Here is a 57,671-nt window from a genome sequence, read left to right as displayed (position 1 = left end):
TTAGATCAAATTCAAAATGCTAATATTATTTTTTTAAGTCGTGTGGATAATATAGATGACAAAAAGCTGAAGATAAAGTGCTCAGTACTTTATCTATAGACAATCCCCAAATTTTAAGCAGATATATTCAATCTATGATTTTTGCATAAAGTGCTAAATTTGGTATGGCCATTTATTAACTTAATAAGGAGGCATTAACATGAGTAAAATTATTGACTTTAATTGTACGTATGATAATTCTGTAGGGATTAATAAAGATGTTACAGAAAAAACGGGATTACAGTTTCCAGAGGCATATAAGCACTGGGACAGCATGGCTACATTGGCAGAAGAATTAAAGAAATATGATAATGCAAATTTTTGTGGATTGCCATTCTGTCATACCGTTGAGGGAGAAGCTATGGGTGGAATAATTAATCTTGGAAATGAAAAAGCAGGTCCAAGGGCAAAAGATTATATTTGTACAACAGCGCAGGAAATATTAAATCTTCATGAAATCGATTACTCAAAAGGACGTATATCAGAGGTCCTAAAGGCTTGTAAATATTTACGGGATAAGGGAGAAAATGTAGTACTATATATTTCAGGCCCATTTACAATTATGAATGTTTTAATTGATCCGCGTCATGTTTTTAAGTTATTTAGAAAAAAACCAGATACTATGAAGGCTATTTTTGATAAATTTCAAAAGGAAATACTGCGCTTTGTTGAAGAGGCTAAAAAAGCAGGGGTTAACATGATTAGCTATGCTGATTCTTCTGGAGGATTAAATATTTTAGGACCCAAATATGCCGAGCAGACTGTAGAAATGTTTACTTATCCATTATTAAAAAACATTGAAAAAGTTATTGACGATGAAACAATTGTACTGCTTTGTCCTAAGACTACATTTGCATTATTAGGAACAGATAAAGCTGTGTGGAAAGATATCAATCTAGGGGAATCTCTAAAATATTCTGAAGCTTGTGAAAAAGTTATAGGACAAGCAAAATTTGTTGGACAAATGTGCATTAAAAATAATGAATTTGAATTAAAAGATGGAATAATCAAGACAATTGATTTGCTTTAAATATCAATGATCAATTTTCGTAGTTTAAAAATATTGCGAAGCAACTTCTTTTCAGAGGACAGAGGACAATTGACAGAGGACAGTGAAGGAGGATTTTTCTCCGCTGCGCTGCGAAAAATCTTTAATTTAAAAAAACTCACGTTTTTTTATTTTTAAGAAATGCTTTCTAAGCAAGCAAAATTATCTGAAAATCATAGATTTTAGATACCTACTTAAGCGATGTTTTGCTTTAGCAAAACAAGCTTAAAAATAAATTAGTTTTCTGACGTAAGGAGGAAAACTCACCTTCATTGTCCTCTGTCCTCTGTCAAATGTCCTCTGAAAAGTTGTGTCGCATTATGCTTACATTAATTTAAAGTTTTGTATATGAGAAAGTTGAGTTAATATAAAAAATTAAAAAAGTGTGGAGGGTAAAACACATGCACAAGAATGATAAAATGACGCCAAATGAAAGATTAGCTGCATTCATGACAGGAAAACCTATGGACAGAATGCTAGCTATGCCAATTGTTTGCTCTATGTCTGGATTAGCACTTGGAATGACTCATAAGGAAAAAAGAAGTAGTGCTTTAAATGAAGCTAAAGCACAGATAGCTTGTTATGAAAGGTTTGGTAATGACTTAACTATTGTTGAATATGGATTGCACGGTATAGGTTCAGCTTTAGGCAGTGAAATGAGTGACCCGGAAGATTCAGTACCAGCAATTATGAAATATGTTTTAGATGATTTGAATGATGTTGACAAGCTAGATATGTCAAAATTAGAACTGAAAAATGATAAAGCATTTCAATTACACATGGAGGCAGCACGTATTATAATGGATGAGATAGGAAATGAAGTTTCTACTGGGGTATTAATCTCAGGTCCTTTTACTGCTGCTGCAAGTATTTACAAGATAGAAAACCTACTTAGAGCAACTAGAAAAAATCCTGAAAAACTTCATCAACTAATTAAATTCTGTAATGATGCATTGAAAATGATTTGCAGGGAGTTTATAAAAGCAGGTGTTCTTATTTTATTATGCGATCCTATTGCATCAGGAACCATTCTTAATAAAAAGCAATATGTAGAGTTTGTTTTACCATACACTCAAGAATTAATGAAAGAGATTCATGATGCAAAGGGAATGGTTTGCTATCATATTTGTGGAGATACAACATCAATTGTAGGAGAAATGGTAAAGTCAGGCTGCGATATGATGAGTATAGATAATAGAGTGGATTTGGCATATACAAAACAAGTAGTAGGAGACAAGGTTCCTATACTTGGTAACGTAGATCCAGTAGAGGTATTGATTTTAGGAAATACCAATGATGTAGATTTAGCAGTGAAAAATTGTATGCAAAAGGCTTATGACAGTCCTTGTGGATATATTTTGGCATCAGGATGCGATCTTTCAGGTGCAGTTCCACTAGAAAATATTGATCAGTTTATGGCTTCTGCTAGGAAATATGGAAAATGGCCACTAGATCCAAAAAATTTCTCTTAGAAGATAAATTTTGTAATTTAGGAAAAAATGGAGGGAAAACAATGGCAGTATCAAAAGAAGAATTATTAAAAAGATTATCTGATGGTGTATTTGAAATGGAAGAGGAAGATACAATTGAAGCATCTAATGAGTATGTAGAAGCAGGATATGATATACTTGATGGTATTATGGAAGGTCTTGTAGATGGTATGAATCGTGCAAGTAAATTGTATGAGGAAGAAGAATATTTTGTTACAGATTTATTATTATGTTCAGATGCAATGTATGAAGGTTTAGCAATTTTAAGACCTCATCTTCCAGCTGATGAAGCAGATAGAGAAAAGCCAAAGGGAGTAATTGGAGTTGTAGAAGGAGATACTCACGATATAGGAAAAAATTTAGTAAAAATCATGTTAGAAACAGCTGGATTTGATATGATTGACTTGGGTAGAGATGTTCCACTTCAGAGCTTTGTAGATAAAGCTAAAGAAGTCAATGCTTCATTTGTTTGTATGTCAACCTTGATGACAACAACAATGGGTGGAATGAAAACTGTTATAGAGTTACTAAAAGAAGCTGAAATAAGAGAAAACCTTAAAGTTATTATAGGAGGAGGCCCTATTTCAAAGAAGTTTTCTGATTTGATTGGTGCAGATGGGTATTCTGCTAATGCAATTGAAGCAGTTAAACTAGTAAAAGGATTGCTTAATATAGCATAGAAAGAAGTGAGGGATATGTTGTCACCAAAAGAACGTTTAAATAAGGCTTTTAATGGAGAAAAGGTTGATAGACCACCATGTATTTGTCCTGGAGGCATGATGAATATGGTCACAACAGAGTTAATAGAAGAAGCTCAAATAAAGTTTCCTGAAGCACACACCAATGCACAAATGATGGCTGGTTTAGCAGAAGCAGTGTATGAAAGAGGCTGTTTTGAGAATTATGGAGTTCCATTTTGTATGACCATTGAGGCAGAAAATTTCGGAGCAAAAGTTGACATGGGAACAAAGATTTGTGAGCCTCATGTTGTAGAATATGCAATTAATTCTGTTAAGGAATGGAAGAAGATTTCTCAAATTAATTTTACAGAAGGAAGGGCAAAGGTAGTTATTGATGCAATTAAATTATTGAAATCAAAGGGTACTGATGTTCCTATCATAGGTAATTTAACTGGACCTATCAGTACAGCAAGTTCTGTAATGGAACCTTCTATTTTTTATAAAGAATTAAAAAAAAGCAATAAAGAAGCACATGAATTTCTTAATTTTGTTACAGATGAATTAATTACATTTGCAAAAAAACAAATAGAAGCAGGTGCTGATATAATAGCTATTTCTGATCCTAGTGGTACAGGCGAAATTTTAGGACCAAAATTATTTGAAGAATTTGCTGTTAAATATATTAATAAAATTATTGAAAGTGTAAAAAAAGAGAATAAAGGTACGATTGTACATATATGTGGACAAATGAAGAAGGTGTATTCGGAAGTAAATAAAGTAAAAAGTAATGCCCTAAGTTTTGATTCTATAGTCAACATGAGTGATGCTAGAAAAAATTTAAAAGATAGGGTGTTAATGGGAAATGTAAGTACTTATGCAATTGAGTTTGGGGAAGAAAAGAAAATTGCAGAACTAACTGAGAAGTGTGTAAAAGATGGGTCTAATATTATATCTCCAGCTTGTGGACTTGGAATGAAATCTCCTTTAAAAAATGTAAAGGCAATGTTAGAATATTTATCAAAGGGAGATGGAGATACTAATGCCTAAGATTTCTATTAAGTCGCAGAATAAAAGCTTTGAATATACACTTGATAAAAATTTGCTGCAAATTTTACTTGAAAATAATGTTTTTGTAAACAACCCATGTAATGGAAAAGGGTCCTGTGGAAAATGTAAAATCAAACTTTTAGAAGGAAATTTACCTGATATCTCAGAAACAGAAGAGAAACTTTTAAAAAAGGAAGAAATTGATTCAGGTATAAGACTTTCTTGTCTTGTAGTACCACAAGAGGATATTGTAATTGAAATTTTACAAAAAGAAGGAAAACATGACATACTTACAACAGGTTATACACCTGATTTTGAGTTTAATCCTTTAATTCATAAAGAGATTTTTGAAATAGAAAAACCTACGTTAGAAAATCAAGGTTCCTTTGAAGAGCTTATATGTAAAACATTTGATGTTGAAAAATTTGATTGGAGACTACTTCAGCAGCATGAATTTATAACTGGAAAAGTTACAGGAGTTTTTAATGGAAGAGAATTAATTGCAATTGAGTGTGGGGATACGACAGGCATTCTTTATGGAGTAGCAGTTGATATTGGAACTACAACTGTTGTAACAGCATTAATTGACATGAAAACGGGTAAAGAATTAGCTACAGCTTCAATGATCAATGCTCAAAAGAACTTTGGATTGGATGTTTTAACTAGAATAACTTATGAAGTGGAGCATCCTGAAGATGGAAAGGAAAAATTGCAATATGCAATTGTAAATTCTATTAATGAGATGATTTGCGATATATGCAATAAATCAAAAGTAGATAGAAAAAATATTTATGAGATTTCTATTGCAGCAAACTGTACAATGATGCATCTTTTGCTAGGGATTGATGCTACATCTATAGGAATGTCTCCATATTCACCAATATTTACAAAATCAAAAAATATATTGGCAAAAGATATTGGATTAAAGGCAGCACCAGGTGCTAGATTATATTGTCTTCCATCAGTTTCAGCTTATATAGGTGCAGATATTGTAGCAGGAGCATATGTTTGTCAGCTGCATAAAGCTAAGGAAAATGTTCTGTTTATAGATATTGGAACTAATGGGGAAATTGTTTTATCCAATCATGGAAAGTTGTTATCATGTTCTTGTGCAGCAGGCCCAGCTTTAGAAGGAATGAATATTAGTTCTGGCATGAGAGCGGCAGAAGGCGCAATTGAGGATGTAAGAATTACTGAAAGTGGAGTTGAAGTTCAGGTTATCGGAGATAAAAAGCCAATAGGAATATGCGGAAGTGGCATATTAGCTGTTGTAAAAGAGCTGCTTCGTACAGAACTTGTAAAAAAGGATGGAGCATTTATAAAGAAAGAAAAGTTAGAGGAATCAGATTATCGATATGATATGATTCAATTGGATGGCAGAAAACGACAATTTATTTTAGAAAGCAGTCCAGACCAAATACTAATTACACAAGGAGATATTCGTCAAGTGCAATTAGCAAAAGGAGCTATTCTTTCAGGTTTTTATGCTTTATTAAAAAAGGCTAATATTGATATGGATAATCTTGATAAAGTTGTTGTAGCAGGACAATTTGGAGCTCACTTATCAGCTGATAGTTTAGTAGGAATAGGAATTTTACCAGAAAAGGTTGAAGATAAGCTAGTATATGTAGGAAACTCATCTAAGACAGGTGCATATATGGCTCTTATGTCTGGTAAGGTAAAAGAAGAAATTGAACAATTAGCTCATCAAATAGATTATATGGAATTAGGTGCATCTGAAGGTTATGAAAAACTTTTTGCCGCATGCCTTATATTCCCTGGTTAAATGTAAATATAAGTTCTCTCAAACTAAAAATTTGGGAGAACTATTTTATTTTATGTTAATATGATAACCCCTTTAATTATTGGTTGGGTTAATTTTGAAAATAGAAATTCTATAATTTTATTGTATTATGTGAGAAAAATATCTTTTGGGAATATATCCCTTTCTAATTCCTTCTGTTACAAGCAAGTAGGTTGCTGTAGTATCAAACCTGGCATCATGAAAGTTTCCAGTACCGTTAAAGTATTTTTTACTTACAGCAGTTATGTATGGATTTTCTATATGAAGAAATCGTACAACCTCTTCAAGTCTAGGAGCCTTACATTTATTATATCTGTTTTTAAGATTACATATATTTTTATAGTAATTCATAGTGCAAAAAGTATGCTTTATGTTTAATATTTCATTGCAATTTTTAAATTCAGAAGATAGAAATTTAATATCAAAGTTTACATTATGGCCTATTAAGATATCTGCATTTTGAAAGTCATTTAAAAATTCATCTAAATGATCTTTAAAGTTCATACCGCTGCTTAGCTTGTACAAGTCTTCCACAGAAAAACCGTGTACTTTTTCTGCACTAGGCTCTATATAATCCACAGCAAAGAAAATATTTTTACCTATGGTTTTGGTTGGCTTTTCACTGGTGTCAACAAGAATGTAGCTTAGTTGGCATATGTTTCCAGGCTTTAAACCAGTTGTTTCTGTGTCAAAAAATATCATGTTCATTCAAAGACGTCCTCCTAAATTTAAGCTATATCCATTATAACATTGTAGAAAGCTATATTTGCGCAATTAATAAAATTAATGGTAAAATTATTATAGGGCAAAAGAAAATAATGCATATGGAGGGGTACTATGAGAAAAAAACATAATAGAAGAGCTTCTATTGCAATAAGAATATTGTTAATGTTAGTGGGAGCGTGCTTGGATGCAGTAGGATTGAAATTCTTTTTGATACCAAATGATGTTATTGATGGAGGAATAAGTGGTATATCCATTATGGTAAGTCACTTTACATCAATACCTCTTGGAGTATTTATACTATTATTTAATATTCCTTTTATCATTATAGGATACAAAAATATTGGCAAAGATTTTACAATTGCCACATTTTTTTCAGTAATTTCACTTTCAGTTATGACATCAGTATTTAATCCTAAAATAGGGGTAACAAATGACCCACTTCTTGCAGCTATATTTGGGGGTATAATACTTGGAATAGGTGTAGGACTTATGATAAGAAGCGGAGGGTCATCGGATGGAACGGAAATTGTAGCTATATTTTTAGATAAAAAAAGTGGTTTTTCTGTTGGTGAAATAGTAATGTGTTTTAATGTATTTATACTTGGGAGTGCAGGTTTTGCATTTGGATGGGACAGAGCAATGTACTCATTAGTAGCTTATTTTATAGCATCTAAAGCTATAGATGTAACTTCTCAAGGAATTGATGAGTCAAGGTCAGTTATGATAATTTCAGACGAACATGAAGAAATAAAAGATAGGATTTTAAAAGAGTCAGGACGAGGAATAACTCTTATAAAAGGAGAAGGGGGCTATTCTAATCTCCCTACTAATGTGATTTTTGTAATAGTGTCACGACTTGAGATATCACGCTTGAAGTCCATAGTAAATGACATAGATGATGATGCCCTTATAGTAATGCAAAGTGTGGAGGTTTCAGGCAAGAATTTTCAAAAATAAGTACCAATTTGTTTTAAGTATGTAGTTTCACATAGTTAAAACAAATTTATAAAGATTAGAGGGATTGGCTAATACATTTGACCGATCCCTTTTTGTGATTAAAATTATTTAATACAATCTAGTGCTTGTGAAATATCAGAAATTAAATCTTCCTTGTCTTCAATGCCGTAGCTTATATGGATTAACTCTGCAGGAACACCATGTGTATGAGCAGTATTTGCAAATTTCTCGATATCTAGTACGGTAAGAGCAGGATTAGCAATGGTTTCACCAATGCCTGGTCTGTAGCCTGCCTGTACACATTTTGTATTCATTCTATAATTAGTCATTTTATTACATCTTTTCTTGAAGATAATAATATAAATATTATAATTTTAATATTCAATCACTTCAAATGAAAATTGGTATAAGAGCTTTCAAAAGTAAATATAGAGTTTTTAAATGAAAAATAAACTTATACTTCGAATATTTTTACAATCACAAGTACGGCTAAATATTTTGATAAGTCTAAACAGAATAAATAGAAAATTTAAGAAAACCTAAGGCTTTTTCAAAACTCGTACCTCAGATAATTCAAAAGGCCTAAATTTTTCTACAAATTTTCTGTCAAGACTTATATACAAAATATTTAAATGTACTTGTTTATTGTGAAATATTTCTATGCATAAGTTTATTTTCAAGTTAAAAACTCCATAGGAAAAACAACTTAATGCTTATTTGTACTCTGTATGGGTAGAAGGTTCATTTTTTCCATAAGGGCTGTTTTTTATGGCTTTATTTTTTACATTTTTAGTATAATTTTTAGATGTAGGAGATTGTGTATTACTGTAATTTTTACTAGAAGAATTTTTCTTACTCATAATATTACCTCCATCATATAATAAGTTTGTGGTCAGCTAAATGATTCTCATAAACTTGTTTATCTTTACATTTTAGTATAGATAATAAAGTATTTGTGCTATTTGTTATGAGATAATTTTGATCTTTTTGTATATTTTTTGCCATTTGAATGAGAACCTATCTTTTTACCGCGTTCAATACCTATTTCAGATCCTGCTTCAGAGTGCATTTTTCTCATCTCAGCATTAGACTTAGGCCTATCTTTCATCCTATTTTTATTGTTATCCATACAAGTCCCTCCTATAAATGATAAGCTTAAATATATAAAAAATAAAAAAGTAAATACTATAAACAGAGTTCTTGGCATCAGATGGAGTTTTGACTCCACCTGATGCTTAGAAATCGTTATCCAGGGACGTAACTGCTCTTTACTCACGCTTGAAGAAGTGGGAGTATTAGAGCAGGTAGTCATCGGATAAAGCTTATTGCTTTCTCTATAGTATTTACTTAAATTAAGTATTTTATCAATATTAAAATTTTAAACTCATACAGATTATTTACTCAACTTTCGCAGTTTAAAAATATTGTGAAGCAAAGCTTTTGAGAGGACAGAGGACAATTGACAGATGACAGTGAAGGATGATTTTTCTCCGCTGCGCTGCGAAAAATCTTCAACTTAAAAGAAATTTATGTCCTTTTGTTTTTCATGAATACTCTTTTAGTAAGTAATTATCTGAAAATCATAGATTTTAGTTACCTACTTAAGCTTTTTTGCATTAGCAAAACAAGCTTAAAAAAATAAATTAGTTTTCTGACATAAGGAAGAAAACTTACCTTAACTGTCCTATGTCCTCTGTCAATTGTCCTCTAAAAAATGTTTCGCAATTTTTTTATATTAAGCCCAAACTTTATATGTGCGAAAATTGAGTTATTTATTATTTTTCCTACCATAAGGGCATATATACACACACATGCCGCAGACAGGTACTTGTTTATTATGCTCCATTTCACTAAAATAACTGTCACATTTTTTTACATCGAATCTTTTTTCACGATCTTCACCTTCTATATAATTTTTACCATAGAATGCTTTCTGCGGACATATTTTCACGCAGGCCATACATTCACCGCACTTTTGTTCTATTTCTTTACCTGTAGGGTTTAATGGTAAATCAGTTAATATACTTACCCATCTTACTCTTGGGCCATGTTTTGGGGTAATCAGTAAACAACTTTTACCTATCCATCCAAGTCCTGCTAGTCTTGCTGCAAGTTTATGTGAAAAGGCTGCATTTATATAATCACTATTTACTCTTTCTGCTGCAGATATAGGCAAAGCTTTATAACCTTTTCTTATTATATAGGAACTTATTATAGATGCTATATTATCTAATCTGGCATTTATAGTCTTATAACAATTTTCATATTCCAATTTAGTAATATTGTTGGAGTCATCGTTTAAATGATCTACAATAGTAGATGGAAATACAATACCTAATGAAATAGCTCTTGGATAACCTTTTACAAGAGATCCCCCATATTTTACAAGTTCATTTTCATATTTACTTATATCTGCAACTCCATAATAATCTATCATAAAATTATTCAATATTTTTTGTATATTATATTCCAACATAAGTATGTCCTCCTTTATAATATGGTATTTTTAGCCTATTATTTATTCCTTAATAATATCATAATTTTTATAGCATAAGGTAAAATTCTTAAAATTAAATTTATAGTTGCAGAACTGTTTTATTAAATTATCAAAAAACATATATAATTTTTTAAAAAACATGATATAATATGAAGAAAAAATTATTAATTTAGGAGGTAATTGATGGATAACAAGGAAACAAATGAAAAAATACATAAGGAATATGCTGCCCTTGAAACTGTACCACAGAGTGAAAGAACAATAAGTTTTTTGGATATGCTAACAACCTGGATTGGTGCTAATGCAAACAACGGAACCTGGTATGTTGGAGGAGTTGTAGCAGGGGCTACTTTTGGTGGAGCTGTGCTGGTAACTTTGGTTTCAAATCCAATTGCCTATATAATAATGGCTTTAATAGGCTTTATAGGATATAAAGTTGGAACATCTACTATGGCGCTTACAAGACCCTCTTTTGGTGTTAGAGGAAGTTTTCTACCATCTGTTCTCAACATAACTCAATTTATAGGGTGGACGGCTGTAAATACTTTTATAGCTGCAATTTCTATAAGCTTTATATTAAAAGATATATTTGGACTTCCTGCTTATGGCTCAAACGGAAGTGAAAAAACGATGCTTATAGGAATTGCTGTAATGAGCATACTTCATCTTATATCCATTGCTACAGGACATAAGTCTGTAAAAATGGTAGAAAAAATAGGAGTTGTATTTATATTAATTTTAGGAGTATGGGAAACAGCAGTTGTTTTAAAACAGGTTCCTTTAAGTAAAATTATAGCTTGGAGGCCCCCCTCTGGGAAAGTTATGGACATTGGTTCTGCTTTTGATGCTATGGCTGCTTTTAGTTTGGGATGGGTTCCTGCTATTGCAGATTTTACAAGATATAGTAAGAGTAAAAAAGCATCTACAGTAGCTCCTATAATTGGGGCAAATGTTGGATTATTTTGGTTTGCTTTTGTAGGCATAATTGGAGCAATTGGTACAGCAGTTACAACAGGAGTATATGATCCTAACAATTCTGATCCAAGCACTATTGTAAGCAAGCTTGGCCTTGGAGTTATAGCACTTTTAGTCATTATATTGACGAGTACTACAGCAAATGCAATAAATCTTATGGGAGCAGGAATTTCTGTTACAAATTTAAATAAGAAAATAAAATCTCAAACAGCTCTTTTTGCAGTTACAATACTTGCAGCTCTGTTGACAGTTGTTCCAATTTATGCTTCTAGTTTTTTAGACTCCTTTGAAATGTTTCTTGATTATATAGGCATGGTATTTGGACCCATTTTTGGAATTATGATAACAGATTACTATTTGGTTAGAAAAAAACAGTATGCTGCAGAACAATTTGATGATGAAAAAGGTAAGTATTGGTATAAATCTGGATTTAACCTTGTTACCATTAGTGTATGGATAATTTCTGTTATTATATTTTTATTTATGAAGAGTTTACCTATGTTTACCAAAACCATAGGAGCCATTTATCCTATAATTATAATTTCGGCAATTTTGTATTTTATAAGTAGTAAAATATTTTTAAAGAACAAATAATATAGGAAGGAAGCGCAGCATGTTAATTAAAAATGTAAGACTTAGAAATAAAGATGGAATATATGATATTTTAATTGAAGATGGAGTTATAAAGGAAATTTCTAAAAATATAGTAAAAGAAGACAAAAACATAATTGAGGGGAATGGAAATTTAGCACTTCCACCTTTTGTTGAACCTCATGTTCACCTTGATACTACTCTTACTGCAGGAGAGCCAAAATGGAATATAAGTGGAACTCTTTTTGAAGGAATAGAAACCTGGGCACTTAGAAAAAAAATGCTTACAGAAGAAGATGTTATAAAAAGGGCTACAACTGCACTTAAATGGCAGATAGCAAATGGAATACAGTATGTAAGAACTCATGTAGATGTTACAGATCCAGATCTTACAGCATTAAAAGCTTTAATTAAAGTAAGAGAAGCAATGAAAGAATTTGTAGATATACAAATAGTTGCTTTTCCACAGGAGGGTATAAATTCTTTTCCCTGTGGATTAAAACTTTTGGAGGAAGCATTAAAGCTTGGGGCAGATGTAGTAGGGGCTATTCCACATTTTGAATTTACAAGGGAATATGGAGTGGATTCTGTAAAAAAGGCAATAGAACTTGCAGTAAAGTACAATAAACTGGTTGATGTCCACTGTGATGAAATTGATGATGAGCAGTCTAGATTTGTGGAAGTAGTTGCAGCAGAGGCATATAAGTACGGAATAGGAGAAAAGGTTACGGCAAGTCATACTACTGCTATGCACTCTTATAATAATGCATATGCTTATAAACTCTTTAGGCTTTTAAAGATGTCAAATATAAATTTCATATCTAATCCTATAGTAAACACCCATCTTCAAGGAAGATTTGATAATTACCCTAAGAGAAGGGGAATTACAAGGGTTAAAGAGATGATAGATGCAGACATTAATGTATGTTTTGGACACGATGATATATGTGATCCATGGTATCCAATGGGAACAGGTAATATGCTTCAGGTACTTCAAATGGGTATACACGTATGCCAGCTCATGGGTTATGATCAGATTGTAAATTCTATTGATCTCATAACAAAAAATAGCGCAAAGACAATGCATATTGAAGATGATTATGGAATAAAGGAAGGAAATACTGCTAATCTCATTATATTAAATGAAAAAGATGAATATGATGTTATAAGAAAACAGTCTGAGGTACTATATTCAATAAGAAAAGGTAAAATACTTTCAAAAACTGAACCTAAAAAGACAGATATTTATGTGAATGGAAAAGAGAGAATTACCTTTGACATAAATAAGTAGTATTATTTTTAAGTTAGAAACTCTTATGGATTTATAAAGTTATTTTCCCTTATTCCTATGATAAAATAAAAGTACATTTAGAAATGTAAAGGAGAAGTTTTAATGGAGTATGAAGGAATAGTATTTATATTTTAGGTCACACTACATTATATAACTTATATATTGAAAGGGGAATTTAATTATGGATGCACCAAAAATGGAAGTTAAATGTAGTGTTGATTGTTGCAATTACTGGAAAAACAACTGTTGTAATGCTAAGTCTTTAGAAGTTAATCCAATGCAAGGTAAAGACCCTAATACTAGTGATGATACTTGCTGTACAACATTCAAGCCATCTAAGTGAGAATTTTAGAAATAACTCCGGTTTAGATTTAAACTGGGGTTATTTCTTTACTTTTAAGTAGCTTACTTATTAAAATGTAGTTTAACAAACATTGAATAAACTACGAATATTAGGAAAAAATATAATTAGTTTTTAATCAATATGAATTAAGTTTATGAGATAAACAGAGTTCTTGGCATCAGATGGAGTTTTGACTCCACTTGATGCTTAGAAATTGTTATTCAGGGATGTAGCTGCTCGCAACGTATACTTGGAGAAAAGCAGATATCCCAAATCTTTGATTTGGTGATAGTCGCTTTCGCTGTGTGCGTGGGAGTGTTAGAGCAGGTAGTCATCGGATAAATTTTCTTAGAAGGAGGTAGGAGTACTTGGAAAGTATGACTGGAATTGGGGTAAATATACCAAGAAAAGAGGCATTTGATAAAGTTACAGGAGCAGCAAAATATACTGACGATACACTTCTTCCAGGTACTTTACATGCCAAAATACTTACAAGTCGTTATGCACATGCAAAGATTAAATCGATTGATATATCAGAAGCAAGGAAATCTCTAGGTGTTCAGGCAGTAATAACAGGAAATTATTTTCCTGTGCTCTGTGGAACAGTGATAGAAGATAGGCCTCCTATAGCAAGAGAGAAAGTTCGCTACTATGGAGAACCTGTTGCGGTAGTTATTGCAAATAGTGAGCAGCAAGCAATGAAAGCTTTAAAGTTAATAAAAGTAGAATATGATAAGCTGCCTGTTGTTAACTCAATAAGTGATGCTTTAAAGCAAAATGCAGCTCTTGTACATGAGAATTTATATCAATATAAACATGCAGTCAAGGATGTATATCCTGAACAAAACACTAATATTTCAGATCGAATCCAAATAAGGAAAGGTGATGTGGTAAAGGGGTGGGCAGAAAGTGAAGTTATAGTAGAAGGAAATTTTTCACTCCCACAATCAGACCATATTGCAATGGAAACTCGAAATGCTAGAGCGCAAATTATGCCTGATGGAAGAGTAATAATCTATACTTCTTCACAAGGACCGTATTCTGTTAAAAAGCTTTTAAGTAAATATTACAATATACCAGAAGGAAATATAATTGTTAAAGTACCTTTTGTAGGAGGGGGGTTTGGTGGTAAAGCACCTATGCAGCTAGAAATTATCGCATATCTTGCTTCAAAAGCTGTGGGTGGTAGATTAGTTAGAATAGCTAACTCAAGAGAAGATGATATTAAAACTTCACCTTGTAAAATTGGAGTTGAGGCAGACTTAAAAATAGGTGCAACAAAAGATGGGATTATTAAAGTTCTTGAAGCTAGATATAGGGTTGATGGAGGAGCTTACGCTGATATTGGCCCGCGTATGGCTAAGTCTATAACTATAGATTGTTCTGGACCATATAATATTGAAAATATATGGTGCAATTCGATATGTGTTTATACTAACCATACTTATGCTACTTCATATCGTGGATTTGGTCATACAGAATATACTTTCTGCATGGAGAGAATAATAGATAAATTGGCAGTAAAGCTTGGAATTGATGCCTTAGAATTGAGAATTAAAAATGCTATAAAGCCTGGTCAGTATACGCCAACACAAGTAAAAACAACTATTAGCAATATAGGTAAACTATCAGATTGTTTGATAAAATTAAAGGAATTAGCAAAATGGGGTGAAGGTCAAGTAATAAAAACAGAAGAAGGCATGATAAAGGCAAAGGGCATAGGATGCTTTTGGAAAACATCTGATTCACCTACTAATGCTGTTTCTGGAGCTTTTCTTAGTTTCAATACAGATGGAAGTATAAACCTTAATTGTGGAGCAGTTGAAATTGGACCCAGTTCAAAGACAACTTTAGCTCAAATACTTGCGGAAAAGTTAAAAATGGATGTAGGCAGGATTCATGTAATGATGGGGGTAAACACTCAAGTTTCGCCGGAACATTGGAAAACCGTTGCAAGTATGACAACTTTTATGGCAGGAAAGGCAGTACTTAGAGCAGCTGAGGATCTTATAAAGCAGCTTAAAAGCCTGGCTGCTGTTGTTATGAAATGTCCTCCAGAGGATTTAGAGATTGCAGAAGAAAAAGTTTATTTAAGGCAAGATCCAGAAATATATGTGTTATTTAAGGATTTGGTCTATGGTTACAAATATCCAAATGGTCTTTCAATTGAGGGGCAAATACTTGGACGTGGAAGTTACATAATGAACCATATTACGGATATAGATAAGGAGACAGGAAAAGGTAAACCTGGACCGGCCTGGACCGTAGGTGCTCAAGCAGTTGAAATTGAGTATGATCCTACAAAGTTTACATATAGACTTTTGAAAGCCTTTACTGTTATAGATGCAGGTAAAGTAATTAATCCCAAAACTTCAAGAGGACTTATAATGGGAGGAATAAATATGGGCTTTGGATTAGCAACAAGGGAAGCTTTTATCTATGATATTGATGGTAAGCTTCAAACTACTACACTGCGCACTTATAAACCAATGCGATTTGGTGAAAACCCAGAATATATAATTGAGTTTGTTGAAACACCCCAGGTTGATGCCCCTTTTGGGGCACGTGGATTTGCAGAACATGGTATAATAGCAATTCCAGCTGCATTTGCAAATGCCATATCCCATGCAGCTAATTATGAGTTTGATAAACTACCTATAACACCTGAAGTAATCTGGAAGGCTAAGACTGGAGGAAAATATGATACCCTTTGATTTTGAATATTATAAACCTGAAACAGTTGAGGAAGCTGTTCAATTATATATTGAATTAAATGAAAAAGGGAGGAAGCCTTTGTATTACGGTGGTGGAACTGAGATTATAAGTATGTCAAGAGCTTATAATGTACACACCGAAGCAGTAATTGATATAAAAGGAATTTCTGAATGTAATGTTCAGAAGTTGATGGATGATAAACTAATTATCGGATCTGCTATTACACTTACGCAAATTGCTGAGGCAAATTTATTTCCACTACTTACTTTAACGGTACAGAGAATTGCAGACCATACCATACAGGATAAAATCACACTAGGAGGAAATATATGTGGAACAATTATATACAGGGAAGCTGTGCTGCCACTTTTAGTATCAAATAGCGAAGTGGTTATAGTAGGTCCCAATGGTAGAAAGCAAGTTTTATTAAAGAATATATTTGATAGGAAAATGAAGCTTGCTTGTGGAGAGTTTATAGTAAATGTAATAGTAGAAAAGTATTTTCTTTCACTACCATATTTACATATAAAAAGAACTAAAAGTGATAAGATAGACTATCCTTTAGTTACTATAACAGCACTTAAAGATCATAATAGAATAAACATAGCCTTTAGTGGGATTTCCAGCTATCCCTTTAGATCTCCTATGGTAGAAGATTGCTTAAATAACACTAACTTATCAAGTAATATAAGAATTAACAATGCAATAGACAATATGCCAGATTCCATATTAAATGATATAGTTGGATCTGCTGACTTTAGGAAATTTATGCTGCAAAAAATATTTATGGAAGTTTTAGAAAAACTGCGAGGTGAGTAAATGCTAAAAATCTCAGGTAAGACCATAATAACTCTAAATGTTAATGGAGAAGACAAAGAAGTTGCTGTAAAGCCCTCAGATGTTTTATTAAATATACTTCGAAATGAACTAGGGCTCACAGGTGCTAAGCCTGGTTGTGAAAATGGAGATTGCGGATCATGTACTGTTCTTATAGATGGGTGGCCAATAAAATCTTGTCTAATGCTGGCAGTTGAGGCAATAGGTAAAAAAATAACTACTGTTGAAGGTTTGAGAAATGTACCAATACAAAGAGCTTTTGTAGATAATTGGGGGTTCCAATGTGGGTATTGCACTTCAGGATTTTTGATGGTTTGCCATGCTTTAGCGAATATACATCCTGACGCAAATGATCATGTAATAGAAGAGTGGCTTCAGTCTAATATTTGTCGATGTACTGGATATGAAGAGATAAAAAATGCTGTAAAATCAGTTATATCAGTTAAATAATAATTAAATGGAAAATTAAATATTAAATTATGTATAGGTATTTAGCTATGATAAATATAACATTATACAATTATACTTATGACAGATTGTGTGATATTATGGAAACATAGTAAATATTAATACTTTATGTCGCTTATTGTGGCAAGATAGGGGGAAAAAATGATTATTAGTGCAAGAAATCAAATAACAGGCAAAATTGAATCTGTTAAGGAAGGTGCAGTAAATGCAGTTGTTACTTTAAAAACCAATGGAGGTGCTGCTATTACTTCTACTATCTCAATGTCAGCTGTAAAGGATCTTGGACTTGCTCCAGGAAAAGAAGCAACTGCTGTAATTAAGGCTACAGAGGTAATGATTGGTATAGGAGATATGAAACTCAGTGCAAGAAATCAAATAGCAGGTAAAATTGAATCTGTTAAGGAAGGTGCAGTAAACGCAGTTGTTACTTTAAAGACTGATGATGGAAACACAATTACTTCTACTATTTCAATGGCTGCAGTGAAAGATCTTGGACTTGCACCTGGAGTTAAAGCAAAAGCTGTTATTAAAGCTACATCCGTTATGATGGCTGTGTAAATTACATAAAATCATTTCAAAAGTAAGTAAAAGTCCTTGGGAATTTTAAAGATACAAATGTGTATTAAAATTCTCAAGGATATGATATTTTATGGTTCATGACATATCTTTATAAAATCTTTCATAGCACTTGTCAATAACTTATTCTTGTGATATACAATAGTTAGTTTTCTGTTAAAATCCATATCTTTTACTTTTAGTTCTTTTAGAGAACCTGAGGCAATGTGATCTTTGATTAGTTGAGAAGGCAGTACTGCAATTCCAATATTATTTTCGGCTGCATTAATTAAAGCTGTGGTGCTTGTACTTTCCCAATAAGGCTTAAAAAATAATCCAATTTCATTCATTCTTAATTCAAATAGATTCCTGACACCTGAGCCTTTTTCTCTTAATAAGAGTCGTTCATTAACTATATCATGTGCAGTTACTTCTTTTTTTGAAAATAGGTGATGCTTCGGATGGGCAACTACCACAATGTGATCATTATAAAAAACGTCTTCTACCAAATCAGATTTATTTTTTACTTCTTCAATAAGGGCAAGATCTAGTTCATTTTTCCTAAGCATTTCTGTGAGAATAGAGGACTTGTTTACATTTACCATGATTTCTGAATTTGGATATAACTTATTAAACTTTTTTATATATTTATGTATTAAAACAACACCAACCGTATAGTTGGCTCCTATTATAAGTTTTTTTTGAAGAGAATTTTGCCTAAGGTCATTGTCTGCTTCATCAAAAAGCTTGATGATATGCTTGGCATATTGATATAATTTTTTCCCCGATGAAGTAATATATAATTTACGAGATAAACGTTCAAAAAGGACAACTTCATAATAATTTTCAAGTTCTTTAATAACCTGGCTTATGGAAGGCTGTGTCATAAACAATTTATTTGCAGCAGAAGTCATATTTCCTTCCTCACATACAGTTATAAATATTTTTAAATGGCGTATCGTCATACTAATTACTCCTATTTCGTAAAAATGGTACAAAGATTTTTTCATTATTTTTGTATACTTATATTAACATAAAAATATAAAAATAGCATTATTGATACTGGTGATGTATCAATAATAGGAAGGGTATAAAAATTTTGCGAAGCAACTTTTTCAAGAGGACAATTGACAGAGGACAGAGGACAATGAAGGTGAGTTTTCCTCCTTACGTCAGAAAACTAATTTATTTTTAAGCTTGTTTTGCTAAAGCAAAACATCGCTTAAGTAGGTATCTAAAATCTATGATTTTCAGATAATTACTTACTAAAAGAGTACCCATGAAAAACAAAAGAACATAGGTTTCTTTTAAATTGAAGATTTTTCGTAGCATAGCAGAGAAAAATCATCCTTCACTGTCCTCTGTCAATTGTCCTCTGTCCTCTCAAAAATATTGTGACGCAATATTTTTAATTGTGAAAGTTTAGTTATTAAGCTTATAAACTATAAACTACCCATATAGTGCATTTGTTTTTCTATTGAAATTTTAGCTGGTTCTATTGGTACGCTATTTCTTATACTGTCTCCCATAGGGCATGTTTTTTCAACAAATTCAACAAGTTCTCTTACTTTATTTTCTGGTGAATCAGTTCTTATGTTAACCTTAAATCTTATATCCTGATATCCAGATCTTGAGGTAGAAGAACTTGGAGAGGTATTTGAATCCATATCACCTTCAAGTTCTATTGATAAGTATTTTATATCTACTCCATATTTATTTGCATAGGATGCTATAGACATTGCCTGACATCCTCCCAAAGTACATAATAAAAGTTGGGCAGGGTTCATACCTTTATTGGTGCCGCCTGATTGTTTAGTTTTATCCAGCAATACTTTAAATCCACCAGAATGTGCTTCTACTGCTATTCCATCTTTTTTTCAACTACAGCTTTTACAGTTGTAAGTGGCATTAAAATCACTCCTTTCAAATATAGTATTTCAAAATAAAATTAAATTATTATGATGATTCTAATTTGAAGAAGTATTATACTAAAAAGTATAATTTACATAGAGGAAGTGGTATATTTGAAAATTGTAATATTAGATGGATATGTATTAAATCCAGGTGATTTAAACTGGTCATCTTTAGAGAAGCTTGGGGATTTAACTGTCTATGACAAAACCATATTTGATAATAGCAATGATGATCTTATAATTGAGAGGATTAAGGATGCAGAAATAGTATTTACAAATAAAACTCCAATATCCGAAAATGTACTTAAAAATTGCCCTAAATTAAAATATATTGGAGTACTTGCAACAGGATATAACGTTGTAGATATAAAGGCCTCAAAAAAATTTGGCGTTGTAGTGACAAATATTCCAAGTTACAGCACAGATGCTGCAGCACAAATGGCAGTATCACTTTTGCTTGAACTAACAAATCATGTATCAATTCACAATAAGGCTGTAAAGGAGGGACAGTGGAATGAAATTGGAGAATGGTGTTTCTGGAAAAAACCACTTATGGAATTAGGTAGTAAAACAGCAGGGATAATAGGATATGGAAAAATAGGGCAAGCAACTAGTAAAATAGTTCAAGCTATGGGAATGAAAGTACTTGCATATAGTAGACATAAAAATAAGGTACTGGAGAGTGAAAATGTAAAACATGCAGAGCTAAATGATGTATTTGAAAAATCAGATGTAATTTTCCTCCACTGTCCATTAACTGAAGAAACTAAGGGTATAATTAATAGTAAATCTATAGAACGTATGAAAGATGGAGTGATAATAGTAAATAATGCTAGAGGCCCTTTAATTGTAGAAAAAGATTTAGCTCATACATTAAATACTGGAAAAGTATATGGTGCTGCACTGGATGTAACTTCTAGGGAGCCTATAGAAAAAGAAAGTCCTCTTTTAAAAGCAGAAAATTGTATAATTACTCCACATATTTCCTGGGCAGCAAAGGAAACAAGAGAGAGACTTCTAAATATTGCTGTGGAAAACTTAAAAAGATTTTTAGAAGGAAATCCTATAAATGTAATCATACTTTAGGTGGATTGCATTTATAATAATATTATTTTAAGGAGAAATTGATAGTGTCTAAAGTTGTAGAAAGATTTGTAAAGTATGTGAAGTATGATACTAGATCGGATGAAAATTCCATAACAGTTCCCACTACACTAGGTCAATTAGAGTTAGCTAAGGAATTATCAAAGGAATTGAAAAATATTGGCATGGAAGATATCTGCTTGGATGAGCATGGATACATAATGGCAACGCTTCCCGCAAACATTACTAAAGATGTACCAGTAGTAGGGTTTATTGCTCACATAGATACTCATCCTCAAGTTTCAGGTGCTAATGTAAACCCTAGATTTATAGAAGCCTATAATGGTGAAGATATAATTTTAAATGAGGAAAAAAATATAGTACTTTCTCCTAAAAACTTTCCAGAACTAAAAAATTATATAGGTCAAACCTTAATTACATCGGATGGAACTACTCTTCTTGGAGCAGATGATAAAGCGGGTATAGCAGAAATTATTACTGCTGTAGAGTTTTTAATACAAAATACTAAGATTAAGCATGGGCCTATAAGAATAGCATTTACTACAGATGAAGAGGTAGGAAAAATAGGAGAATATTTTAATGTAGAAAAATTCAAGGCTGATTTAGCCTATACAATAGATGGAGAATCCATTGGAAGTTTAAAATATGAAAATTTTAATGCAGCAAGTGCTAAAATAACTATAAATGGGAAAAATACCTATACTGGTGAAGCTAAAGGGAGAATGATAAATTCATTGAGAATTGCAACAGAGCTTATGAGTATGTTTCCGGAAAAAGAGACTCCTGAAAATACAGAAGGAGTTGAAGGTTTTTATCATCCTTCATTTATTAACGGCAAGGTAGAAAAGACAGAAATCCATTATTTAATAAGAGATTTTGATAATAAAAATTTTGAAAAAAGAAAAAGTTTTATTTCTAGTGTAGTACAAACTATAAATAAAAAATATGGTGAAGACATAGTGATGCTTGAAATAACTGAGCAGTATAGAAATATGAAAGAAAAAATTGAACCGGAAAAATATATTGTGGATATAGCTATCCAAGCTATGAAAGAAGTAAATGTATTTCCAGATGTAACACCACTAAGGGGAGGAACAGATGGAGCTAAGTTATCTTATATGGGACTTCCCACACCAGATATCTTTAATGGTGTTCATAATATTCATAGCAAATATGAATATATTTCAACTTATTCTATGGAAAAATCTGTAGAAGTGATATTGAAGATAATTCAATTATTTACAGAAACATAAAAAACGTTTGGGAGCATAGAAAAATGTTATTAAATTGTAAATACAATAATACTAAATTTTTAATTCCAAAAAAGAAATGTAAGATTATAGACAGAGAAAAAATTTTAAGTAAGCTAGATGAAGTTTTGAAAACTAAGCTTACAATTATAGCAGCAGCAGCAGGCAGTGGAAAAACTACTTCTGTTATTTCATGGATATACTCAAGAAAACTAGATCATAATACAGTATGGATTTCTTTAGATGAAAGGGACAACAATTTAAATATTTTTTGGAGATCAATTATTACAGCTATTGAAAAGTTTAAAAACAATGATATGAATTGCAAACAAGCAGACCTCATTCAAGACCAAGACATATCAAGTGAATCAGTAGTAAATATGGCATTAGCTAGTATTTCATCTGTAAATAAGGATTTAATACTTGTAATAGATGATTTACATTTTGTGAAGAATGAGGATGTACTTGTGGAAATAAAACACTTTATTGACGGTATTTCTGATAATATTCATATTATAATAACAAGTAGGACAAAGCTGAGCATAAATATTTCTAAGCTAAGGTTGGATGGAGAAGTAACGGAGATAGATAAAGAAGATCTTAGTTTTTCATTAGAAGAGACAGATGAGTTTATAAAAACCAATATAGAAATTACAATGCCAAAGGAAAGTGTACAAATATTAAATAAGTATACAGAGGGCTGGATAGCAGGAATTCAAATGACGGTATTATCTATAAAAGAAAGAAAAAATGTAACGGAAATGAATGAAAAATTTATTGAAAGTAATAAGTATATTCAGGATTATTTCTGTGAAGAAATTTTTAATAGGCAATCAGAAGAAATTAAAGATTTTTTATTAAAAACGTGTATTTTAGATGAATTAAATATTGAGTTATGCAATGCTGTTAGTTGTATGAAAAATAGTCAGCAAATTTTAGAAAAAATATATGATAAAAATTTGTTTATTAACAAATTGGATTATGATGGAAAACTATTTAAATATGATATACTTTTTAAGAAATTTTTAATGAGTAAAGCAAATGTTATAAATAAGGAAGAAATGCGTGAAGCTAGCAATAAAGCCGCTAAATGGTATGAAAATAATGGACGTATAAATAATGCTGTTAATCAGTATATAAGCATAGAAAACTATGAGCAAGCAATAGAAGTAATTGAAGATAAATGTATTAAAGAGACTTTTATCAATGAATATTTTTATGTAGAAAATTGGTTAAAAAACATACCACAAGATGTTATTGTAAAAAATGCTAGGTTTTGTATCATATATATGTATACGTATATATATGATGACATCAATTATAAGAAATATTTAGAGTTTGCGGAAAAAGCACTGAAGAGTTGTACTGATGAAGATTACAAGAAAGAATGCTTAGGTATATTGTATATTATTAGAGGAGATAAAAGTTATATCGAATTAGATTATAAAAAAAGTATTTCATATTATGAAAATGCTTTGAATTATTTAGGAAAAGACATGTTTTGGCATACAATAATAAATCTAAAATCAGGTATAGTATATTTTTATCTACAGGATTTTGTTTTAGAAGAAAAGTTTTTTCATGAATCAATAATTTTAAGTCAATCCTATAAGGATAATACTTTGAATTTAATGACTAATAGAATAATTATTTTTGCAAAGTTACTTAAAGGAGAATTAAATGAATGCGAAAATATATGTAATACATGCTTAAATAGTACTATAAGTAATGATTTAGAAAAATCTTCACTGATGTCAATTTTTTATGTAGCACTAGCACTAGTGTATTATGAAAAAAATTATATTATAAAAGCAGAGGAGTACGTATTTAAGGGATTAGAGCTTGTTGAAGAATGGGATTTTTATACGGCATTTATAGGGTATTATGTATATTCTGGAGTAGTCCTTAAAAATAATAAGAAGAATCAAAAGAGTGAATTAAATAAGATTTATGAAAAAGTACAAGAATTATCTAAAAAATATAAGAACAATAAGTTAGCAGATAAATACTATTTTTATAAATTAAAAGATCATTTCAAAGTGCTGGAAATGGAGAGGTTTATAGAGTATGGCAGAATTAAATGTGTAGAAAAGTATATTGCAAAAAGGGATTTTAAAATTGCAGAAGAACTTGTTGTGTTTTCTAAAATACTCATGTGTAAAGGGAAAAATGAAGATGCATTAATGTTATTAAATAAGATTTTAGCTTCTGATAAAGAGAAAAATAGTAACAGTTTAATTATAAGAGCCTATATTTTTAGGTCAGAAATTCTTTCACAAAAGGATCAATACGAAAATGCCACAAAGGATTTAAGACAAGCTTTAATAATTGGATATAAGAGTGGTTTTGTCAGGTTATTTTTAATAAAGCAGACAAAGGCAAGAAAAATCTTGATAAAAACTATTAAGTCTATGAAATTTAACAAGGATTATTATGAAATGGGGGATTATTTAAATAAAATACTAAGTTTGTATTCAACTAAGGAAGATAGCCAAATAATAAGTAAAAGAGAAAGAGAAGTGTTAATGCTAATAGAAAAAGGAGCCAAAAATTCAGAAATAGCAAAGAGATTATTTATTACAGAAAGTACTGCTAAAAGTCATATATTAAACATATTTAGTAAGCTGAGTGTGCGAAATAGAATTGAAGCTGTAGCGAAGGCAAAAGAGATAGGGATTATTTAAGAGAAGGTTATGTGAAAAGTTTTATATAAGAAACTTTTCACATAACTTTTTTAAATATACAATCATCCTAAAGTATGATTAGCTAAATGATAAATTTCATCCTACCTAGTAATACTTTAGGATGATTATCATACTTTGAAAAAGTGATACAGTATATATGTATATATAGTTTTAACAAATTGGAGATATTATAAGGAGGCTGAACATGTCTAAGGTCGTAGAAAAATTTACTAAATATATAAAATTTGATACTAGATCAAATGAAGAAATGAATACAGTTCCTACTACGCAAGGACAGATGGTGCTGGCAAAAGAATTGTCAAAAGAGCTAAAGAAAATAGGAATGAGAGAGGTTTCAGTAGATGAAAATGGATATGTAATGGCATCGTTACCATCTAATGTTGATAAAGAAGTTCCTACCATAGGATTTATTGCACATATGGACACAAGTCCAGAAGTTTCAGGAATGAACGTAAATCCTAAATTTATTGAAAACTATGATGGTAAGGATATAGTTTTAAATGGAGAAAAAAATATTGTTCTTTCTCCAAAGGATTTTCCAGAATTAAAAGACTATGTTGGTAAAACACTTATTACTACAGATGGGACTACTCTTTTAGGTGCTGATGACAAAGCAGGAATTGCTGAGATTATTACTGCTTTAGAAACTTTAATAGAAAATCCAGAAATTAAGCATGGAAACGTTAAAGTTGCATTTACGCCAGATGAAGAAATTGGAAGAGGGCCAGATCATTTTGATGTTGAAAAATTCAATGCAAATGCAGCTTATACGGTAGATGGAGGAGCTCTTGGAGAATTGGAATACGAAAATTTTAATGCTGCAAGTGCAGAAGTAATTATTAGTGGAAGAAATGTTCATCCAGGAAGCGCAAAAGGAATAATGATAAATTCGATGCTTATTGCTGGGGAATTTATGAGTATGCTTCCACAAAATGAAACCCCATCAACTACAGAAGGTTATGAAGGCTTTTATCATATAGTTGCACTTAATGGTGGAGTAGAGCAAACAAAGCTTGAATATATAATAAGAGACTTTGATGAGAAAAATTTTGAAAAAAGAAAACAATTTATAACTGGTGCTGCAGAAAGTTTAAACAAGAAATATGGCAAAAGTATAGTTAAAATTGAAATAAAAGACCAGTATAAAAATATGAAGGAAAAAATTGAGCCTGTAAAACATATAGTTGATATCGCTTTTGAAGCGATGAAATCGGTGGATGTAGTTCCAAAAGTTCAACCTATAAGAGGTGGTACAGATGGAGCTAGCTTATCTTTTAAGGGACTTCCTACACCAAATATATTTACTGGAGGACATAATTTCCATGGCAAATTTGAGTACATACCCGTGTATTCTATGGAAAAAGCTGTAGAAGTAATACTTAAAATAGTCCAGTTATACGGGAAAATGTAATAAATAAATTAATAAAGATGAATGGATCATATGAAAAGAAAAGTAAAAAAGAATTACAATAATATCTTAATTTTCAAAATTTAATAGGGGTAAATAGTTAACCAGGGTGCATGGCCCTGGTTTTTACGATATAAGCGCATTTATTGGACTTGTTGGACTCAAAAGATTTTTTATTTTACTATAAGGCAATTCAATTTCAAAAATTCCATAGTAATAAGGTGTGTATTCGTAAACTTGGTAATAAAGTACTAGTGAATTAGGAGTAAGGTAATACTGCTGATCTGGAGTTATACCTTTGTACTCATTTATCAGTGTAATGTTATTGTTCTTAATATATTGCTTAGCAAGCTCATTTAAAAAACCTACATAATAGATTTTAGGGTTAAATAAATCGTTGAAGTTGTATATTTGTCCTGTATTAACATTTAATGTTATGGAGGAATAAGCTGTAAATCCGTGAGCAGCCTTATTTACATAAGTATACATATTGAACAGTATACTTAAAAGACCGTTTTTATTTAACATTACGTCATAAGTACCTAAAATTTCATTAAAATCTATTCTTTCTGGGAATAGGACTTGAGATGTAAAAAGTTTGCTTACTTCATTTATAATAGAAGTATTTATCTTATTTATTATTTGATCCTTATTTGGATTTGCTATGAATGGATAGCTTATGCTAAATTTTTCAGGTGATATCTTTGCTGTATTTAACATAATTCCGCTGCTCGACTCAGTTCTAAAAAAGTGTTTAGCAAATGGACAGATATTTTTTGAAATATTATGATTATGTGGCATTTATACCCTCTCAATAATAGTTTTTTATAGTATAATTTATTTATCAAGTGGTAAAAGTGTTCTTCTAGTTTTTTAATTAGAAAATAAGCAATAAAGAAGTACCCAAATTTATACGATAAGTTTATAATAGGATAATTTCTAAAATAACTCCAATAAACGCTAATATATACATATTAAGTATATTCTGAGGAAGTGATAATTTGGATGCATTTATAGCCAGACAGCCGATATTTAACAAAAAAGAAAGAGTTGTAGCTTATGAATTACTTTATAGGGATAGTTTTGAAAATTATTATAATGGCAATGATGAAGATAAAGCTACTTGTAATGTCATAGCAAACGTTTTTTCTCTCGTTGGAGTAGATAAAATTACGTGGGGTAAAAAGGCGTTTATCAATTTTCCCAAAAATCTTATAATGAATGATATTATTCCAATGTTACCTAAGGATGTGGTAATTGAAATACTTGAAACTGTTGAGCCAACTCCAAGAGTAGTGCATGCATGCAGATATTTGAAAGAGTGTGGCTATACACTTGCACTTGATGATTTTATATTTGATAAAAAGTACATAGAATTATTGGATTTAGCAGATATAGTTAAAGTGGATTTTAAGATGGCAAGATATGAGAAGAAGTTCATATTAAATAATACTAAAAACAATAATATTAAATTTTTAGCGGAAAAAGTTGAAACGCAAGAAGACTATAATAAAGCAAAAAATTTAGGATATGATCTTTTTCAGGGATATTTTTTTAGTAAGCCAACTATAGTATCAGCTAAAGATATTCCAAAGGAAAAGTTAATATATGTAGAAATTCTTTCTGAATTAAGCAAAAAAAATGTAGATATTGTAAAATTGAAATCACTTATAATAAAAGATTTATCTATAATATATAAATTTTTAAAGCTCATAAATTCATGTATGTATGGGCTTAAAAGTAAAATTATTTCACCGCATCAAGCAATAACCTATCTTGGAGAAATAGAATCTCGCAAATGGCTTTATGTTATAGTTTTAGGAAGTATGGGATCTTATAGGTCAAGTGAAATTGTAAGGGAATCTCTTATAAGAGCTAAATTTTGTGAAAGAATTGGATCAAGGTTATACCCTGATGATTTGGAAAAGCAGTATAACTTTTTTATAGTAGGTATGCTTTCTATGCTTGATGTAATACTTGAAAGGAATATGGAAAGTCTATTAGGTGAACTGTTTTTAGAGAAGGATGTAAGGGAAGCCCTAATTGGAAAAAGTAATAAATATAGGGAAGTACTTGATTTGATAATTTCCTATGAAAGGGCTAGATGGGGTAAATGTACAGAATTTTCAAAGAAGTTAAATATAGATATAAGTACAGTTGTGAAAGAATACATTTTTGCATTGAATTGGGCTAATATAATATGACAATTACTAAAAAATTTATGAAGGATTCTTCTATGACAGGGGCTTTTGTACAAGCATCTTTCCGTGGAAGTGCAGCTATACTGGGAATTGCCTTTGTTCAAAATATTTATGGAAATGCTGGGATGGCTCCTATGATGATTATAGGAGCTGTTCCACTTTACAATATATATTCTGTTATTGTACTTACTTTTGAAAGTGAAGACAGCAGAGGAGGAAATGATAGTGTAAAAAAAGCGTGTATCAATATTATAAAAAACCCCATTATTATTGGAATTTTGCTGGGAATGATAGTGTCACTATTAAATATTCATTTCCCTAAAATAATAGACAAAACACTTAAAAATTTTGCAGTTATGGCGTCTCCTTTGGCACTTGTAACTATTGGGGCTGGCTTTGAAGGAACAAAAGCTCTTGCAAAGATAAAACCAACTTTAGCAGCTTCCTTTATAAAACTGGTAGCTCAAGCTGCTGTATTTTTGCCATTAGCAGTATATTTTGGATTTAGAGATCAAGAACTTGTTGCTCTAATTATCATGCTTGGTTCTCCAACTACAGTAAGCTGTTATATAATGGCAAAGAATATGAACAATGATGGTGTTTTAACTTCGAGTATCGTTGTAGCCACTACTTTATTATCAGCCTTTACTCTAACGTTCTGGATTTTTGTATTAAAGAGCTTTAAATTTATCATATAATTTGATTTTAAATATTAAAAAGCCAATGCTTAATTAAGCATTGGCTTTGAATTTTATGTTTATATCCAAAATATCGGTACTTTAATTTTGACACCTATCTCTCGATAGGTGGGTGTTCTCATAGATATATCTATCGCTTTTAATGCCTTAAAAGGACTCACAAGAAAGTACATATCCTCATCTAAATTTGAACTCCCAATGTTTAAACGTAGGTTCAAAATAAAAGCTTAACGTATATTTCAGAAGTTGTACACTATAAAATTCATAATAAAAAGGAAAATCCTCAACTAGGAATGTAGTCGTTTTCCTTTTGTGAGATTATAATAACATATTTAAGATGTCATTGCAAGTAGATAATATATGGTAGATTAATGAATCAATAAGAAATATATTTTTAACACAACAAATTTATGCAGTTCTCTTTTCATTTGTAAGTAAAGTTTGAAAATTTGATAGTTCAATTTACAAGAAGTTAGTATAGTAATATAATATTATTCAAAAGGGGTCTAAGTATATGAAATATTATGTTGTTGATGCTTTTACAGATGAAGTATTTAAGGGGAATCCGGCAGGGGTATGTGTATTAGATAAATGGCTGCAGGAGGATGTAATGCAAAAAATTGCAGCAGAGAACAATTTGTCAGAAACAGCTTTTGTAGTTAAAGGTAAAAATGAGTATGAACTAAGGTGGTTTACGCCAAAGGCAGAAATAGATTTATGCGGACACGCTACACTGGGGACTTCCTGTGTTGTTTCCAATTATGTAGATGTTGGAACAGATAAAATGATATTTCATACTGTAAGTGGAATACTTGAAGTCAATCGTAAAAGTGATTTTGTATCCCGCTGTTTTTATCCAAAGTCTGGTGTAAATGAAGATCCTGTAACGGGTTCTGCACACAGTAATTTAATACCCTTTTGGTCAAAAAGATTGAATAAAGATAAGATGATAGCAAAACAGCTGTCAAAACGTGGCGGAACATTATATTGTGAACTTTGTGGTGACAGGGTTAAAATAAGTGGAAGAGCTTCAATATATATGATAGGAAATATTAACATATAGTTATGAGGAGATAAATGATGAAAAATGCAAAGATAAAACTTATAGTTGCAATGCTCATATTCGGCAGCGTTGGGCTGTTTGTTAAAAATATAGACTTGTCTTCCAGCATGATTGCATTGGTAAGGGGAATAATAGGAAGTATCTTTTTATTTACAGCAAGTTACATAACAAGACAAAATATATCCTGGAAAGCCATTAAATCTAATTTGATTCCATTAATAATATCTGGAGCTGCTATAGGTGTTAATTGGATTTTTTTATTTCAAGCATATAAGTATACCACCGTATCAAAAGCTACTTTGTGTTATTATTTTGCTCCTGTAATTGTTATGTTTTTGTCTCCATTTATATTGAAGGAAAAATTAAATGCAGTTAAGATTATGTGTATCATAGGTGCCATGGCAGGTATGTTTTTAATAGTGGGAGCTGGAAATAGTGCGGCAGAAAACAACCAATTGCTAGGTATTATATATGGTCTTGCAGCAGCAGCTCTCTATGCTAGTGTGATTATAATAAATAAATTTATAAAAAATTTATCAGGTATGGAAAGCGGTATGGTACAACTTACTGCAGCTGCAGTAGTTCTACTGCCTTATGTACTTGTTACGGAAAAAGTACCACTTTCACAGTTAGGTTTTAAGTCCATTGTACTTCTTTTGATTGTGGGAATCATACATACGGGAATAGCTTATCTTTTGTATTTTTCTGCCATATTAAAGCTTAAAGGGCAGACAATAGCAATATTCAGCTATATTGATCCCATATCGGCAATAGTTATGTCAAGTGTATTTTTAGGAGAAAGAATGACATTGATACAGGTACTAGGTGGCATTCTCATATTGGGGACAACTTTTATCAATGAGTTATCAGGAAAAAAATCAGATAAAAAGGAATATATGTTGGATTAGAAGGATAGTTTTATGATATTAAGTGCAAGCAGAAGAACAGATATACTGGCTTTTTATAGTGATTGGTTTTTCAATAGAATAAAGGAAGGATTTGTATTAGTAAAAAATCCATTTAACTTAAAACAAGTGAGTAAAGTGAGTTTAAATCCAAAAGTAATAGATTGTATAGTATTTTGGACTAAAAATCCTAAAAAAATGACAAAGAGATTGGCCGAAATTAAAGAATACAACTATTATTTTCAATTCACTTTAAATTCATATGACAAGACATTGGAGACAAACGTTCCAGAGAAAAAGTATTTGATAAATACATTTATAGAATTATCAAAACGAATTGGTAAGGATAGAGTTATATGGAGGTATGATCCCATAATATTAACTGATAAGTTTACAAAAGGTTACCATTATAAGTGGTTTGAGTATCTTGCAAAAAGATTGTGCCCATATACAAATAAGTGTGTTATCAGCTTTTTAGATTTATACAGGAAAACTGAGCGTAATTTAAAAGAAATAAACATTTTACCAATAGATAAGGATGATATGTTTGATCTAGCAGAGAAGTTTTCAAAGATAGCTTCTAAATATAATGTGGCTATTGAAGCTTGTTCGGAAAAAGTAGATCTGTCAAAATTCAATATTAATCATGGTAAATGTATAGATGACAGGTTGATTTCTAGGATAGTTGGTGAGAAGCTATCTATAGATAAAGATCCAAATCAAAGGGAAGTTTGTGGATGTGTAAAGAGCATTGATATAGGAGCTTATAATACATGTAATCATGGTTGTTTATACTGCTATGCAAATTTCAATAGAGATGATGTTCAAAAGAATTTATTGAAATATAATAAAAAGTCTCCTTTGCTGATTGGTGAATTATATGGAGATGAAAAGATTATAGATAGGAAGATGAAATCATATAAAAATGATCAATTATCTTTCTTATAGAAAATAGGATTATGATATAATTGTATTGATGTAAGTTGATACAATTATTTTTATTTACATATGAAGAGGAGAAATGAAATGATTACAGGTGAATTAAAAAGTAAAATAGATAGAATTTGGGAGACATTTTGGACTGGCGGCATAACTAATCCATTAGAAGTTATAGAACAATTTACATATTTTTTATTTATAAAAGACTTAGATGATAATGAAAAGTCGGCTGAAAGTGATGCAGAATTACTCGGCATACCTTTTGAAGGAATGTTTCCAGATGATAAACAGTATTTGAGATGGAGCAAGTTTAAAAATGAAGAAGCAGGAGAAATGTACAGGATAGTATCAGAAGAAGTTTTTCCTTTTATAAAAAACATACATGAAGATGAGACATCTGCATACTCAAAGTATATGTCAGATGCCATGTTTAAAATACCAACTCCACTTATGTTGTCTAAGATAGTTGATGCTATAGATAAACTTGAAATGGATGATAAGGAAGTTAAGGGAGACCTTTATGAATATTTACTATCTAAAATAGCAACGGCAGGCACAAATGGTCAGTTTAGAACACCAAGACACATAATAAAAATGATGGCGGAATTAATGAAACCAACACCAGAAGATACCATAGTAGACCCGGCTATGGGAACAGCAGGTTTTTTAGTTGGAGCAGAAGAATATTTAAGAGAAAAGCATAGTGATTTATTTTTAGTACAAGCTTTAAAGGAACATTTTAATAATAAGATGTTTAACGGATTTGATATGGACAGAACCATGCTTAGAATTGGTGCTATGAATATGATGCTTCATGGAGTGGACAACCCTAACATTGAGTATAGAGATTCTCTTTCAGAAACAAATAAAGACAGTGAAAAGTATACTTTAGTAATGGCAAATCCTCCTTTTAAGGGCAGTTTAGACTATGAAGCTGTATCAGCAGATCTTTTAAAAGTTAGCAAAACAAAGAAAACAGAGTTATTGTTTTTAGCATTGTTTTTGAGAATTTTGAAGATAGGAGGCAGGTGTGCTTCCATTGTTCCAGATGGAGTATTGTTTGGTTCTACCAAGGGGCACAAGGATATTAGACGTGAAATAGTTGATAATAATAAGCTTGATGCTATTATATCCATGCCAAGTGGAATGTTTAAACCTTATGCAGGAGTATCAACAGCTATTATAATTTTTACTAAAACCGGTACAGGGGGAACAGATAAGGTTTGGTTTTATGATATGAAAGCAGATGGTTTCTCTTTAGACGATAAGAGAAATCCTATTGAAGACAATGATATACCAGATATAGTAGCAAGATTTAACAATTTAGAAGGTGAAAAGGATAGAAAGAGAACAGATCAAAGTTTTTTTGTGCCAGTAGAAGAGATAAGAAAAAATGGATATGATCTTTCTATTAATAAATACAAGGAAATTGAATATGAAGAAGTACATTATGATCCTCCTAAGGTTATTTTAGAGAGAGTTAAAAAGCTTGAAAAAGAGATAACCAAAGGTATAGATGAATTAGAAAGAATGATAGAGGGATAAATTTATGGATAAAATTAAACTAAGTGAAATAGCAACAATAATAATGGGGCAATCACCAAATTCAGATACTTATAATGAAAACGGAGAAGGAATACCATTTTTCCAAGGTAAGTCGGATTTTGGAAAAGTTAATCCTTCTGTTAGAATGTATTGTAACAATCCAATTAAGATCGCAGAAAAATATGATATTTTAATGTCAGTAAGGGCACCAGTTGGTGATGTTAATATAGCAGATAGAATTTGTTGTATAGGGAGAGGACTATGTGCAATAAGAATTACCAAAAACAATAACTACAAGTATATATATTATTATTTAACTACAGTAAAAAAAGAATTGGATTTATTATCAACAGGAAGTACATTTAAATCTATAAATAAATCTATACTAAAAAATATAGATGTGAAAATTTCAAATTTGAAAGTTCAAACAAAAATAGTAGAAGTATTAGACCAAGCTCAATCATTAATAGACAAAAGAAAAGCTCAAATAGAAGCTTTGGATGAATTAGTTAAATCGAGATTTATCGAGATGTTTGGAAACTTAAATACTAATACGAACAATTTTGAAATTGTTAATTTAGAAACACTTACAGATAAAATTACAGATGGTGTTCATTCTAAACCAGAGTATACATCAGAAGGGGTACCATTTATTTCAGTAAAAGATATTAACAGTGGAAAGTTGAAGTTTGAAAATTGTAAATATATTTCAGAAGAAGCTCACAATGGCTACGTGAAAAGATGCAGACCCGAAAAAGGAGATATTTTATATACTAAAGTAGGTGCCACTTATGGAATTCCAGCAATAGTAGATACTGATGAAGAGTTTAGTCTATATGTTAGTGTAGCTTTGTTGAAGTTGAAGAAGGAAATAGTAAATCCTATTTATATAAAAGAAGCTATGAGAAGTATTGATGTTAAAAGGCAAGCAGACAGACAAGTTAAGGGTATTGGAGTTCCAGATTTACATTTAGTAGAAATTAAAAAATTTAAGGTTTTTAATCCACCAATAGAGCTTCAAAACCAATTTGCAAACTTCGTTAACCAAGTCGATAAATTGAAATTTGAAATGGAGAAGAGCTTAAAAGAATTAGAGGACAACTTTAATTCATTAATGCAGAGAGCTTTTAATGGAGAATTATTTAATTGAATATATTATTTTAAATATTAGAATAAACTTTGTAATATTAAGGTACAATCAAGTATGTGGGTATATTAGAAAGGTGTGATTATGAGTGAGTAAAGATCAATATAATAAGATAATTAATAATGCTAAGGATACATTAGATAAAAATATTTTTGACAAAATATCAGAATTTAAATATAACGAAGTTGATGGTTATCAGGTTATACAGGTTTATGTTAAATCAAACATAAAAGCAAAAGAAATGGGAGAAATTCTTACTAATATTGAAGACTATGCCAAAGAGTGTGGGTTTGATATTTTAGTTGATTTCTTAAGAGGATAACAATGGAAGATATAATTGAAAGATTTACATTAGAGTGTAGAACAAATAAATCAGGAAAGTTCAAAAGGTTTAAGCCCAATACAATAAAAAAAGAAAATTATAAATTTTGGAAAGCTGATTCTAATGTCATGCTTAGAGATGCTATACTTGCTAATAAAATAGGGATATCTTATCCAAGACAGTTAGAGATGATACATGGAACTATTGAAAGAATACTAAAGTCGTTTGTTATTAAAAAATATGGAATAGAGCTATTGGTACATGAAACAAGAGTTATTTATGATTCTATTAAATCTGATTTTCATTTTGAAATTAGTAAAGAAGATTATTTTGCACTAAAGTTATTAGATAACAACTTCATACTATACAGATACCCTAGTAAGGATAGATTTTATAGTGAAGATATGATTGATATGGCCTTTCAAGTTTTAGTAAACATAAATAGTTTAGTTGAAGAAGCTTTAAATTTAAGTAATAGAGCTAAACGTGTTATAAAAGAAGTTGAGGATAAACTAAGCTTTGATAAGGAATAAGATTAAATACAAGTATGATTTTTCATAAAATAGCATAATAATACAGTTAATGGCAATATACCATAATATATTAAAGTTTAGGAGCTGAAATTATGGTAGAAAAACTTATTATTGAAATTGAACAGGAAATGATAAATTTACTTGATAATATGCAAATGGAAGAACTTCACAAGGTTTTACTGAAAAAGTTCCAGGGGTTAGTTTTTTCAGATGAAGCTAATAATAAAAATTTAGAAAATGAAAAAATAGATTATTGTATCATGTTTATTTGTGCAAAGAGAGTAGAAGGATGTTCAGAAAAATCTATTAAATATTATAAGTCAACAATAAGCAATGTGTTAAAAGTGTTGGATAAACCAGTCAAGCATATTACTACAGAGGATTTAAGAGGATATTTAGCAGAATATTATAAAAAAAGTAATTGCACTAAGGTAAGTATTGATAATATTAGAAGAATTTTATCAACATTTTTCTCTTGGCTTGAGGATGAAAACTATATTTTGAAAAGTCCAGTAAGACGAATTCATAAAATAAAAACTGGAAAGATTGTGAAAGAAATATATACAGATGAGAATTTGGAAGTAATGCGAGATAATTGTAAGGAAATTCGTGATCTTGCAATTATAGATTTGTTAAATTCTACCGGTATGCGTGTTGGAGAGTTGGTAAAATTAAATATTGCTGATATAGATTTTAATGAGAGAGAATGTATTGTTGAAGGAAAAGGTGATAAGCAAAGAAAAGTTTATTTTGATGCAAAAACTAAAATACATTTACAAAATTACATTAAAAGTAGAGAAGATAATAATAAAGCATTGTTTGTATCACTAATACAGCCACATAATAGGTTAAATATTAGCGGTGTTGAAATTAGAATGAGAAATTTAGGAAAAAAGCTTAACATTAATAAAGTGCATCCACATAAATTTAGAAGGACACTTGCAACAAGAGCCATTGATAAGGGAATGCCTATAGAGCAGGTGCAGCATCTTTTAGGACATCAAAAGATTGATACAACACTTCAATATGCAATGGTAAATCAAAATAATGTTAAGATTTCACATAGAAAGTATATTGGATAATGCTTTGTATAAATTTTAGTGCCTAAAGTCAAATCGAGATTTATCGAGATGTTTGGAAGCCCTAAGGTAAATCCTAATAATTATCAAGTAATAAAATTACATGATGTTATTGAGTATATAGGTGATATTGGTTCTAATGGAGCTAATGCAGTGATTTCGGCAAATTTAAAAATGAGTGACACAGAAAATTATGCATTAATGGTTAGAACTTTAAACTTTACGTCAAATGACTTTTTAAATAATGTAAAATATGTTTCGAAAGATGTTTATGAGTTTTTTAAGAAATCTAAGGTATATGGTGGAGAAATTATATTTAATAAGATAGGAAGTGCAGGTATTAATTTTATTATGCCTAATTTAAATAGACCAGTTTCATTGGGGTTAAATCAAATAATGTTACGTACAAATGAAAAGATAAATACAATGTTTTTATTTAACTTATTAAATACTGATTACGGAAAGCATCAAATTTCTATAAGAGTACAAGGAGCTGTTACAAAAAGTATTACTAAAGGTGCGATAAAAGAAATACCTATATTTTTGCCACCAATAGAGCTTCAAAACCAATTTGCAGATTTTGTTAAACAAGTCGATAAATTGAAATTTGAAATGGAAAGCAAATGAAAATATAAGTATCAAATATAAAGCTACTTAGAATGGAAATATAATACAATTAGAACTATCATTAATTTAGGCAATTTAACTATAGAAATCTATGATAAAAAGTAAATAGCAGATTAATTAGGGGGAAGGGATAGTTTTGTGTGCCAACTTTGAATTTTTGAAGTTTAAAAAAGAATTTAATAGTTTTTCAAGTGCATGTATTGAAGCGGAAAATAGTATACTCATAAGTCCGGCAACTTGTGCTATATTAAGCAGGCGTGCTTTGGAACTTGCTGTTAAGTGGGTATATAGTTTTGATCAAGATTTGAAGTTGCCTTATCAAGATAACATAAGCAGTTTAATTCATAATAATAGTTTTTTAGAGCTTGTTGACAGAGGAATGCTTCCCATGCTCAAATTTGTTGTAAAGCTTGGAAATGTAGCAGTTCATACTAATAAAAATATAGCGAGAGAAGAGGCAATTCTTTCATTACATAATTTATATCAGTTTATTAATTGGATTGATTACTGCTATGGAAATGATTATAAAGAAAAGAAGTTTGATGAAACTTCTCTTTACAAGGGTGAAGAAAAAAGAGTAAGACCAGAAGAACTTAATAATTTATATGAAAAGTTGAGTTCAAAGGATAGGAAACTTGAGGAAATTATAAAGGAAAATGCAGATCTTAGAAAAGAGATAACTCAAAAGAGAAAAGAAAATACGGAAAATTATGATTTCAATATAGATGAAATAAGTGAGTTTAAGACAAGAAAGATTTACATAGATGTAGAACTTAAACTTGCTGGTTGGGACTTTAAGAAAGATATAGGTGAAGAAGTAGAACTTTTTGGTATGCCTAGTAGTACACAAAAAGGTTATGCAGATTATGTTTTATACGGTGATAATGGAAAAGCTCTTGCAGTAGTTGAAGCAAAGAAAACAAGCAGAGATCCTAAAGTCGGGCGTGAACAGGCTAAATTGTATGCTGACTGTTTGGAAAAACAATATAATGTACGACCAGTTATTTTCTTTACAAATGGATTTGAGACTTATATTTGGGATGATTATGAGGGCTTTTCTGAAAGGCAAATCTATGGATTCTTTAAAAAAGATGAATTGCAGCTTATGGTTGACAGGAGAACCCAAAAGAAAAGCCTCAGAGACATTAATATAAAAGATGAAATTTCTAACAGATATTATCAAAAGGAAGCTATAATTGCATGCTGCGAGGACATGGAAAAAAGAAAGCGAAAACTTTTATTGGTTATGGCAACTGGTACAGGTAAAACAAGAACAGCCATATCTTTAGTAGATGTGTTAAGTAGGCATAACTGGATAAAGAATATACTATTTTTAGCAGACAGGAAAGCTCTTGTTAATCAGGCTAAAAAGAACTTTTCAAAACTCCTTCCAGATCTTTCACTTTGTAATTTATTGGATAGCAAGGACAATCCAGAGGATTCAAGAATGATTTTTTCAACATATCCAACAATAATGAATGCCATTGATGATACAAAAGGGAAAAATGGCGAAAGGTTATTTACTTGCGGGCACTTCGATTTAATTATCGTAGATGAATCACATAGAAGTATTTATAAAAAATACAAAGCTATATTTGATTATTTTGATGCATATTTAATAGGACTTACAGCCACTCCAAAAGATGAAGTGGACAAGAATACATATGCTGTTTTCGATATGGAAAATGGTGTTCCAACTTATGCTTATGAATTTAAAAAAGCAGTCTGTGATAAATTCCTTGTAAATTATGAAACATTGGAATTTAAATCTAAGATAATGGAAGATGGAATTAAATATGATGAATTGTCTGATGAAGAAAAGGAAGAATATGAGGAAGAATTTGAAACGGATGAAAATGTAGGAAAAGAGATAAGTAGTACTGCTATTAATGAGTGGCTTTTTAATGCAGATACAATAGATTTGGTTTTAAATAGGCTTATGGAAAATGGATTAAGAATTGAGGGAAATGAAACTATAGGTAAAACTATAATTTTTGCTAAAAGCCATAAGCATGCAGAAGCAATTAAAGAAAGATTTGACAAATTGTACCCGGGATTTGGATGCAATTATGCAAAGGTCATAGATAACAAAATCAATTATGCACAAAGTTTAATTGACGATTTCTCTGATAAAGACAAGCTACCACAAATAGCAATAAGTGTTGACATGCTTGATACAGGTATTGATATTCCAGAAATTTTAAATCTTGTTTTCTTTAAAAAGGTAAGATCTAAGACTAAATTCTGGCAGATGATAGGTAGAGGTACAAGACTTTGCGAAGATTTATTAGGTATTGGACAAAATAAGAAAAAGTTTTTGATATTTGATTTCTGTAATAATTTTGAATTTTTCAGAATGAGTCCAAATGGTTTTGAAGGCAACTTAGGACAGAGTTTAAGTGAAAGAATATTTAACTTAAAGGTTGATTTAATAAAAGAGCTTCAAGATTTTAAGTATTCTGAAGAAGAATATGTAAATCACAGAAGTGAATTACTGAAAGATGTACTTGAACATATAAATAGTTTAAATGAAGATAATTTCATGGTAAAAATGAACTTGAAATACGTTCAAAAGTATAAAAATAAAGATAAGTGGCAGGGACTTGGAGTAATTGATACAATTGATATTAAGAAATATATATCTTCACTTATAAAGGAATTAAATGATGATGAACTTTCAAAAAGATTTGATATACTCATGTATACTATTGAGCTTGCTGGTTTGCAAGGAAATAATGCAACAAGGCCAATAAAAAGTGTTATAAAAACGGCTGAAAGTTTATCAAGACTTGGAACTATACCAGAAGTTAAGGAAAAGAAATATATTATAGATGAAGTTAGAACAACTGAATTTTGGGAAAATGCTAATTTATTTAAGCTAGATGAAGTTAGAGAGGCATTAAGAGATCTTATAAAGTACATTGAAAAAGTTAATCAAAAAATTTATTATACCCACTTTGAAGATATGGTAATAAAAGAGGAATCTCATGCTGCAATGTATAATACAAATAACTTAAAAAATTATAAGAAGAAAGTCGAATACTATCTTAAAGAACATGAAAATGAGCTTGCTATATATAAACTTAAAAATAATAAAAAGCTTACTAAAAAAGATTTAGAAACCCTTGAATTTATTATGTGGAAAGAGCTTGGTACAAAGCAAGATTATGAAAAAGAATTTGGAGATATGCCAGTTAATAAGCTTGTTAGAAAAATAGTTGGTCTAGATAGAAATGCGGCAAGTGAAGTATTTTCTGAGTTCTTAAATGATGAAAGCTTAAATACTAAGCAAATACATTTTGTAAAACTAATAATTGATTATGTAGTTAAAAATGGGTTTATTGATGACAACAGAGTTCTTATGGAAGATCCATTTAGAACTGTTGGAAATCTTTCTACGCTGTTTAAAGATAATATGAATGATGCTAAAAGAATAATGAGTAAGGTAGCTGAAATTAAAACTAATGCCGAAATAGTTGTTTCATAAAATTAAAAGCTATAAGGCAGCATATAACTGATATGATAACCAATGTTATAGATTTGCATAAGTCATGCCTTTGTGCGTGACTTTTTTGTATTTAAATATAGAAATTTATATTCTAAATAAACATCTACTTTATGTTATAATTTCACTGTATAAGGACGATAATTTGAGCGGAGGAATAAAAAGTGAATGAAAAAATACTTTTAGTAGATGATGAAAAGAGCATCTTAGATGTGCTGACCTATGCATTAAAAAGAGAAGGATATTTAGTAGAAAGAGCTTATGATGGAGAGGAAGCACTTCATAAAGTAGATATTTTTAATCCACAGATAGTAATTTTAGATTTAATGCTCCCTGTAATAAATGGATATGATGTTTGTAAAAAGTTAGAAAACAAAAACATTGGGATCATCATGCTTACAGCAAAAGAAGATATTGTGGACAAGATACTTGGTCTTGAACTTGGAGCGGATGATTATATGACAAAACCCTTTGACATAAGGGAACTTCTTGCAAGAATCAAGTCACTTGTAAGGAGACTTAATAAAGCTGTTGATGAGAAAAAGGATAGTGGTGTCATAAAAATAAATAATCTTATTATTAATAAAAAAAAGAGAACTGTAAGTATAAAAAATGTTTTGGTAGAGCTTACACCTATGGAATTTGACCTGCTGTATTTACTCCTTTCAAATCCAGGCATAGTATACTCCAGGGAACAGCTTTTAAATATAATATGGAATATGGATTATGTTGGAGGAACACGAACTGTAGATACACACATCCAAAGGGTAAGAAAAAAGTTAGGTCATAGTTATCAAGATTTAATACAAACCGTTTATGGTATTGGATATAAAGGGGGTGATGAGTTATTTGAAGGTGGGAATTAAATTTAAGCTCATATCTTTTACAGCTTCACTTTTATTGATTGTAATATCATTTTTAAGTTTGTTGGTACTCAGTGGAATAAAAAGTTATCAAAATAAGGAAACACAGGCCATTTTATTTAAACAAAAGGATATGTTCGAAGAATACTTTAGTGAACGCATGAGTTTAAATAAAAATGCTAATTATGATGACAGCTTAGCTAGAGGTAGTATTTTTAATAAAGCATGGCTGAGAACTATACCGGCAAATATATATAACACAAAAGGTGAACTCCTTTCAGGGTTTAAGACAGATGCAAAGCTAAATGAAAATAATGAGAAAAAAATTATGATAGACTATGCAATCAAAGGCAAAGTATCTTATAGAGAAATTAACGATGTGATATATTTTTATTCACCCATTAAATATAAGGGAAATACAGCAGCAATTTTAGAATTGGAATATTCAATTAGAGAAAATAAATTATTTTATAGTGATATAGAAAAATTGTTTTATGGTATAGGTTTTTTGGCTCTGGTGCTTGGTATATTTGTAGGAATCTTTTATTTTTCTAGGCTAACTAGGGATATATATGAAATGAAAAATTCAGTAGAAAGCATTCAAAAGGGTGAATTTAGTAAAGTACATAAGGTAAATCGAAATGATGAATTGGGAGAGTTGAGCAGCGGTCTTATATTTATGAGTAATACTATAGAACAAAATATTGAGGAACTTCAAGTTGAAAGGGATTCTTTAAGTAGGGCCGTAGATAAACTAAAAAAAATGGATAAGCAACAAAAAGAGTTTATAGGAAATGTAACTCATGAATTCAAGACTCCAATTACTAGTATAAAGGCCTATGCAGATGTGATTGGAATGTACACGGATGATTTAAAATTAATTGAAGAAGGTACTTTGAGTATATCAAAAGAATGTGACAGGCTTTCCAGCATGGTAGATAATATACTGAGCCTATCTGCCCTTGAAAAATATGATTTTGAAATTGAAAAAAATGAAGTTAATTTAAAGGAAGTATTGAATGAAATATGTAAAGCAATGATGGCAAAAGTGAAGAAAAATAATTTGATTTTAAAATATGATGCAGAGGATATTGTTGTTAATTTAGATGAAGATAGCTTAAAGCATATTTTAATTAATTTAATTGATAATGCCATAAAATACAATAGACCAGGTGGCAGTATATATATTGAGTGTTATAAAAATGATAAAGACAAGATAACTATAAGTGTTAAAGATACTGGTATAGGTATGAGTGAAGAAGTACTTTCCAAAATTTTTGAACCCTTTTATAGAGCTGACAAACACAGGAGTCGTGAAACAGGAGGAGCTGGACTTGGATTAGCTTTAGTTAAAAAGCTAGTTGAAAAACAAGGAGGAACCATAAAGGTAAATTCTAAATTAAATGAAGGTACTACTTTTTGTGTTGAATTTTCCACATAAAGTTTACAAGATTGTGACATCTATTTATAATTTTGTGAACAAGTTTTGATAAGATGGAATTATCAAGAAAAAGGAGGAAAGTTCAATGTTGAGTAAAAAAGTATTATCTATGATTTTGGCTGTAGGATTTATTGGAGGCGTAAGTGCAATTCAATTAACTCATCATGCAATTGCCAAATCTACACAGGACATAAAAGTAACAGCATATAAACCTTCTGCTAAAGTTAATGAAAATGGATATCAAATTGACAAATATGAAAATATTGAAAGTGCTGCATGGATTAATGAAAATGAAGTGTTGACTTTAACTAGAAAAAGTGAATTTAAAAATGCCGATTCCACTAGAATGATAAGATATTGCAGCATTTATAATTTGAATACAAAAAGTTCTAAAGATTTTAAAAACGCAAATATAGATGAATTTTTAGGAATATCGCCAGATAATAAATTTGTTCTTTATGCAGAAGCAAGGAGTATTCCAAAAGTCGAAAGCCAGGAATGGAAAAATGATCTTGCTTCAGGAAATTTACTCCATAAAAATGTAAAATTGTTAAATTTGTCTACAGGTCAAATTACGGATGTAAATACGGAAAAGTTAAACAGTGATGCTCAGTTTATATGGGTAAGTAAGGATAAGATTTTAGCAAATTATTTTAATCATTGGGCAGTAATTGATACAACTGGAAAAGTATATGCTGATGGAAGTTACAATGGTGGAGAACATGATGATGCATGGATATCTGGTGTAGATGATATTAAAGATTTAGGAAGCAGTGTAGAAGGTAAATTTTATTATACTCAAGGTAAGAATGGAAAAGAAGGAGTAAAAGTATGCTCCATGGACGTTAAGACTAAAGAGATAAAGGATATTTACACCAATAAATATTCTTTGCATGCAGATAAAAAGGGAAAGACAATTATAATGGACAACTATAATAACAATGGTAAACCAGTTGATGGTGGGGCAGTTAATGGAATAGTTTATGTAAACAGAACTTTTGGAGCACTTGTTATGAATGAATCCGGAAAGGTACTTCAAGATATTAAACTTCCTAAAGGTAGAATAAGCTCTGGATTACCTACTTCTGACTATATACTATCACCTGATGGAAGTAAAGCTGCTTATGTGGAGAGTAATAATGAAATTAGTCGTCAGATAGGTTCGGATAATAAGGATCTTGACATATCCATTAAGGTTATAGATATTAAAACAGGTAATATAAAGGAAATAGTAAAAGCGGCCAGCTTAAAGGATAAAAATCAGGGAAATAATTATCTTACAATTAAAATTAAAGATAAAAATGGCAATATTAAAGAAAAGAAGATTGCAAGAGTGCCTTGTATTTCAAACATTTGTTGGGATAGTACAAGTACTGCACTATCATTTACTTATGGAAGTTCTGCAGATCCATTTAATAAAGACAACATAAATACTTATATAGTTACTTTTGATAAATAACCTCTTTATAAATAAACTTTCGCACATATAAAATTTTAGCCTAATATAAAAATATTGCGAAGCAAAGCTTCACAAGTTAAGAATTAATAATGAAAAATTAATAGTGAAGGATGATTTTTAGCTATCGCAAAAAATCTTTAAATTTATATAAATCAGCAATGTTTTGCTTTAGCAAAACGAGTAGTAAAAAGCTTAATCAAAGATTTTTTGCAATGTAACAGAAAAAATCCACATTAACTATTAATTCTTCATTCTTAACTATTAATTAAAAAAATTGCTTCGCATTATTTTTAAACTGTGAAAATTAAGCTATAATTGTGGATTTATACAATTTGTTTAAAGCTATCCTTAGTAACCCCACATATTGGACAAGTCCAATCATCTGGTATGTTTTCAAATGGAGTACCAGCTGGAATTCCTGAGTCAGGATCTCCAACAGCTGGATCGTAAATGTATCCACATACTGCACATTCATATTTTCCTATATTTTCTGAAGCTCCATTTTTATTTTGTTGAATATTTGCTTCAACCTTAGGTGAGATTCCACGTTTTATATCCTGATAATATTTATAGGTGATTTGTTCTACATCGTTGAACAGTTCTGCATTTAGTACTTTACAGATAAATATTGTATGAGTTAAAACATCAATTTCTTTTTCAACTTTTAATTCAAAATAGGATGATGTGTTGTCTAATATTATAGGGACACCACTTTCCATTGTTTTAAATGATACTCCTTCAAATTTATCAATGTCTCTTCCTGATTTAAATCCAAATTTGCCTATGAATTCAATAGGAGTTTCTATGGATAGGGCAGATACACCTATCAATTTACTTCTTTGTATATAATCATGGGTAAGATTTTTCTTGTTTATGCTCACTGCGAGAATAGCAGGATTTGATGTTATTTGAAAAACTGTATTTGCAATTTGAGCATTTTTTCTTCCCTCCGAAATAGAGCTTACAATGTATAACCCATAACTTAATTTGTAAAAAGCTTTATTATCAATCATAAATTTATATACTTACATGTAAGATTATGTAAGTAATCCCCCTCCCTTATATATTTTAAAAATTATTAGTTGGCATTTGCATTTACAGGTGGTACAAAAGTTCTTGATTGAAGTTCTGTATCTAGCATGTAAAGTGCTGCAGAATTACCACTTATTTTATCCAACTTTTTAACTAGCTTATTAAAAGTATCTTCTTCCTCAATTTGCTCATCTATAAACCACTTGAGTAAACTTGCTGTGGCATGTTCTTTTTCTTCAGTGGCAAGATCCATTAAATTGTAAATTCTTGCAGTAACTTTTTTTTCATGTGCTAGTGCTTTTTTGAAAGCATCATTTATTGAATCATAATTGTTATCAGGTGAATCTATAGATCCAATGAGTATTCGGGCATTTGTTCTTTTTAGAAAATCGTAAAATTTTGTTATATGGTAGTTTTCTTCTTCAATTTGTACTTTAAAGAAGTTTGAAAATCCATCCAGATCTAATGAATCACAGTAAGCCTGCATGGAAAAGTATATATTTGCCGAGTACATTTCATAGTTTATCTGATCATTTATAGCTTTTATAAGTTTATCACTTAACATAGTATAAGTTTCCTTCCTTCTATAGTTTAAATTAAATCATAATTTAGTATAAATTATATAAAATAAAATTATACAATTTTCCTTGAGATCTCAAAAGTTAGGACTGTGAAGATATTAGATATTAAAATAAAATTATTATTATTTAATATCTAATATTAGAATATCACATTTAATATAAATTTTCAATATTTATATTAAATGTGATATTTCTTATATATATTAACATTTAAAATATTATGTAAATTAAAATTAATGTAAACAATAAATTTTTGACAATTATACATAATAAGTTTTTTTACTGCCATACTAAATTTGTAATTAGTCTAAGAATTTTCTAACACAACCTTAGTATAATATTAAAAGTTTAAATAGAATTTAAAAATAGGCTAATAGTAATTTATTATAAAATCAACTACATATGGAGATTTTATTAGTGAGTTATTATGATAAATTTAAGAATAATAAAATTTGGGAGGTACACATTATATGAATGGTACAGTAAAATGGTTTAATGGAGAAAAGGGATTTGGATTTATCACAGGAGAAGACGGAAAAGATGTTTTTGCACATTTTTCTCAAATAAATTCAAATGGTTACAAGTCACTCGATGAAGGTCAGAAAGTTTCTTATGATGTAGTTGAAGGACCAAAAGGACTTCAAGCAGAGAATATTACTACTATTTAGTTAATCAAATTTACCCCTTAAATAATCATCTTATTTGAGGGGCTTTTAGTTATCTAAAAATATGTGATGCCTATTACTGATTTCTTTTAGAAAATTCATTAATTAAACTTCTTGCAATAGTGAATTTTTTAGGTATGTTAGGAAAATTATCTTTTGTAAACCAATCAGCTTGTTTTATTTCACTTCCATCAGCTTTTATCTGGCCGGATTCATATTCTGCAAAAAATCCTATCATTAAGGAATTTGGAAATGGCCATGGAGAGCTCCTGTAATATTCAATATTTTTTACTTTTATACCAACTTCTTCAAAAATCTCTCTTTTTACAGCACTGTTTAAGTCTTCTCCAGCTTCCACAAAGCCGGCAATTAAGCCGTACATATTGTCTTTAAATCCATTGTTATGTGCAAGAAGTATCTTATCACCCTTAGTAACTGCAACTATTATGGCTGGACAAATTACAGGATACATTATGTAATTACAGTTTGGACAAATTTTAGCCATTTCATCTTTTTTATTTTCTGTTTTAGATCCACATTTACCACAGAATCTATGAGTCTTATCCCAATTCATTATTTGACTAGCCCGTCCTGATATTAAAAAGGATTGTTCATCAAGTAGAGAACCAAGGTCGTACAAGTCCATTAAGTTAAAATTAATTGGTAAATTCAATTCAGAAGTTGATTCAATGGCAAAACAAGATTTTTCTCCAATCTTTCCTAAAAAAAATTCAGTCCCATACTCAATATTTAGCAATTTAATATTGTCAAAAGTGGGAATAACTAAAGTAGTTCCATCTTTTTTTACCAACAGCTTTCCATTAGAAAACACACAGCATAAATCATTGGATTTGCTCTTTTTAAAAGTATCAGATAATATTTTTAAATTATTATTCATGTGAAGTAAGTCCTTTCATACTATTTATATAATAAGCAATTATTTTTTATTATACCACCTAATTTGACACATATGGTGATTATTTACCTTTCTTATTTTAAATTTTTAAAGCATAATCCTAGTTGAAAATATAGATAGGTGCAATTCTGGGAAAATAGTAGTAAATAAAATTGAAGTCACAAAGTTAAATGACGATGAACTTACGGATTATAGAAGAAATTATGTAGGATTCATATTTCAGTTTTACAACTTGATACAAAACTTAACTGTTCTTGAAAATGTAGAAGTGGTTTCAAATATAAGCAAGACACCTTTAAAGACAGATGAAATATTAAAAGCAGTAGGGATGTTTGATAAAAGATATAGATTTCCAAAAGAGTTGAGTGGAGGAGAGCAGCAGAGGGTTTCAATCGCAAGGGCAGTAGTTAAAAACCCAAAGCTTCTTTTATGTGATGAACCAACTGGAGCATTAGATTTTTTAACATCTAGAGAGATATTGAAACTTTTACAGAAAGTAAATGAAGATTTTAAAACAACCATACTTATGATAACTCATAATACAGCAATAAGTCATATGGCCCACAGAATTTACAAAATTAAAAATTGGCGATCATATTACTTTCTACAAAAATATTTTGTAGAATTTTATAAATTTTTCATAATAAGTTATACTATAATAATGGTAATTGGAAATATTAAAAAGGGAGTGATTTTTTATGCAAGGTAAGATTTTAGTTGTGTACTACTCACTTGAGGGAAACACAAGACTTATAGCTGAAACTATTTCAAAAGAGATATCCGGTGACATTTTAGAAATAAAGCCTAAAAGAAGTATAGATCCACACAGCAAAATAAGGTACTTCATAGGTGGAAAGCAAGCTATGACTAAGGAAAAACCAGAGATTTTACCCTATGATATAAATCCTGAGGATTATGATGTTTTATTCATTGGAACTCCAGTTTGGGCATGGACTTTTTCACCTGCCATAAGGAGTTTTTTGGCCAATACAAATTTGAAAGGTAAGAAGATAGCTTTATTTAGCTGCAATGGTGGGGGCAATGGAAAAACTTTTGAAAATATGAAAGAGCAGCTTGAAGGTAACGAATTCCTAGGGGAAATTGAATTTAAAGATCCTCTTAAAAATGATACGGAACAAAATATAGAAAGAGCTAAAAAGTGGTCTAACAGTATTTGCAAATAGTAATTTAATATATTTAACATAAATAACTTGCTTTATATAATAAACTGTGTTATTCTTAACAAGAACTTAAATTAATAGTTAATAATTAAACACAAATATATTTCAATTAGTACTTAGCGATATAGTATGTTGATATGGAAATTTTATTAGTGAGTTATTGCGATGAATTTAAGAATAATAAAATTTCGGAGGTACACATCATATGAATGGTACAGTAAAATGGTTTAATGGAGAAAAAGGATTTGGATTTATTACAGGAGAAGATGGAAAAGATATTTTTGCACATTTTTCTCAAATAAATTCAGATGGATATAAAACACTTGAAGAAGGTCAAAAAGTTTCTTATGACGAAGGTCAAGGACAAAAGGGACCTCAAGCAGAAAATATTACTGTTCTCTAATTAATGAATTTTACCCCTTGAATAGTTATTCTATTTGAGGGGTTTTTAGTTGTCTATAATTAGACTTTACAACAAGATAACAGTAGACATCTATTAGATAAAAAATAATAAAAAAGACAGTTAGTTTTATTGAATTTAATAATATAAAATTGGCAGTTACTTATAAGGGAGAAAAATGTTGTTTCAAAAATTAAATATTATTGACCCTATTTTAAAAGCTCTAAAAGACGAAGGATATGTTAACCCTACCCCTATACAGGAACAATCTATTCCAGTTATACTTGAAGGAAATGATTTTGAGGGATGTGCCCAGACGGGTACAGGAAAAACAGCAGCTTTTGCTATACCTATATTGCAACTTATTTATAGTAAACAAAGAGCTCAAAGTGGGTCTTCAAATATTAAAGCCTTAGTATTAGCTCCAACTAGAGAATTAGCTATCCAGATTGGAGAAAACTTTACTTCCTATGGAAAATACACGAGGCTAAAGAACACTGTTATTTTTGGGGGAGTTTCACAAAAATCTCAGACAGATGCATTAATGGCGGGAGTAGATATTTTAATTGCCACACCTGGTAGACTACTAGATCTAGTGCAACAAAAATATGTAAATCTACAGCATATAAAGTTTCTTGTACTTGATGAGGCAGATAGAATGCTTGATATGGGAATGGGGCATGATGTAAAAAGAATCATAGCAAAACTTCCTAAGGACAGGCAGACGATGGTGTTTTCTGCTACTATGCCTCAGAAAATTTTAAAATTAATAGATTCTATTCTTATAAAACCAGTAAAGGTAGAAGTGACTCCTGTTTCATCTACTATTGACACTATTAAGCAGGCAGTGTATTTTGTTCAAAAAAGAAATAAGAAATCTTTGCTTATTCACCTGTTAAAGGATGAATCTTTTGAATCCGTTCTTGTATTTTCTAGAACAAAACATGGTGCAAATAAAATAACTGGAGATCTTGTTAAAGCGGGCATAGAGGCTCAAGCTATTCATGGAAACAAGTCACAGAATGCAAGACAACTTGCTTTAAGTAACTTTAAGGAAAAGAAAATAAGAGTTTTAGTAGCAACGGATATAGCTGCAAGAGGTATTGATGTAGAAAAAGTATCTCACGTAATAAACTTTGACTTACCGGATGTACCGGAAACCTATGTTCATAGAATCGGACGTACTGGAAGGGCAGGATCAGATGGAGTTGCACTTTCATTTTGTGATAGGGAAGAAAAACAGCTTTTAACAGATATTGAAAAAGTTATATCAAAGTCAATACCAGTGATTAAAGATCATCCTTATGCTATGAGTAATTCAGATATGATTGTAAGTGCTTCAGGTATAGTGAAAAGTAAGAATGTTAAAAAGAAAGTATCTGATGGAAAAAGCCGCAAAAGCAGTTATTTTAGGAGAAATAAAAAGAGAAGTTAAGTTAAAAATGGAAGTTAGGTGGAGTTTAAAACTCCACCTAATGCCAAAAACTATATTTATTTTTTGAGCACTTCTCCTAATCTTTTAATTCCTTCTATAATCCTATTATCTGGCATATTTGAATAATTTAATCTAAAGGAATTTTTGAAATTAGCATTTGGAAAAAAAGATTCTCCAGCTACAAATGCCACATTGTTTTTTATTGCTTTAGTAAAGATATCTGAAGCATCCATATTTGAAGGAAGTTGAATCCATATGAAAAGTCCGCCATCAGGAAGAGTATGTTTTATATCTTTAGGAAAATACTTTTCTATACACTGTATCATAAGTTCTCTCCTGTGTCTGTATACTTCTTTGATTTTTTGTATATGTTCTTCTATATCATACATTTCCATATATTTTGCAGTAATCATTTGTGCGAATATATCAGTATGCAAATCTGCACTTTGCTTAAAAGGAACATATTTTTGAATAATACTCTTATCTGCACATATCCAGCCAAGTCTCAAGCCAGGAGCAAATATCTTTGAAAAAGTACTTAAGTAAATTACTCTTCCTTCAGTATCAAAATGCTTTACTGGTGGAAGTTCTTCTCCAGCAAATCTTATTGCACCATAGGGGTTATCTTCTATTATTACTATATCAAATTTATTTGCTATTTCTATCAGCTTTTTTCTCCTTTCAAGACTCATAGTTCTTCCAGTTGGATTTTGAAAATCTGGTATGGTGTAGATAAATTTTGCATTAGGATTATCCTTAAGGGCCTTTTCAAGATCTTCCATAATCATTCCTTCTTCATCCATAGGGATTTCTTTAAAGTTTGGAAGGTAGGTTTTAAAAGCACTGATAGCTGCAAGGTAAGTTGGACTTTCACAAATTATAGTGTCTCCCTCATCTATAAATACCTTTCCTGAAAGGTCTAAAGCCTGCTGGGAACCTGTAGTAACTATTATATTATCCAAAGATGTATTTATGCTTAGTGTCTCCATTCTCTTACAGATAGCTTCCCTTAAGGGAATATATCCTTCAGTAGTACTGTATTGAAGGGATGCTTCACCGCATTCAGTTAAAACTTCTGTGCATACGTTTTTTAATTCATTAACAGGAAAAAGTTCTGGAGCTGGCAGACCTCCTGCAAAAGATATTATTTCAGGCCTTTCTGTAACTTTTAAAATTTCACGTATTTCTGAAGGCCTAACAAAATTATTTCTTTTTGAAAATTTAGTATAATTCATAAGTAACACTCCTTATATAATAGGTTTCCCAAAATAATTATCCTGGTTAACTGTTGAAAAATTTGTATTTTGAAGCAGTTCTGCTATAGCTTTCATAAGCTTATTTAATCCAATACTTATATTTTTTGCATTTTCGAAAGTGTAATTTAACCTCATATAGCTTTTACCATCGCTTTCTTCAGGGTAAAATACATTCCCTGGAGCATAGGAAACACCTTCCTTAGAACATTTTAATAGCAATTGTGTTTGTGAAATATTTTCAGGAAGCTTGCACCAAATGTAATAACCACCTTTAGGAAGATTAAAACTAATACCAAGAGATTTATTTTTTTCAAGTATGCTGAGCATTAAATCCCTTTTTTTCATATATTCTTTGCATATTAGCTTTATGTGATTTTCATACAGTCCTTCTCGTAAAAACTTATCTAATATATATTGTGAAGCTGTGTTAACGTGAAGATCTGTCATTTGCTTTAATAAAGCAAATTTTTTTATTACTTGTACAGGTGCAGCAGTCCATCCAACACGCATACCTGAAAACATAGTTTTAGAAAATGTACTTAAATATATGACATAGCCGTATGTATCCAGGGATTTTAAAGATGGCAAGTATATATTCTCATAGTTTATTTCACTGTAAGGGTCATCTTCAATAATTGGAAGCTGATATTTATATGCTAAATTTAGCAACTTGTATCTTTTTTCTAAACTCATAACTATTGAAGTTGGATTTTGAAAAGTAGGTACTGTGTATAAAAATTTAGGCTTATATTTATTTAGCAAAATTTCAAGCACATCTAAGTTTATACCATCACTTTCCATAGGAACTCCTATAACTTTTGCCCCTGACAACTTAAATAGTTCAATTGCACTCATAAATGTAGGTTCTTCTACTATAACCACATCTCCTTTACTTAGAAAGGCTCTTCCAATAAAATCTATTCCCTGCATGGAGCCTGAAAGTATCATTATTTCTTTAGGAGAAACAGATATATTTCTTGATTTTAGTAATTTGCTTAAGCTTTCTCTAAGGGGATAATATCCATAAGAAGAAATATAAGCTAGCATATCATTTCCACAATTTTTCCATAAGTCTTTCTGCAATTTTACTATATCCTTAAGAGGATGCAAACTTGGATCTGCAATACCAGCTGAAAAAGATATATTTTTTTCTCTTCCTACTGAATTTATTATGTCAACAATGTCATGATTATTAGCGGAACTTACATTTGAATCGAAAAATTGATACCATGAAAGCGGTACAGTATGATTTCTAATACTCAACTGCTTATTTTTTGCGTTATTTGCAACTATAGTTCCTTTTCCCTTATGGGACTCTAATAAGCCTAAAGATTTTAATTCTTCATAAGCACTAATTACTGTACTCCTGCTCACACTAAGTTCTTCTGCAAGTTTGCGCTCAGATGGAAGTAAAAAATTTGATGGAAGCATACCAGAGTAAATAACATTTCTTATTTCATTTTTAATTTGTACGTAAATTGGTATGGAGCTTTTTTTGTCTATAGAAATGCGCATTTCTATCACTCTTTCTAAAATTTAAAAATATTATATATATAATACCATTAAATTTTTATATTTAAACTACCAATTCTTATATTTAAAACCAATCCAATCTCATTATTTATTTTTCCAGCATTTGATAATAGAAATTGAATAAATATTTTGCTATAATATATTATAGGTGGTGAGATATATATGGATAAAGAAATTTTGGAAATTTTAAAAGCTATGCAGCAGGATATGAAATCAATGAAACAAGACATGAGTTCAATGAAACAAAACATGAGTTCAGTTGAACAAGATATAAATTCAATGAAGCAAGATATAGCATCAATAAAATCCACACAAAAAGAACATACCCAGCTATTAAGTGCTTTAGAACATAAGACAAATGTAATTTCAGCAGAACAGGAAAATTTGAAGCATGAAGTTGCTGAAATTAAAGGAGAAGTTAAAGGCATAAGGAAAGACTTAAGCAATGTAGAACTCATCACAGCTAGCAATTGGTCTGATATTGTTAAGTTAAAAGCAATTAAATAAGTATGAACTTATAGGCACTTAATTTAGTGCCTTTTTAGAATATTAGATAAGATGTCTAATCTGGAAGTAATATTGTAAAAGTAATTATTCCTTCCTCATAATTTCCCCATATCTTACCATTGTGCCTTTCAATTATACTTTTTGTTATAGAAAGACCAAGGCCTGAGCCTTCATCAGGATTTGTACGGGATTTATCTGCTCTATAAAATTTTTCAAATAGCATACTTACATTTTCTATATTTAAGTTGTTACATTTATTGCTTATACTGATTACAGCATTTTTATCACATTGAGTTAAAGATACATTCACATCTGAAGGTTTGGTACTGTATTTTAGAGCATTGTACATTAGATTGTTTAGAGCTCTTACAAATAAATTGATGTCAATTGTAACCATTATATTTTCAGCACATATGTTATCTACAATATTTAACTTTGAATTTTCAAAAGTAATTGAAAACTCGTCAATTAACTGGTAAATGAGTTCATTTAAACATACTGTAGACAGGTGCAATTTTAAGTCTCCACCATTTAGTTTTGTGAACATAAATAAGTTATCCGTAAGTTTCTTCATGGTTTCAGCTTTCTTTAACGATATATTTATAAATCTTTGCATTTCTTCTTTTGATTTATATTCATTATTTTCTACAATTTGCAAAAAACCAATTATACTTGTAAGAGGACTTCTTATGTCGTGAGCCACATTTGTTATAAGCATATTTTTAGAAGCTTCAATTTTTCTCTCGTTTTCAATTTTTTCCTTTATCTTGTCTGCCATAAGGTTTATATTTTTGCATATCTCAGATAGTTCATCATGACCTTTTTCGCGTATTTTAAAATTTAAATTTTCATTTGCAATAGTTTTTATACCGCAGCATATTTCATTTATGTATTTCATCCTATGATGGGTTATTATGAAAAATATCAGCATACATATGAAAAGCAAAATTAAAATGTTTTTGTCTCCTACTAGTGTTCCTATTGAATCATGAGGTGTATTTACAGGAGATGCAGTAATCCAAAGTATGGAAATATCATTACCTGTTTTTATAGGTATTTTGTATATATAATCATGATACATGGTTAAATTTGTCGTATGATTAAAGTATTCTAAAAAGTCAGAGTATGTTTTTTCCAAGCTTGTATTTCCAGTAAGTTTAGATGAATTATATAAAATTTTATTTTGAGGATCAGTTACAATAAAACCTAGTTTATATTCTGAATATTTAGCTTCATATTTTGATAATACGGATTTATATTTGGAATTATTATTGAAATTTACACCACTTGTATTTAAACTTACATCACTGGAAATACCCGACAATCTCCCAAGGCTATAGTTGTAATTTTGAAACTTATAAGGATGCTTTTGAGATGCAAAACTTATGTAGGTTGAATACACAGCTGTAAATATACAAAAGCTTGCAATTAGTGAAAATATAAATGATATAAAGAATTTAGTTTGAATGCCAACTATTTTAACTTTCAATTTTATAACCAACTCCCCATACAGTTTTTATGTAATCTTTTTTAAGTTTTTGTCTCAATCTTCTTATGTGTACTGTAACTGTCCTGTCAAATTCCATGTAAGGTTCCTTCCATATATTTTCATATATTTGTTTTATGCTCAGTACATTGTCCTTGTTCTTTGCAAGGAAAGCCAAAATTTTGAATTCATGAGGAGTCAAATTTATCTCACTGTCATCTATTTTTACAGTATGTTTATCCATATTTATAAGCATGTCCTGAATTTTAATCAAGCTTGAATTGTCATGAAAGTTTGAATTAAATTCCTTATATCTTCTTAGGTGAGATCTTATCTTTGCAATTAAGAGCATTGAATTAAAGGGCTTTGCGATGTAATCATCAGCTCCAATAGTAAGTCCCATTATTTTATCTGCATCGTCAATTTTAGCAGATAGTATTATAATAGGTAAATTTAAGCTTTCCCGTATTTTCATACATGCCATCATACCATCCATCCTTGGCATCATAACATCTAAAAGTATCAAATCTATTTTATTGTTTTTTAAAATCTCTAAAGCTTCAATTCCATCTTTTGCACACAGGGAATCTATGTTTTGATTTTTTAACATTATAGTTAAAAGTTCTCTTATATTTTCATCGTCGTCTACAATTAAAACTATATTTTTGTCCATGTAAAAATTTACCCTCCTATTGTATCTATATTTATTATATACATTTTCTTATTGCTTTGGCCAACTGTAATAAAATCTTAATAAACAGTATCAATTTTGTAATACAAAATGTACCAGGTTTGTAATATGGGCACACTATAATGAAGTCATCATATAAAAAAGGATGTGAATTTTTTGGAAGTATTGAGATTGGAAAATCTATCAAAGAGCATAGGAAAGAGAGAAATTGTGAAGAATTTAAATTTGAGTGTAAAGGAAGGTGAAATCTTTGGATTTTTAGGACCTAATGGTGCAGGAAAAACCACAACTATAAAGATGATCGTTGGATTTTTAAAACCTACTGACGGTAAAATTTACATAAATGGAAAGGACATTAAAAATAATAGGATAAGCTCTATAAGTAATATGGCAGCTATGGTTGAAGCACCGGATATGTATCCATATTTAACTGGAGCTCAGAATTTAAGGCAGCTGGCAAGGCTTGATGGAGATATTAGTCAAAGTCAAATAGATGAAGCTGTAAAATTAATTGGATTAAGTGACAGGATAAATGACAAATTTAAAAAGTATTCCCTTGGAATGAAACAGAGGCTTGGTATTTCACAGGTTCTCATGGGAAACAAAAAGATATGGATATTAGATGAACCCACTAATGGACTAGATCCAAGCGGAATGATTCATTTTAGAAATTTATTTAAAAAATATTCTAGAGAAAAGAAAGTTACCATATTTATATCGTCTCATATACTTGGCGAAATGGAATCCATGTGTGATAGAGTTGCATTTTTAAATGAAGGTGAAATTAAGGGAATAGAGGATGTAAATAATATGAAGGGAAATCTTGAAAAGAGATATTTGGAAATTATAGGAGGAGAAGAAGATGATTTTTCCAATAATTAAAAATGAAATCATTAAGATATTTTATAGAAAGAAATTTTTAATATGTTCTATTATATTACTACTTGTAGCTGTATTTTCAGTATTAGCTGTAAATAGTGAAAATGGGGAGAGGGGACTACAAAAAGACAAGAATATGGATCAGTACTATAAAGATCAAAAAAAATTAGTAAAGGATAAAGCAAAACTTACCGAAATTCAACAACATATTGATAGCATCGATAATATGATAAAAGACTATGAATTTGAAAAAACACATCCCTTAGCTTGGAAAGATACTTTAAAGAAAGACATAAAACTTATGGAAAATTCCGATGATAGTAAAATGGATGATGTTAG

55 protein-coding genes and 1 pseudogene (2 of these 56 running past the window's edge) are annotated in these 57,671 nt (G+C 30.3%); 41 read left to right on the top strand and 15 right to left on the bottom strand.

The features are described from left to right. The 6 genes from WY13_RS07165 to WY13_RS07140 all read left to right on the top strand — a co-directional run. Positions 1-99, top strand: partial view of a GTP-binding protein gene (locus tag WY13_RS07165; protein WP_242866351.1) — the end only. 279 nt of this gene lie to the left of the window's left edge; only the last 99 of its 378 coding nucleotides appear in the window; the start codon falls outside the window, past its left edge; its stop codon occupies positions 97-99. A 100-nt stretch (positions 100-199) separates the two neighbouring features. Next, positions 200-1,069, top strand: coding sequence for a uroporphyrinogen decarboxylase family protein (locus tag WY13_RS07160; RefSeq protein WP_063555005.1), 870 nt, complete (start codon positions 200-202; stop codon positions 1,067-1,069). A gap of 419 nt (positions 1,070-1,488) precedes the next feature. Beyond that, a complete protein-coding gene (locus tag WY13_RS07155) occupies positions 1,489-2,559 on the top strand; it encodes a uroporphyrinogen decarboxylase family protein (protein WP_063555004.1) in 1,071 nt (356 codons plus the stop codon). Between the two features lie 41 nt (positions 2,560-2,600). Beyond that, positions 2,601-3,257: a corrinoid protein gene (locus WY13_RS07150; protein WP_063555086.1), complete on the top strand. Its 657-nt coding sequence runs from the start codon at positions 2,601-2,603 to the stop codon at positions 3,255-3,257. Positions 3,258-3,272: 15 nt separating this feature from the next. After that, positions 3,273-4,304, top strand: a complete 1,032-nt coding sequence (locus tag WY13_RS07145; protein ID WP_063555003.1) for a methylcobamide:CoM methyltransferase MtbA — start codon at positions 3,273-3,275, stop codon at positions 4,302-4,304. Beyond that, on the top strand, positions 4,297-6,090 hold the full coding sequence (locus WY13_RS07140; protein ID WP_063555002.1) for an ASKHA domain-containing protein: 1,794 nt from the start codon (positions 4,297-4,299) through the stop codon (positions 6,088-6,090). Before WY13_RS07145 ends, WY13_RS07140 begins: the two co-directional genes overlap by 8 nt. Before the next feature lie 117 nt (positions 6,091-6,207). Here the strand turns inward: WY13_RS07140 and WY13_RS07135 are convergent, their stop codons facing one another. Continuing rightward, the gene (locus WY13_RS07135; RefSeq protein ID WP_063555001.1) at positions 6,208-6,816 is read right to left on the bottom strand and encodes a 3'-5' exonuclease; all 609 of its coding nucleotides are present in this window, start codon (positions 6,814-6,816) and stop codon (positions 6,208-6,210) included. Positions 6,817-6,945: 129 nt separating this feature from the next. Between WY13_RS07135 and WY13_RS07130 the strand changes: the two genes are divergently transcribed. Then, complete coding sequence (locus WY13_RS07130; protein ID WP_013238569.1) at positions 6,946-7,791, top strand: YitT family protein; 846 nt, start codon at positions 6,946-6,948, stop codon at positions 7,789-7,791. Positions 7,792-7,895: 104 nt separating this feature from the next. Here WY13_RS07130 and WY13_RS22180 read toward each other — a convergent pair whose 3' ends face one another. The 4 genes from WY13_RS22180 to WY13_RS07120 all read right to left on the bottom strand — a co-directional run bounded on the left by WY13_RS22180 (position 7,896) and on the right by WY13_RS07120 (position 10,267). After that, entirely contained in the window at positions 7,896-8,120 is a 225-nt protein-coding gene (locus tag WY13_RS22180; RefSeq protein ID WP_063555000.1) for a PLP-dependent transferase, read from the bottom strand. Positions 8,121-8,504: 384 nt separating this feature from the next. After that, complete coding sequence (locus WY13_RS21340; RefSeq protein WP_192845000.1) at positions 8,505-8,651, bottom strand: hypothetical protein; 147 nt, start codon at positions 8,649-8,651, stop codon at positions 8,505-8,507. A gap of 98 nt (positions 8,652-8,749) precedes the next feature. Then, the gene (locus tag WY13_RS20905) at positions 8,750-8,920 is read right to left on the bottom strand and encodes a hypothetical protein (protein WP_153042973.1); all 171 of its coding nucleotides are present in this window, start codon (positions 8,918-8,920) and stop codon (positions 8,750-8,752) included. Between the two features lie 639 nt (positions 8,921-9,559). Continuing rightward, positions 9,560-10,267: a 4Fe-4S double cluster binding domain-containing protein gene (locus tag WY13_RS07120; RefSeq protein ID WP_063554999.1), complete on the bottom strand. Its 708-nt coding sequence runs from the start codon at positions 10,265-10,267 to the stop codon at positions 9,560-9,562. 204 nt (positions 10,268-10,471) lie between these two features. On the opposite strand from WY13_RS07120, the gene WY13_RS07115 reads away from it, so the two are divergent. From WY13_RS07115 to WY13_RS07090, 7 genes are all read left to right on the top strand, one after another. Further along, a complete protein-coding gene (locus WY13_RS07115) occupies positions 10,472-11,857 on the top strand; it encodes a cytosine permease (protein ID WP_063554998.1) in 1,386 nt (461 codons plus the stop codon). A 19-nt stretch (positions 11,858-11,876) separates the two neighbouring features. Further along, positions 11,877-13,145, top strand: coding sequence for a cytosine deaminase (gene codA / locus WY13_RS07110; RefSeq protein ID WP_063554997.1), 1,269 nt, complete (start codon positions 11,877-11,879; stop codon positions 13,143-13,145). 181 nt (positions 13,146-13,326) lie between these two features. Then, positions 13,327-13,488 (top strand): DUF1540 domain-containing protein, encoded by a 162-nt coding sequence (locus WY13_RS20460; protein WP_082848420.1) that lies wholly within the window; start codon positions 13,327-13,329, stop codon positions 13,486-13,488. A 377-nt stretch (positions 13,489-13,865) separates the two neighbouring features. Continuing rightward, a complete protein-coding gene (locus WY13_RS07105; RefSeq protein ID WP_063555085.1) occupies positions 13,866-16,202 on the top strand; it encodes a xanthine dehydrogenase family protein molybdopterin-binding subunit in 2,337 nt (778 codons plus the stop codon). Continuing rightward, a complete protein-coding gene (locus WY13_RS07100) occupies positions 16,189-17,022 on the top strand; it encodes an FAD binding domain-containing protein (RefSeq protein ID WP_063554996.1) in 834 nt (277 codons plus the stop codon). Before WY13_RS07105 ends, WY13_RS07100 begins: the two co-directional genes overlap by 14 nt. Next, positions 17,023-17,490 (top strand): (2Fe-2S)-binding protein, encoded by a 468-nt coding sequence (locus WY13_RS07095; protein ID WP_063554995.1) that lies wholly within the window; start codon positions 17,023-17,025, stop codon positions 17,488-17,490. A gap of 159 nt (positions 17,491-17,649) precedes the next feature. Continuing rightward, positions 17,650-18,066, top strand: coding sequence for a TOBE domain-containing protein (locus WY13_RS07090; RefSeq protein WP_063554994.1), 417 nt, complete (start codon positions 17,650-17,652; stop codon positions 18,064-18,066). An 89-nt stretch (positions 18,067-18,155) separates the two neighbouring features. Here the strand turns inward: WY13_RS07090 and WY13_RS07085 are convergent, their stop codons facing one another. Beyond that, positions 18,156-19,028, bottom strand: coding sequence for a LysR family transcriptional regulator (locus WY13_RS07085; protein WP_063554993.1), 873 nt, complete (start codon positions 19,026-19,028; stop codon positions 18,156-18,158). Between the two features lie 477 nt (positions 19,029-19,505). Continuing rightward, the gene (locus WY13_RS07080) at positions 19,506-19,892 is read right to left on the bottom strand and encodes an OsmC family protein (RefSeq protein WP_082848419.1); all 387 of its coding nucleotides are present in this window, start codon (positions 19,890-19,892) and stop codon (positions 19,506-19,508) included. Positions 19,893-20,087: 195 nt separating this feature from the next. On the opposite strand from WY13_RS07080, the gene WY13_RS07075 reads away from it, so the two are divergent. From WY13_RS07075 to pepT (WY13_RS07060), 4 genes are all read left to right on the top strand, one after another. Then, a complete protein-coding gene (locus tag WY13_RS07075; protein WP_063554991.1) occupies positions 20,088-21,062 on the top strand; it encodes a D-2-hydroxyacid dehydrogenase in 975 nt (324 codons plus the stop codon). A 44-nt stretch (positions 21,063-21,106) separates the two neighbouring features. Next, positions 21,107-22,333 carry a peptidase T gene (pepT, locus tag WY13_RS07070; RefSeq protein WP_063554990.1) on the top strand — a complete coding sequence of 409 codons (1,227 nt, stop codon included), beginning with the start codon at positions 21,107-21,109 and terminating at the stop codon, positions 22,331-22,333. Between the two features lie 23 nt (positions 22,334-22,356). Then, a complete protein-coding gene (locus WY13_RS07065; RefSeq protein ID WP_063554989.1) occupies positions 22,357-25,014 on the top strand; it encodes a LuxR C-terminal-related transcriptional regulator in 2,658 nt (885 codons plus the stop codon). A gap of 205 nt (positions 25,015-25,219) precedes the next feature. Continuing rightward, positions 25,220-26,446 carry a peptidase T gene (gene pepT, locus WY13_RS07060; protein WP_063554988.1) on the top strand — a complete coding sequence of 409 codons (1,227 nt, stop codon included), beginning with the start codon at positions 25,220-25,222 and terminating at the stop codon, positions 26,444-26,446. A gap of 123 nt (positions 26,447-26,569) precedes the next feature. Here the strand turns inward: pepT (WY13_RS07060) and WY13_RS07055 are convergent, their stop codons facing one another. After that, positions 26,570-27,244 (bottom strand): DUF3298 and DUF4163 domain-containing protein, encoded by a 675-nt coding sequence (locus WY13_RS07055; RefSeq protein ID WP_063554987.1) that lies wholly within the window; start codon positions 27,242-27,244, stop codon positions 26,570-26,572. 200 nt (positions 27,245-27,444) lie between these two features. Between WY13_RS07055 and WY13_RS07050 the strand changes: the two genes are divergently transcribed. From WY13_RS07050 to WY13_RS06980, 15 genes are all read left to right on the top strand, one after another. After that, positions 27,445-28,647, top strand: coding sequence for an EAL and HDOD domain-containing protein (locus WY13_RS07050; protein WP_063554986.1), 1,203 nt, complete (start codon positions 27,445-27,447; stop codon positions 28,645-28,647). Next, entirely contained in the window at positions 28,644-29,342 is a 699-nt protein-coding gene (locus WY13_RS07045) for an AEC family transporter (RefSeq protein WP_347459160.1), read from the top strand. Before WY13_RS07050 ends, WY13_RS07045 begins: the two co-directional genes overlap by 4 nt. A 514-nt stretch (positions 29,343-29,856) precedes the next feature. Further along, positions 29,857-30,405, top strand: a complete 549-nt coding sequence (locus WY13_RS07040) for a PhzF family phenazine biosynthesis protein (RefSeq protein ID WP_063554985.1) — start codon at positions 29,857-29,859, stop codon at positions 30,403-30,405. 17 nt (positions 30,406-30,422) lie between these two features. Further along, positions 30,423-31,313, top strand: a complete 891-nt coding sequence (locus WY13_RS07035; RefSeq protein WP_204377953.1) for a DMT family transporter — start codon at positions 30,423-30,425, stop codon at positions 31,311-31,313. 12 nt (positions 31,314-31,325) lie between these two features. Further along, positions 31,326-32,258 carry a DUF1848 domain-containing protein gene (locus WY13_RS07030; RefSeq protein ID WP_063554983.1) on the top strand — a complete coding sequence of 311 codons (933 nt, stop codon included), beginning with the start codon at positions 31,326-31,328 and terminating at the stop codon, positions 32,256-32,258. Between the two features lie 78 nt (positions 32,259-32,336). Beyond that, entirely contained in the window at positions 32,337-33,794 is a 1,458-nt protein-coding gene (locus tag WY13_RS07025) for an HsdM family class I SAM-dependent methyltransferase (RefSeq protein ID WP_063554982.1), read from the top strand. Positions 33,795-33,798: 4 nt separating this feature from the next. Then, positions 33,799-34,944, top strand: coding sequence for a restriction endonuclease subunit S (locus WY13_RS07020; RefSeq protein ID WP_063554981.1), 1,146 nt, complete (start codon positions 33,799-33,801; stop codon positions 34,942-34,944). An 85-nt stretch (positions 34,945-35,029) separates the two neighbouring features. Further along, entirely contained in the window at positions 35,030-35,263 is a 234-nt protein-coding gene (locus tag WY13_RS07015) for a hypothetical protein (RefSeq protein WP_063554980.1), read from the top strand. Positions 35,264-35,265: 2 nt separating this feature from the next. Next, entirely contained in the window at positions 35,266-35,796 is a 531-nt protein-coding gene (locus WY13_RS07010; protein ID WP_063554979.1) for a hypothetical protein, read from the top strand. A gap of 92 nt (positions 35,797-35,888) precedes the next feature. After that, the gene (gene xerA / locus WY13_RS07005) at positions 35,889-36,878 is read left to right on the top strand and encodes a site-specific tyrosine recombinase/integron integrase (RefSeq protein WP_063554978.1); all 990 of its coding nucleotides are present in this window, start codon (positions 35,889-35,891) and stop codon (positions 36,876-36,878) included. 18 nt (positions 36,879-36,896) lie between these two features. Further along, positions 36,897-37,502, top strand: coding sequence for a restriction endonuclease subunit S (locus tag WY13_RS07000; protein ID WP_156498986.1), 606 nt, complete (start codon positions 36,897-36,899; stop codon positions 37,500-37,502). A gap of 136 nt (positions 37,503-37,638) precedes the next feature. After that, a complete protein-coding gene (locus WY13_RS06995; RefSeq protein ID WP_063554977.1) occupies positions 37,639-40,989 on the top strand; it encodes a DEAD/DEAH box helicase family protein in 3,351 nt (1,116 codons plus the stop codon). Between the two features lie 182 nt (positions 40,990-41,171). Further along, positions 41,172-41,873 (top strand): response regulator transcription factor, encoded by a 702-nt coding sequence (locus WY13_RS06990; protein ID WP_063554976.1) that lies wholly within the window; start codon positions 41,172-41,174, stop codon positions 41,871-41,873. Next, on the top strand, positions 41,848-43,311 hold the full coding sequence (locus WY13_RS06985; protein ID WP_242866350.1) for a sensor histidine kinase: 1,464 nt from the start codon (positions 41,848-41,850) through the stop codon (positions 43,309-43,311). Before WY13_RS06990 ends, WY13_RS06985 begins: the two co-directional genes overlap by 26 nt. A gap of 85 nt (positions 43,312-43,396) precedes the next feature. Next, complete coding sequence (locus WY13_RS06980) at positions 43,397-44,770, top strand: hypothetical protein (RefSeq protein WP_063554974.1); 1,374 nt, start codon at positions 43,397-43,399, stop codon at positions 44,768-44,770. Positions 44,771-45,093: 323 nt separating this feature from the next. On the opposite strand, the gene WY13_RS22055 is transcribed toward WY13_RS06980, so the two are convergent. Together WY13_RS22055 and WY13_RS06970 are read right to left on the bottom strand one after the other, a co-directional pair. Further along, a complete protein-coding gene (locus WY13_RS22055; protein WP_063554973.1) occupies positions 45,094-45,783 on the bottom strand; it encodes a flavin reductase in 690 nt (229 codons plus the stop codon). Between the two features lie 65 nt (positions 45,784-45,848). Next, positions 45,849-46,367 carry a ferritin gene (locus tag WY13_RS06970; protein WP_063554972.1) on the bottom strand — a complete coding sequence of 173 codons (519 nt, stop codon included), beginning with the start codon at positions 46,365-46,367 and terminating at the stop codon, positions 45,849-45,851. Positions 46,368-46,853: 486 nt separating this feature from the next. Between WY13_RS06970 and WY13_RS06965 the strand changes: the two genes are divergently transcribed. Next, on the top strand, positions 46,854-47,051 hold the full coding sequence (locus WY13_RS06965; protein ID WP_013238604.1) for a cold-shock protein: 198 nt from the start codon (positions 46,854-46,856) through the stop codon (positions 47,049-47,051). Positions 47,052-47,124: 73 nt separating this feature from the next. Here WY13_RS06965 and nudC read toward each other — a convergent pair whose 3' ends face one another. Then, positions 47,125-47,946 carry an NAD(+) diphosphatase gene (nudC, locus tag WY13_RS06960; RefSeq protein WP_063554971.1) on the bottom strand — a complete coding sequence of 274 codons (822 nt, stop codon included), beginning with the start codon at positions 47,944-47,946 and terminating at the stop codon, positions 47,125-47,127. 118 nt (positions 47,947-48,064) lie between these two features. On the opposite strand from nudC, the pseudogene WY13_RS06955 reads away from it, so the two are divergent. The 4 genes and pseudogenes from WY13_RS06955 to WY13_RS06940 form a co-directional block, all read left to right on the top strand. Next, positions 48,065-48,550: pseudogene (locus tag WY13_RS06955) on the top strand (ABC transporter ATP-binding protein); the annotation flags it as partial. Positions 48,551-48,662: 112 nt separating this feature from the next. Further along, positions 48,663-49,148: a flavodoxin family protein gene (locus WY13_RS06950; RefSeq protein WP_063554970.1), complete on the top strand. Its 486-nt coding sequence runs from the start codon at positions 48,663-48,665 to the stop codon at positions 49,146-49,148. A gap of 202 nt (positions 49,149-49,350) precedes the next feature. Beyond that, on the top strand, positions 49,351-49,548 hold the full coding sequence (locus WY13_RS06945) for a cold-shock protein (RefSeq protein ID WP_013238612.1): 198 nt from the start codon (positions 49,351-49,353) through the stop codon (positions 49,546-49,548). A gap of 175 nt (positions 49,549-49,723) precedes the next feature. Further along, positions 49,724-50,980 carry a DEAD/DEAH box helicase gene (locus tag WY13_RS06940; RefSeq protein WP_063554969.1) on the top strand — a complete coding sequence of 419 codons (1,257 nt, stop codon included), beginning with the start codon at positions 49,724-49,726 and terminating at the stop codon, positions 50,978-50,980. Positions 50,981-51,036: 56 nt separating this feature from the next. Here the strand turns inward: WY13_RS06940 and WY13_RS06935 are convergent, their stop codons facing one another. Both WY13_RS06935 and WY13_RS06930 read right to left on the bottom strand, forming a co-directional pair. Beyond that, on the bottom strand, positions 51,037-52,215 hold the full coding sequence (locus tag WY13_RS06935; RefSeq protein WP_063554968.1) for a PLP-dependent aminotransferase family protein: 1,179 nt from the start codon (positions 52,213-52,215) through the stop codon (positions 51,037-51,039). Between the two features lie 12 nt (positions 52,216-52,227). Further along, the gene (locus WY13_RS06930) at positions 52,228-53,751 is read right to left on the bottom strand and encodes a PLP-dependent aminotransferase family protein (RefSeq protein ID WP_063554967.1); all 1,524 of its coding nucleotides are present in this window, start codon (positions 53,749-53,751) and stop codon (positions 52,228-52,230) included. 180 nt (positions 53,752-53,931) lie between these two features. On the opposite strand from WY13_RS06930, the gene WY13_RS06925 reads away from it, so the two are divergent. Then, positions 53,932-54,276, top strand: a complete 345-nt coding sequence (locus WY13_RS06925) for a hypothetical protein (protein WP_063554966.1) — start codon at positions 53,932-53,934, stop codon at positions 54,274-54,276. A 55-nt stretch (positions 54,277-54,331) separates the two neighbouring features. On the opposite strand, the gene WY13_RS06920 is transcribed toward WY13_RS06925, so the two are convergent. Further along, entirely contained in the window at positions 54,332-55,765 is a 1,434-nt protein-coding gene (locus WY13_RS06920; protein ID WP_063554965.1) for a sensor histidine kinase, read from the bottom strand. Next, positions 55,755-56,435, bottom strand: a complete 681-nt coding sequence (locus tag WY13_RS06915) for a response regulator transcription factor (protein WP_063554964.1) — start codon at positions 56,433-56,435, stop codon at positions 55,755-55,757. Before WY13_RS06915 ends, WY13_RS06920 begins: the two co-directional genes overlap by 11 nt. 165 nt (positions 56,436-56,600) lie before the next feature. Here WY13_RS06915 and WY13_RS06910 point away from each other — a divergent pair, with 165 nt between their 5' ends. Both WY13_RS06910 and WY13_RS06905 read left to right on the top strand, forming a co-directional pair. Next, positions 56,601-57,335 carry an ABC transporter ATP-binding protein gene (locus WY13_RS06910; RefSeq protein ID WP_242866349.1) on the top strand — a complete coding sequence of 245 codons (735 nt, stop codon included), beginning with the start codon at positions 56,601-56,603 and terminating at the stop codon, positions 57,333-57,335. Further along, positions 57,316-57,671: the beginning of an ABC transporter permease subunit gene (locus WY13_RS06905; protein WP_082848416.1), read on the top strand. Its footprint extends 823 nt past the window's final position; only the first 356 of its 1,179 coding nucleotides appear in the window; it begins with the start codon at positions 57,316-57,318; its stop codon lies off the right edge, out of view. Before WY13_RS06910 ends, WY13_RS06905 begins: the two co-directional genes overlap by 20 nt.

Source organism: Clostridium ljungdahlii (assembly GCF_001636845.1).
GTDB lineage: Bacteria > Bacillota > Clostridia > Clostridiales > Clostridiaceae > Clostridium_B > Clostridium_B ljungdahlii_A.
This window is presented reverse-complemented; position numbering and strand designations above follow the sequence as displayed.

Coding starts and splice junctions, on each gene's coding strand:
- WY13_RS07160 (WP_063555005.1), top strand. CDS start 200: ATGAGTAAAATTATTGACTTTAATTGTACGTATGATAATTCTGTAGGG.
- WY13_RS07155 (WP_063555004.1), top strand. CDS start 1,489: ATGCACAAGAATGATAAAATGACGCCAAATGAAAGATTAGCTGCATTC.
- WY13_RS07150 (WP_063555086.1), top strand. CDS start 2,601: ATGGCAGTATCAAAAGAAGAATTATTAAAAAGATTATCTGATGGTGTA.
- WY13_RS07145 (WP_063555003.1), top strand. CDS start 3,273: ATGTTGTCACCAAAAGAACGTTTAAATAAGGCTTTTAATGGAGAAAAG.
- WY13_RS07140 (WP_063555002.1), top strand. CDS start 4,297: ATGCCTAAGATTTCTATTAAGTCGCAGAATAAAAGCTTTGAATATACA.
- WY13_RS07135 (WP_063555001.1), bottom strand. CDS start 6,816: ATGAACATGATATTTTTTGACACAGAAACAACTGGTTTAAAGCCTGGA.
- WY13_RS07130 (WP_013238569.1), top strand. CDS start 6,946: ATGAGAAAAAAACATAATAGAAGAGCTTCTATTGCAATAAGAATATTG.
- WY13_RS22180 (WP_063555000.1), bottom strand. CDS start 8,120: ATGACTAATTATAGAATGAATACAAAATGTGTACAGGCAGGCTACAGA.
- WY13_RS21340 (WP_192845000.1), bottom strand. CDS start 8,651: ATGAGTAAGAAAAATTCTTCTAGTAAAAATTACAGTAATACACAATCT.
- WY13_RS20905 (WP_153042973.1), bottom strand. CDS start 8,920: ATGGATAACAATAAAAATAGGATGAAAGATAGGCCTAAGTCTAATGCT.
- WY13_RS07120 (WP_063554999.1), bottom strand. CDS start 10,267: ATGTTGGAATATAATATACAAAAAATATTGAATAATTTTATGATAGAT.
- WY13_RS07115 (WP_063554998.1), top strand. CDS start 10,472: ATGGATAACAAGGAAACAAATGAAAAAATACATAAGGAATATGCTGCC.
- codA (WP_063554997.1), top strand. CDS start 11,877: ATGTTAATTAAAAATGTAAGACTTAGAAATAAAGATGGAATATATGAT.
- WY13_RS20460 (WP_082848420.1), top strand. CDS start 13,327: ATGGATGCACCAAAAATGGAAGTTAAATGTAGTGTTGATTGTTGCAAT.
- WY13_RS07105 (WP_063555085.1), top strand. CDS start 13,866: ATGACTGGAATTGGGGTAAATATACCAAGAAAAGAGGCATTTGATAAA.
- WY13_RS07100 (WP_063554996.1), top strand. CDS start 16,189: ATGATACCCTTTGATTTTGAATATTATAAACCTGAAACAGTTGAGGAA.
- WY13_RS07095 (WP_063554995.1), top strand. CDS start 17,023: ATGCTAAAAATCTCAGGTAAGACCATAATAACTCTAAATGTTAATGGA.
- WY13_RS07090 (WP_063554994.1), top strand. CDS start 17,650: ATGATTATTAGTGCAAGAAATCAAATAACAGGCAAAATTGAATCTGTT.
- WY13_RS07085 (WP_063554993.1), bottom strand. CDS start 19,028: ATGACGATACGCCATTTAAAAATATTTATAACTGTATGTGAGGAAGGA.
- WY13_RS07065 (WP_063554989.1), top strand. CDS start 22,357: ATGTTATTAAATTGTAAATACAATAATACTAAATTTTTAATTCCAAAA.
- pepT (WP_063554988.1), top strand. CDS start 25,220: ATGTCTAAGGTCGTAGAAAAATTTACTAAATATATAAAATTTGATACT.
- WY13_RS07055 (WP_063554987.1), bottom strand. CDS start 27,244: ATGCCACATAATCATAATATTTCAAAAAATATCTGTCCATTTGCTAAA.
- WY13_RS07045 (WP_347459160.1), top strand. CDS start 28,644: ATGACAATTACTAAAAAATTTATGAAGGATTCTTCTATGACAGGGGCT.
- WY13_RS07040 (WP_063554985.1), top strand. CDS start 29,857: ATGAAATATTATGTTGTTGATGCTTTTACAGATGAAGTATTTAAGGGG.
- WY13_RS07035 (WP_204377953.1), top strand. CDS start 30,423: ATGAAAAATGCAAAGATAAAACTTATAGTTGCAATGCTCATATTCGGC.
- WY13_RS07030 (WP_063554983.1), top strand. CDS start 31,326: ATGATATTAAGTGCAAGCAGAAGAACAGATATACTGGCTTTTTATAGT.
- WY13_RS07025 (WP_063554982.1), top strand. CDS start 32,337: ATGATTACAGGTGAATTAAAAAGTAAAATAGATAGAATTTGGGAGACA.
- WY13_RS07020 (WP_063554981.1), top strand. CDS start 33,799: ATGGATAAAATTAAACTAAGTGAAATAGCAACAATAATAATGGGGCAA.
- WY13_RS07010 (WP_063554979.1), top strand. CDS start 35,266: ATGGAAGATATAATTGAAAGATTTACATTAGAGTGTAGAACAAATAAA.
- xerA (WP_063554978.1), top strand. CDS start 35,889: ATGGTAGAAAAACTTATTATTGAAATTGAACAGGAAATGATAAATTTA.
- WY13_RS06985 (WP_242866350.1), top strand. CDS start 41,848: ATGAGTTATTTGAAGGTGGGAATTAAATTTAAGCTCATATCTTTTACA.
- WY13_RS06980 (WP_063554974.1), top strand. CDS start 43,397: ATGTTGAGTAAAAAAGTATTATCTATGATTTTGGCTGTAGGATTTATT.
- WY13_RS22055 (WP_063554973.1), bottom strand. CDS start 45,783: ATGATTGATAATAAAGCTTTTTACAAATTAAGTTATGGGTTATACATT.
- WY13_RS06970 (WP_063554972.1), bottom strand. CDS start 46,367: ATGTTAAGTGATAAACTTATAAAAGCTATAAATGATCAGATAAACTAT.
- WY13_RS06965 (WP_013238604.1), top strand. CDS start 46,854: ATGAATGGTACAGTAAAATGGTTTAATGGAGAAAAGGGATTTGGATTT.
- nudC (WP_063554971.1), bottom strand. CDS start 47,946: ATGAATAATAATTTAAAAATATTATCTGATACTTTTAAAAAGAGCAAA.
- WY13_RS06950 (WP_063554970.1), top strand. CDS start 48,663: ATGCAAGGTAAGATTTTAGTTGTGTACTACTCACTTGAGGGAAACACA.
- WY13_RS06945 (WP_013238612.1), top strand. CDS start 49,351: ATGAATGGTACAGTAAAATGGTTTAATGGAGAAAAAGGATTTGGATTT.
- WY13_RS06940 (WP_063554969.1), top strand. CDS start 49,724: ATGTTGTTTCAAAAATTAAATATTATTGACCCTATTTTAAAAGCTCTA.
- WY13_RS06935 (WP_063554968.1), bottom strand. CDS start 52,215: ATGAATTATACTAAATTTTCAAAAAGAAATAATTTTGTTAGGCCTTCA.
- WY13_RS06930 (WP_063554967.1), bottom strand. CDS start 53,751: ATGCGCATTTCTATAGACAAAAAAAGCTCCATACCAATTTACGTACAA.
- WY13_RS06925 (WP_063554966.1), top strand. CDS start 53,932: ATGGATAAAGAAATTTTGGAAATTTTAAAAGCTATGCAGCAGGATATG.
- WY13_RS06915 (WP_063554964.1), bottom strand. CDS start 56,435: ATGGACAAAAATATAGTTTTAATTGTAGACGACGATGAAAATATAAGA.